The organism is Xenorhabdus sp. KJ12.1 (assembly GCF_963876495.1).
GTDB lineage: Bacteria > Pseudomonadota > Gammaproteobacteria > Enterobacterales > Enterobacteriaceae > Xenorhabdus > Xenorhabdus stockiae.
Genome location: NZ_CAWNQH010000057.1, coordinates 1 through 55,881 on the forward strand (window position 1 = coordinate 1; position 55,881 = coordinate 55,881).

At 39.7% G+C, this 55,881-nt stretch carries 65 protein-coding genes and 3 pseudogenes (1 of these 68 only partly in view); 17 read left to right on the forward strand and 51 right to left on the reverse strand.

Going from position 1 to position 55,881, the window contains the following annotated elements:
- The 26 genes and pseudogenes from AACS92_RS05205 to AACS92_RS05330 form a co-directional block, all read right to left on the reverse strand.
- Positions 1–3,564: pseudogene (locus tag AACS92_RS05205) on the reverse strand (hypothetical protein); the annotation flags it as partial.
- A gap of 79 nt (positions 3,565–3,643) precedes the next feature.
- Entirely contained in the window at positions 3,644–8,878 is a 5,235-nt protein-coding gene (locus AACS92_RS05210) for a phage tail tip fiber protein (RefSeq protein ID WP_241537951.1), read from the reverse strand.
- 99 nt (positions 8,879–8,977) lie between these two features.
- Positions 8,978–9,652, reverse strand: coding sequence for a tail assembly protein (locus tag AACS92_RS05215; RefSeq protein WP_193756938.1), 675 nt, complete (start codon positions 9,650–9,652; stop codon positions 8,978–8,980).
- Positions 9,649–10,422 carry a C40 family peptidase gene (locus AACS92_RS05220; protein ID WP_241537952.1) on the reverse strand — a complete coding sequence of 258 codons (774 nt, stop codon included), beginning with the start codon at positions 10,420–10,422 and terminating at the stop codon, positions 9,649–9,651. Before AACS92_RS05220 ends, AACS92_RS05215 begins: the two co-directional genes overlap by 4 nt.
- Positions 10,419–11,126, reverse strand: a complete 708-nt coding sequence (locus AACS92_RS05225; RefSeq protein WP_099110282.1) for a phage minor tail protein L — start codon at positions 11,124–11,126, stop codon at positions 10,419–10,421. The genes AACS92_RS05220 and AACS92_RS05225 overlap by 4 nt, the downstream gene beginning before the upstream one ends.
- Before the next feature lie 51 nt (positions 11,127–11,177).
- Positions 11,178–11,510, reverse strand: a complete 333-nt coding sequence (locus tag AACS92_RS05230) for a phage tail protein (protein ID WP_099110283.1) — start codon at positions 11,508–11,510, stop codon at positions 11,178–11,180.
- 3 nt (positions 11,511–11,513) lie between these two features.
- Complete coding sequence (locus AACS92_RS05235) at positions 11,514–15,479, reverse strand: tape measure protein (RefSeq protein WP_099110284.1); 3,966 nt, start codon at positions 15,477–15,479, stop codon at positions 11,514–11,516.
- A 2-nt stretch (positions 15,480–15,481) separates the two neighbouring features.
- Positions 15,482–15,727, reverse strand: coding sequence for a hypothetical protein (locus AACS92_RS05240; RefSeq protein WP_099110285.1), 246 nt, complete (start codon positions 15,725–15,727; stop codon positions 15,482–15,484).
- A gap of 104 nt (positions 15,728–15,831) precedes the next feature.
- A complete protein-coding gene (locus tag AACS92_RS05245) occupies positions 15,832–16,149 on the reverse strand; it encodes a hypothetical protein (protein WP_099110286.1) in 318 nt (105 codons plus the stop codon).
- A 178-nt stretch (positions 16,150–16,327) separates the two neighbouring features.
- Positions 16,328–16,816, reverse strand: a pseudogene (locus AACS92_RS05250) (hypothetical protein); the annotation flags it as partial.
- Between the two features lie 14 nt (positions 16,817–16,830).
- Complete coding sequence (locus AACS92_RS05255) at positions 16,831–17,217, reverse strand: minor capsid protein (RefSeq protein WP_099110288.1); 387 nt, start codon at positions 17,215–17,217, stop codon at positions 16,831–16,833.
- A complete protein-coding gene (locus AACS92_RS05260) occupies positions 17,208–17,705 on the reverse strand; it encodes a hypothetical protein (RefSeq protein ID WP_099110289.1) in 498 nt (165 codons plus the stop codon). Before AACS92_RS05260 ends, AACS92_RS05255 begins: the two co-directional genes overlap by 10 nt.
- Positions 17,690–18,043 carry a hypothetical protein gene (locus AACS92_RS05265; RefSeq protein ID WP_099110290.1) on the reverse strand — a complete coding sequence of 118 codons (354 nt, stop codon included), beginning with the start codon at positions 18,041–18,043 and terminating at the stop codon, positions 17,690–17,692. Before AACS92_RS05265 ends, AACS92_RS05260 begins: the two co-directional genes overlap by 16 nt.
- 1 nt (position 18,044) lies before the next feature.
- Positions 18,045–18,884: a hypothetical protein gene (locus tag AACS92_RS05270; RefSeq protein WP_099110291.1), complete on the reverse strand. Its 840-nt coding sequence runs from the start codon at positions 18,882–18,884 to the stop codon at positions 18,045–18,047.
- A complete protein-coding gene (locus AACS92_RS05275; protein ID WP_099110292.1) occupies positions 18,884–19,315 on the reverse strand; it encodes a hypothetical protein in 432 nt (143 codons plus the stop codon). The genes AACS92_RS05270 and AACS92_RS05275 overlap by 1 nt, the downstream gene beginning before the upstream one ends.
- 59 nt (positions 19,316–19,374) lie before the next feature.
- Positions 19,375–19,626, reverse strand: a complete 252-nt coding sequence (locus AACS92_RS05280) for a hypothetical protein (protein ID WP_099110293.1) — start codon at positions 19,624–19,626, stop codon at positions 19,375–19,377.
- Positions 19,627–19,692: 66 nt separating this feature from the next.
- On the reverse strand, positions 19,693–20,577 hold the full coding sequence (locus tag AACS92_RS05285) for a major capsid protein (RefSeq protein WP_099110294.1): 885 nt from the start codon (positions 20,575–20,577) through the stop codon (positions 19,693–19,695).
- A 64-nt stretch (positions 20,578–20,641) separates the two neighbouring features.
- Entirely contained in the window at positions 20,642–21,502 is an 861-nt protein-coding gene (locus AACS92_RS05290; protein ID WP_099110295.1) for a DUF6651 domain-containing protein, read from the reverse strand.
- Between the two features lie 23 nt (positions 21,503–21,525).
- A complete protein-coding gene (locus tag AACS92_RS05295; protein ID WP_099110296.1) occupies positions 21,526–23,091 on the reverse strand; it encodes a hypothetical protein in 1,566 nt (521 codons plus the stop codon).
- A gap of 39 nt (positions 23,092–23,130) precedes the next feature.
- On the reverse strand, positions 23,131–24,390 hold the full coding sequence (locus tag AACS92_RS05300) for a phage terminase large subunit (RefSeq protein ID WP_099110297.1): 1,260 nt from the start codon (positions 24,388–24,390) through the stop codon (positions 23,131–23,133).
- Positions 24,390–24,995: a DNA-binding protein gene (locus tag AACS92_RS05305; protein ID WP_099110298.1), complete on the reverse strand. Its 606-nt coding sequence runs from the start codon at positions 24,993–24,995 to the stop codon at positions 24,390–24,392. The genes AACS92_RS05300 and AACS92_RS05305 overlap by 1 nt, the downstream gene beginning before the upstream one ends.
- Positions 24,996–25,157: 162 nt before the next feature.
- The gene (locus AACS92_RS05310) at positions 25,158–25,421 is read right to left on the reverse strand and encodes a hypothetical protein (RefSeq protein WP_099110299.1); all 264 of its coding nucleotides are present in this window, start codon (positions 25,419–25,421) and stop codon (positions 25,158–25,160) included.
- Positions 25,422–25,437: 16 nt separating this feature from the next.
- Entirely contained in the window at positions 25,438–26,331 is an 894-nt protein-coding gene (locus tag AACS92_RS05315) for a hypothetical protein (RefSeq protein ID WP_099110300.1), read from the reverse strand.
- Entirely contained in the window at positions 26,315–26,962 is a 648-nt protein-coding gene (locus AACS92_RS05320) for an ATP-binding cassette domain-containing protein (RefSeq protein WP_099110301.1), read from the reverse strand. Before AACS92_RS05320 ends, AACS92_RS05315 begins: the two co-directional genes overlap by 17 nt.
- Positions 26,959–27,633: a ParB/Srx family N-terminal domain-containing protein gene (locus tag AACS92_RS05325; RefSeq protein ID WP_099110302.1), complete on the reverse strand. Its 675-nt coding sequence runs from the start codon at positions 27,631–27,633 to the stop codon at positions 26,959–26,961. Before AACS92_RS05325 ends, AACS92_RS05320 begins: the two co-directional genes overlap by 4 nt.
- Positions 27,633–28,334 carry a ParB/RepB/Spo0J family partition protein gene (locus tag AACS92_RS05330; protein ID WP_099110303.1) on the reverse strand — a complete coding sequence of 234 codons (702 nt, stop codon included), beginning with the start codon at positions 28,332–28,334 and terminating at the stop codon, positions 27,633–27,635. The genes AACS92_RS05325 and AACS92_RS05330 overlap by 1 nt, the downstream gene beginning before the upstream one ends.
- A 79-nt stretch (positions 28,335–28,413) precedes the next feature.
- On the opposite strand from AACS92_RS05330, the gene AACS92_RS05335 reads away from it, so the two are divergent.
- The 3 genes from AACS92_RS05335 (at position 28,414) to AACS92_RS05345 (ending at position 31,115) form a co-directional block, all read left to right on the forward strand.
- Positions 28,414–30,057: a DEAD/DEAH box helicase gene (locus tag AACS92_RS05335; RefSeq protein WP_099110304.1), complete on the forward strand. Its 1,644-nt coding sequence runs from the start codon at positions 28,414–28,416 to the stop codon at positions 30,055–30,057.
- A gap of 38 nt (positions 30,058–30,095) precedes the next feature.
- On the forward strand, positions 30,096–30,386 hold the full coding sequence (locus AACS92_RS05340) for a hypothetical protein (RefSeq protein WP_099110305.1): 291 nt from the start codon (positions 30,096–30,098) through the stop codon (positions 30,384–30,386).
- Positions 30,387–30,623: 237 nt separating this feature from the next.
- Positions 30,624–31,115 carry a hypothetical protein gene (locus AACS92_RS05345; protein ID WP_099110306.1) on the forward strand — a complete coding sequence of 164 codons (492 nt, stop codon included), beginning with the start codon at positions 30,624–30,626 and terminating at the stop codon, positions 31,113–31,115.
- Positions 31,116–31,302: 187 nt separating this feature from the next.
- Here the strand turns inward: AACS92_RS05345 and AACS92_RS05350 are convergent, their stop codons facing one another.
- From AACS92_RS05350 to AACS92_RS05360, 3 genes are all read right to left on the reverse strand, one after another.
- Complete coding sequence (locus AACS92_RS05350; RefSeq protein ID WP_099110307.1) at positions 31,303–32,184, reverse strand: hypothetical protein; 882 nt, start codon at positions 32,182–32,184, stop codon at positions 31,303–31,305.
- Positions 32,185–32,579: 395 nt separating this feature from the next.
- Positions 32,580–33,596, reverse strand: coding sequence for a DUF6453 family protein (locus tag AACS92_RS05355; RefSeq protein WP_193756939.1), 1,017 nt, complete (start codon positions 33,594–33,596; stop codon positions 32,580–32,582).
- A 479-nt stretch (positions 33,597–34,075) separates the two neighbouring features.
- On the reverse strand, positions 34,076–34,612 hold the full coding sequence (locus AACS92_RS05360; RefSeq protein ID WP_099110308.1) for a hypothetical protein: 537 nt from the start codon (positions 34,610–34,612) through the stop codon (positions 34,076–34,078).
- 594 nt (positions 34,613–35,206) lie between these two features.
- Here AACS92_RS05360 and AACS92_RS05365 point away from each other — a divergent pair.
- The 5 genes from AACS92_RS05365 to AACS92_RS05385 are packed head-to-tail and all read left to right on the forward strand — an operon-like array spanning position 35,207 to position 36,999.
- Positions 35,207–35,671 (forward strand): helix-turn-helix domain-containing protein, encoded by a 465-nt coding sequence (locus tag AACS92_RS05365; protein ID WP_099110309.1) that lies wholly within the window; start codon positions 35,207–35,209, stop codon positions 35,669–35,671.
- 4 nt (positions 35,672–35,675) lie between these two features.
- Entirely contained in the window at positions 35,676–36,251 is a 576-nt protein-coding gene (locus AACS92_RS05370; protein WP_099110310.1) for a PIN domain-containing protein, read from the forward strand.
- A gap of 42 nt (positions 36,252–36,293) precedes the next feature.
- Positions 36,294–36,422, forward strand: coding sequence for a type II toxin-antitoxin system HigB family toxin (locus tag AACS92_RS05375; protein ID WP_255398515.1), 129 nt, complete (start codon positions 36,294–36,296; stop codon positions 36,420–36,422).
- Positions 36,419–36,859, forward strand: a complete 441-nt coding sequence (locus AACS92_RS05380; RefSeq protein WP_099110311.1) for a helix-turn-helix domain-containing protein — start codon at positions 36,419–36,421, stop codon at positions 36,857–36,859. The genes AACS92_RS05375 and AACS92_RS05380 overlap by 4 nt, the downstream gene beginning before the upstream one ends.
- Positions 36,859–36,999 (forward strand): hypothetical protein, encoded by a 141-nt coding sequence (locus AACS92_RS05385; RefSeq protein WP_193756940.1) that lies wholly within the window; start codon positions 36,859–36,861, stop codon positions 36,997–36,999. The genes AACS92_RS05380 and AACS92_RS05385 overlap by 1 nt, the downstream gene beginning before the upstream one ends.
- A gap of 33 nt (positions 37,000–37,032) precedes the next feature.
- On the opposite strand, the gene AACS92_RS05390 is transcribed toward AACS92_RS05385, so the two are convergent.
- The gene (locus AACS92_RS05390) at positions 37,033–37,248 is read right to left on the reverse strand and encodes a Cro/CI family transcriptional regulator (protein WP_369800390.1); all 216 of its coding nucleotides are present in this window, start codon (positions 37,246–37,248) and stop codon (positions 37,033–37,035) included.
- A gap of 137 nt (positions 37,249–37,385) precedes the next feature.
- On the reverse strand, positions 37,386–37,679 hold the full coding sequence (locus AACS92_RS05395) for a helix-turn-helix domain-containing protein (RefSeq protein ID WP_099110312.1): 294 nt from the start codon (positions 37,677–37,679) through the stop codon (positions 37,386–37,388).
- 323 nt (positions 37,680–38,002) lie between these two features.
- On the opposite strand from AACS92_RS05395, the gene dinQ reads away from it, so the two are divergent.
- The 3 genes from dinQ (at position 38,003) to AACS92_RS05410 (ending at position 39,903) form a co-directional block, all read left to right on the forward strand.
- Positions 38,003–38,191: a damage-inducible type I toxin DinQ gene (dinQ, locus tag AACS92_RS21845; protein ID WP_369800391.1), complete on the forward strand. Its 189-nt coding sequence runs from the start codon at positions 38,003–38,005 to the stop codon at positions 38,189–38,191.
- Positions 38,192–38,321: 130 nt separating this feature from the next.
- The gene (locus AACS92_RS05405) at positions 38,322–38,849 is read left to right on the forward strand and encodes a hypothetical protein (RefSeq protein ID WP_099110314.1); all 528 of its coding nucleotides are present in this window, start codon (positions 38,322–38,324) and stop codon (positions 38,847–38,849) included.
- 379 nt (positions 38,850–39,228) lie between these two features.
- Positions 39,229–39,903, forward strand: coding sequence for a hypothetical protein (locus AACS92_RS05410; RefSeq protein ID WP_099110315.1), 675 nt, complete (start codon positions 39,229–39,231; stop codon positions 39,901–39,903).
- Positions 39,904–40,630: 727 nt separating this feature from the next.
- On the opposite strand, the gene AACS92_RS05415 is transcribed toward AACS92_RS05410, so the two are convergent.
- The 7 genes from AACS92_RS05415 to AACS92_RS05445 all read right to left on the reverse strand — a co-directional run bounded on the left by AACS92_RS05415 (position 40,631) and on the right by AACS92_RS05445 (position 45,340).
- Positions 40,631–40,936, reverse strand: coding sequence for a hypothetical protein (locus AACS92_RS05415; RefSeq protein WP_099110316.1), 306 nt, complete (start codon positions 40,934–40,936; stop codon positions 40,631–40,633).
- Between the two features lie 236 nt (positions 40,937–41,172).
- A complete protein-coding gene (locus AACS92_RS05420; protein WP_241537953.1) occupies positions 41,173–41,322 on the reverse strand; it encodes a hypothetical protein in 150 nt (49 codons plus the stop codon).
- 90 nt (positions 41,323–41,412) lie between these two features.
- Positions 41,413–41,718: a hypothetical protein gene (locus AACS92_RS05425; RefSeq protein WP_099110317.1), complete on the reverse strand. Its 306-nt coding sequence runs from the start codon at positions 41,716–41,718 to the stop codon at positions 41,413–41,415.
- Positions 41,719–41,883: 165 nt separating this feature from the next.
- Positions 41,884–42,336 (reverse strand): hypothetical protein, encoded by a 453-nt coding sequence (locus AACS92_RS05430; RefSeq protein WP_099110318.1) that lies wholly within the window; start codon positions 42,334–42,336, stop codon positions 41,884–41,886.
- A gap of 1,462 nt (positions 42,337–43,798) precedes the next feature.
- Entirely contained in the window at positions 43,799–44,164 is a 366-nt protein-coding gene (locus tag AACS92_RS05435; protein WP_241537954.1) for a hypothetical protein, read from the reverse strand.
- Positions 44,165–44,744: 580 nt separating this feature from the next.
- A complete protein-coding gene (locus AACS92_RS05440; protein ID WP_099110319.1) occupies positions 44,745–45,095 on the reverse strand; it encodes a type II toxin-antitoxin system PemK/MazF family toxin in 351 nt (116 codons plus the stop codon).
- Positions 45,095–45,340, reverse strand: a complete 246-nt coding sequence (locus AACS92_RS05445) for an AbrB/MazE/SpoVT family DNA-binding domain-containing protein (RefSeq protein WP_099110320.1) — start codon at positions 45,338–45,340, stop codon at positions 45,095–45,097. Before AACS92_RS05445 ends, AACS92_RS05440 begins: the two co-directional genes overlap by 1 nt.
- A 756-nt stretch (positions 45,341–46,096) precedes the next feature.
- Here AACS92_RS05445 and AACS92_RS05455 point away from each other — a divergent pair.
- Positions 46,097–46,402 carry a HigA family addiction module antitoxin gene (locus AACS92_RS05455; RefSeq protein ID WP_099110321.1) on the forward strand — a complete coding sequence of 102 codons (306 nt, stop codon included), beginning with the start codon at positions 46,097–46,099 and terminating at the stop codon, positions 46,400–46,402.
- Between the two features lie 70 nt (positions 46,403–46,472).
- On the opposite strand, the gene AACS92_RS05460 is transcribed toward AACS92_RS05455, so the two are convergent.
- From AACS92_RS05460 to AACS92_RS05480, 5 genes are all read right to left on the reverse strand, one after another.
- Positions 46,473–46,754 carry a type II toxin-antitoxin system RelE family toxin gene (locus AACS92_RS05460; RefSeq protein ID WP_099110322.1) on the reverse strand — a complete coding sequence of 94 codons (282 nt, stop codon included), beginning with the start codon at positions 46,752–46,754 and terminating at the stop codon, positions 46,473–46,475.
- Positions 46,744–46,995, reverse strand: a complete 252-nt coding sequence (locus AACS92_RS05465; RefSeq protein ID WP_099110323.1) for a type II toxin-antitoxin system Phd/YefM family antitoxin — start codon at positions 46,993–46,995, stop codon at positions 46,744–46,746. The genes AACS92_RS05460 and AACS92_RS05465 overlap by 11 nt, the downstream gene beginning before the upstream one ends.
- Before the next feature lie 174 nt (positions 46,996–47,169).
- Positions 47,170–47,403: a hypothetical protein gene (locus AACS92_RS05470; RefSeq protein WP_099110324.1), complete on the reverse strand. Its 234-nt coding sequence runs from the start codon at positions 47,401–47,403 to the stop codon at positions 47,170–47,172.
- A 130-nt stretch (positions 47,404–47,533) separates the two neighbouring features.
- Positions 47,534–48,136 carry a phage N-6-adenine-methyltransferase gene (locus AACS92_RS05475; RefSeq protein WP_241537955.1) on the reverse strand — a complete coding sequence of 201 codons (603 nt, stop codon included), beginning with the start codon at positions 48,134–48,136 and terminating at the stop codon, positions 47,534–47,536.
- 175 nt (positions 48,137–48,311) lie between these two features.
- Entirely contained in the window at positions 48,312–49,169 is an 858-nt protein-coding gene (locus AACS92_RS05480; RefSeq protein WP_099110326.1) for a hypothetical protein, read from the reverse strand.
- Between the two features lie 148 nt (positions 49,170–49,317).
- Between AACS92_RS05480 and AACS92_RS05485 the strand changes: the two genes are divergently transcribed.
- The 3 genes from AACS92_RS05485 to AACS92_RS05495 are packed head-to-tail and all read left to right on the forward strand — an operon-like array spanning position 49,318 to position 50,096.
- On the forward strand, positions 49,318–49,554 hold the full coding sequence (locus AACS92_RS05485; protein WP_099110327.1) for a type II toxin-antitoxin system CcdA family antitoxin: 237 nt from the start codon (positions 49,318–49,320) through the stop codon (positions 49,552–49,554).
- Positions 49,555–49,556: 2 nt separating this feature from the next.
- On the forward strand, positions 49,557–49,871 hold the full coding sequence (locus AACS92_RS05490; protein WP_099110328.1) for a CcdB family protein: 315 nt from the start codon (positions 49,557–49,559) through the stop codon (positions 49,869–49,871).
- 15 nt (positions 49,872–49,886) lie between these two features.
- On the forward strand, positions 49,887–50,096 hold the full coding sequence (locus AACS92_RS05495; protein ID WP_193756941.1) for a type II toxin-antitoxin system HicB family antitoxin: 210 nt from the start codon (positions 49,887–49,889) through the stop codon (positions 50,094–50,096).
- Positions 50,097–50,314: 218 nt separating this feature from the next.
- On the opposite strand, the gene AACS92_RS05500 is transcribed toward AACS92_RS05495, so the two are convergent.
- Positions 50,315–50,611: a HigA family addiction module antitoxin gene (locus tag AACS92_RS05500; RefSeq protein WP_099110329.1), complete on the reverse strand. Its 297-nt coding sequence runs from the start codon at positions 50,609–50,611 to the stop codon at positions 50,315–50,317.
- A pseudogene (locus AACS92_RS05505) lies at positions 50,611–50,860 on the reverse strand (type II toxin-antitoxin system RelE/ParE family toxin). The gene AACS92_RS05500 and the pseudogene AACS92_RS05505 overlap by 1 nt, the downstream one beginning before the upstream one ends.
- Positions 50,861–51,176: 316 nt before the next feature.
- Between AACS92_RS05505 and AACS92_RS05510 the strand changes: the two are divergent.
- Both AACS92_RS05510 and AACS92_RS05515 read left to right on the forward strand, forming a co-directional pair.
- Positions 51,177–51,392: a hypothetical protein gene (locus AACS92_RS05510; RefSeq protein WP_099110330.1), complete on the forward strand. Its 216-nt coding sequence runs from the start codon at positions 51,177–51,179 to the stop codon at positions 51,390–51,392.
- Between the two features lie 5 nt (positions 51,393–51,397).
- Entirely contained in the window at positions 51,398–52,195 is a 798-nt protein-coding gene (locus AACS92_RS05515; protein ID WP_099110331.1) for a hypothetical protein, read from the forward strand.
- A 147-nt stretch (positions 52,196–52,342) separates the two neighbouring features.
- Here the strand turns inward: AACS92_RS05515 and AACS92_RS05520 are convergent, their stop codons facing one another.
- The 6 genes in view from AACS92_RS05520 to AACS92_RS05545 are tightly spaced (at most 60 nt apart) and all read right to left on the reverse strand, a layout consistent with a single transcriptional unit that may run on beyond the window.
- Entirely contained in the window at positions 52,343–52,903 is a 561-nt protein-coding gene (locus tag AACS92_RS05520) for a 3'-5' exonuclease (protein WP_099110332.1), read from the reverse strand.
- On the reverse strand, positions 52,900–53,361 hold the full coding sequence (locus AACS92_RS05525) for a hypothetical protein (protein WP_099110333.1): 462 nt from the start codon (positions 53,359–53,361) through the stop codon (positions 52,900–52,902). Before AACS92_RS05525 ends, AACS92_RS05520 begins: the two co-directional genes overlap by 4 nt.
- A 60-nt stretch (positions 53,362–53,421) precedes the next feature.
- Positions 53,422–54,078, reverse strand: coding sequence for an AAA family ATPase (locus tag AACS92_RS05530; protein ID WP_099110334.1), 657 nt, complete (start codon positions 54,076–54,078; stop codon positions 53,422–53,424).
- Positions 54,075–54,566, reverse strand: coding sequence for a dihydrofolate reductase (locus tag AACS92_RS05535; protein ID WP_193756942.1), 492 nt, complete (start codon positions 54,564–54,566; stop codon positions 54,075–54,077). Before AACS92_RS05535 ends, AACS92_RS05530 begins: the two co-directional genes overlap by 4 nt.
- Complete coding sequence (locus tag AACS92_RS05540; RefSeq protein ID WP_099110336.1) at positions 54,563–55,000, reverse strand: hypothetical protein; 438 nt, start codon at positions 54,998–55,000, stop codon at positions 54,563–54,565. The genes AACS92_RS05535 and AACS92_RS05540 overlap by 4 nt, the downstream gene beginning before the upstream one ends.
- A gap of 12 nt (positions 55,001–55,012) precedes the next feature.
- Positions 55,013–55,881, reverse strand: the 3' portion of a protein-coding gene (locus tag AACS92_RS05545) for a thymidylate synthase (RefSeq protein WP_099110337.1). The gene runs 262 nt beyond the window's last position; only the last 869 of its 1,131 coding nucleotides appear in the window; its start codon lies beyond the right edge, outside the window; the stop codon is at positions 55,013–55,015.

The window sequence follows — 55,881 nt, forward strand, 5'->3', positions numbered from 1 at the left end:
ATTCCCTTTCAGTTGATACTTGTTATCCGACTCACCTTTGGAGTACGCATCGACATCACTCGCAGAAGGTTTATTTTTGGTGGTATAGAATTCTGTCCACGGTTCTTCAAATCCATAACCATCCCTAGCTGAACGATAGGCTATGCCATTGTTCTTATACACTGATTTAAATTGGAGTGATGGTGTACTGGTATTCCCCTGACCAATACTAAAATGAACAATAAGTTGGCTATGACCACTATACCTAGCATTATATACACCAGATACAGCATTCCATGGCACTTTATCTTCCGTAAAAGCTTCCGTTAACCCTGTACGAAACGCGCCAACATCAGCCGCGTTCAACGTAACATCTGATGACAATAACTTTCCATTAATCTTTCGGCCATTAGGAACAACATTCTGATTTATGGCATAGTTTCCTTTAGGCTGGTACTTACTGTCAGATTCACCTTTGCTATATACATCTAATTCATTCGGTGAAGGTTTGTGATTTTCTGTGTACACCCTGACCCAACTAGGATTGCCTTCTTTGGTGTTGGAAAATCCGTAATAAACATGTCCACTCACCCAACCCGTTAAAAACCCAGCATAACCCTGAGCCATATCACGGGCTGCAACAACATGCCAATAACCATAATCATTAAATCCGTTCGGTAAACCAGCACTATCTGAACGCACCATTGTCGAGTAACCGATAGGTTGTGCCCATCCACCATCTGGAATAGTGGTCAGTGCAGTCCATGACTTACCCAGATTTGTTGTATCGTTTTTTACAAAATTCTGATTAGTTTCGTCTTTAGAATAGGAATAGCTTTGTAATGCAATCACCCCCGTTTCTGTTGGCAAAGAGGCTACAGAAATATTAGTGCCATTTGGCTCACGGTAAATAAAGTTTATTGGTGCTCCGCCGTGTGGAGAAGTTTCGATAACTGCATAACGGTTATCAGGCTTTTTAAGTACCAGTCCCGAATATTGACCGCCACTATTAACGTGTAAGTGACCTGCAACAATCGTTTCTTTAGAATTTTTTAAGGCATGCTTAGTATCAGATTCACCTTTGGTATAGCTATCTCCTTGCAGTGCAAGTACACCACCTCTTCTGGGGTGCTGGACTTCACCTTTCCAAACTCCATCCTGCTGTACTTTCCATACCCAATTGCCATTACTCTGATAAAAAAAGCTGTTATTATTTCCTGATCCGGTGATTATCTTTGGCGCCCTTATTTCTCCGCTAAAGGTATGGGAAGCAGCATTAGCATAGCCACCTTTTGGCTGATATTTCCCATCGGATTCACCTTTTGTGTAGTGATCTTCCAATATAGCTGCTGTTCCCGATTTTTTCGGGTGCCGTAATTCACCAACGTATTTATCACCAATGTTAGCTAACCAACGAGCATTACCTTCATGAGGTTCTATCCACGTTCTATCTTGATCTTTTTTTCCCGCGACAAATACTGGCGCATATATATTTGCATCAATTGATAGGTTTCCACGATTGTCAGGGGAAGCTAAAACGTAATTGTATGCTTTACCTTCTCTAACTCCTTCAGGTAGAATTTCTGATGATTTTGATAACTGCCCCAGATTCAAGATGGTGGCATTATTAGATTGCTGTACATTAAAGATCAAATTAAATGGATAAGCGCCAAAATGGACATAAACGTCATACTCATCATCTTTTGTATTGATAGTTGCCACGTGATTTGCAGCAGCAATATTTGTTCTATAAATAGATGCGCTAATACCTTTTGGATGATCATTGCCAGAGCGTAAAACAATCTCAGCCATAGCTGCTTGTTGATATTCACCAGTATTAAAGCCACTACCGCCAACGATCTCTATACGTACCGTGCTGGCGGCCTGTGGCATTATAACTGTGGCTATTTTTGTCCAAGTTGCTACATGTGTCCCTAGTGATATCGTAACTGTCTTCCCCTTGAGAAGATTTTCTTTCTCTTTTGCAGAAAGTGTTGCTCTATTAGCGGCATCCTGAGCCTTACTCTCAGAGGCTGCGGCAGATTCTGCTTTTTTAGTTGCTAAATTCGCAGCTTCTTGTGCGGTGTTTTTGGATGAAATAGCTACAGTTTCCGAGGCTTTTGCTGCGGACTGAGCGGCAGAGGCAAGTTTTACTGAATTTGCTGCATTGGTTTCTGAAATTTTTGCAGCATCTTGAGATACTTTAGCTGCCTTTGCCGCATTGGCAGTATTGGTTTCCGATGTTTTAGCAGCGATTTCGCTTGCCCTTGAACTATTCTCTGACAGCTTTGCGGCTTTGGCTGCATTATCGGCAACCTTTGCATCATTTCCCATTTTTGCAAGAGTACTTGCCGCATCTTTTGCCGATTGTTCGGCTGCTAATTTAGATGTGGATGCATTATTTTCTGATGCCTTAGCATTTGTCTCTGAGGTGGAAGCCTTATTTTCTGATGACTTGGCGTTAGTCTCAGACGTTTTCGCTGAATTTGCAGAACTTGCCGAACCGGATGCAGAGGTTGCTGCATTGTTAGCTGAACTTATTGCTTTATTAGCCTCCTGTTCTGCTTTACTTGCAGAAGCAGAAGCGTTAGAGGCAGATTTAGCTGAGGCGTCTTTGGATGCTGCTGCACTAGTTTCTGAGGCTTTTGCTGCTATTTGTGAACTCGCTGCTTGTTTGGCTTTTTCAGTTGCAGAGTTTGAGGAAGATTTAGCATTAGTCTCTGATGACTTAGCGTTAACTTCTGATGATTTTGCGTTAGTCTCAGAGGTCTTAGAGGCAAGTTCAGATGCTTTAGCCGCGTTAGAAAAATTCCCCGCATTAGTTTCAGAAATCTTTGCAGCCGTCTGAGACGCACTTGCTCCGTTAGCTGCGTTCACAGCATTAGTTTCTGATGCCTTAGCCGCTGTTTGTGAAGATACCGCTGCTTTAGCTGAATTGGCCGCATTAATTTCAGATGTCTTGGCATTGGTCTCTGAGGTTTTTGTTGCCGATTGAGATGTGGATGCTGCAACTTGAGAATCATGTGCAGACTTAGTTAAGTTTGCAGCTTGTGTTTCACTGGCCTTCGCCGCTATTTGTGAATCCTTTGCTGCTTTAGCTGAACCAGCCGCATTTGCGGCTTGATTACCTGCATCTGAAATCAGTGTCTTATTTTTATCAAACCATTCTATACGGGCTTTGTGTGCCGCATAAATTGTTTCCAATGAGTCAGCCTTGAAGGTAGTACCGTCATCTCGGACAATAACGACAGGTGATGGTGAGGTTAGCCAATTTCTAATTTCACGGGAATCACCGGATATTGAGTGAAGCAAGGCTGAGAATCGTGCGCTAAATTGCGATAAATCACCTTCGTAAGTGGTGATGATACGACAAGGCTGATCTTTGATTGAATTTCCTTTGTAAGCCTCTACCAGAGTAAGTTCTGTATTACTCTGAACACTTTCAATTTCATATAGGAGATTATCAGCACCAATAAGTACCATACCCGGCATAACACCATATTTTGCCTGCGACCAAAAAGTGCCAACACCAGCAACCGTTTTACTGCCTTTCTCAAAAGAATTAGTACCTTCCCTGTACCACATTCCATACCTCCTTTTAGATATATGATAGGTATTTAATTACTTGAAATAAAAATAATATTAACACACTAAATAAAGCCATTTACAGTAAACCGATCCGAACTCTTAAAACACCTTTTTCATCATAAACATCAATACGGTTATTGGAGATGTTTAACCTTCCCTGTCCAGATGTTTGACCATTCATTTCGAGCTGACCATTCTTGCCAAATCTCCAGCCTGTTTTCCCTGATGAGTAATTATCAGATTGTAAATCGCCAACTTTACCGCTACTTATTGAGCCATCTTTGATATAAGCGGCGTTCATATAGGTAGTGCCATTTTCAACAACAAACGGGGTTGTCACTGTACCATTGTTTACATTTATTAAACCAAATCGATCTGCCTGAACAAGAAATTGCGAGGCATTGTTATTGACTCCTAATGCCATACCCGCTGCATATTTTTTCCCATCTTTAGTTGTTTCTACTTTCAGATTCCAAGAAGCAGAAATTTTGCCATTAATGTCAGCTACTGTTTTTGTAGTCTGCTGAACAATTGCAGCATTTTCGTTAACTTTTGCCTGAACCGTGTCGATCCTATTTCCAAGTGCCGAATCACTATTCGCACGCGCTGTTTGTTCCGCTTTTACTGCTGCTTCATTAGCATTAGTTTTTGCCAGAACTTTAGTTATTTCTCCTGCTAAGGCATCATCTTTACTAGCTCTAGCCGTAGCTTCATTGGATACCGCACTAGCTATATCTTTTTGGGTTTTAGCACTCAACACATTGACACTATCAGCTAAACTTTTATCAGCAGTTGTACGCGCATTTTTTTCTGCCAATACTGCTGCTTCAATATCCTTACTGGTTTGTGCTTTAAGCCGTTCAACACTTTGAGAGAGCGCTTCATCTTTAGTGGCGCGAGTTTTCTTTTCCTCATCAAGTTGAGATTTTATATCTGTCCCTACTTCGCTTCTCAATTGAATAATTTGCTTAGATAATGATTCATCCGCATTCGCCCGTGTTTGTTTTTCTTCATTCAATTGAGCTGCGATGCTTTGGTTTACTTCGCTTTTTAGCTGAGTCATCTGCTTAGACAATGCTTCGTCTGAATTTGCACGGGTTTGCTTTTCTTCATTTAATAGCGCATTGACACTTGTATTGATTTCACTTTTTAACAGAGTAACTTGTCTGGATAATGCTTCATCGGCGTTAGTTCGAGTCTGCTTTTCTTCGTGTAATTGTGCCTTAATGTTTTTATCAACTTCACTTTTTAGCTGAATCACCTGTTTAGATAGTGCTTCATCAGCATTCGTTCGTGTTTGTTTCTCCTCATTCAATTGAGTTGTGATGCTTTGGCTTACTTCACTTTTTAACTGAGTGACTTGTCTGGATAATGCTTCATCGGCGTTAGTTCGCGTCTGTTTTTCCTCACTTAACTGAGCCTTGATATTTTGATCGACTTCACTTTTCAATTGGGTAATTTGTTTAGATAAGGCTCCCTCTGCATTTGCCCGTGCTTGTTTTTCCTCATTCAATTGAGCAGTGATATTTTGACCAATATCACTTTTCAGTTGAGTAACCTGCTTAGATAGAGCCTCATCCGCATTTGCTCTTGCTTGTTTTTCTTCATTCAATTGAGCTTTGACGTTTTGATCTACATCTGTTTTTAGTTGTCTAATCTGCTTAGACAATGCCTCATCAGCACTAGCTCGTGTTTGTTTCTCTTCGTGTAACTGGGCTTTAATACTCTGATCAACATTACTTTTTAGTTGTATGACTTGTTTAGATAGCGCTTCATCCGCACTTGCCCTTGTCTGTTTTTCTTCATGTAACTGTGCTTTGATATTTTGGTCAACTTCACTTTTTAGTTGCGTGACCTGCTTAGAAAGTGCTTCATCTGCATTTGCTCTCGCTTGTTTTTCTTCACTTAGCTGTGCCTTGATGTTTTGGTTTATTTCACTTGTTAATTGTGTAACTTGCTTAGACAATGCTTCATCCGCGCTTGCCCTCGTTTGTTTTTCCTCATTTAGTTGAGCTTTTATGTTTTGATTGAACTCTGCGGTCATTGTTTCTATCTTTTGAGACAATGCTTGCTGTCCGTCTACTATTACTTTCTGGTCAGTGAATATCTTGGCGTTGGTATCACGTTGTTCCCTAACTTCTTCTTCACCTTTTAACGCTGTATCAATAGCTGCCTTAGCAACAGCTTCAACTGAACCAGTAACGCGAGCTATTGTCTTTCCGGCATCAATAGCTGTAGATTCAGCTCTTTTAATGGCAGCATCGTGACTACCTATTTTTGTTTCGATCAATTCAACTTTTTCAGTTGTTGCTTTATCAGCCTCAATACGAGAATTTTTCTCTTCGAACAAGACAGCTTCCATACCGCCTTTTACCGTCTGAATGGCTTCTAAAGTTGAGGCGATCTTTTTATCTTGCTCATCGACAGTACTTTTGATTTTAACAATCTTAGAGGCGTTATTATCTGAGTCTTGCAGAGCTTTTTTAGCATTCTCTTTTACCGTTTCTACGGAAGAGTTTAAGATTTCTTGCGATGCTTTAATTTCATACGTTATTTTGTCAATTTCATGAATTTTTTTATCTGACTCTTCGAACAGATCTTGTATTGCCTCAATTTTTTTCTCCGATACATCAACCGAATCTTGTATCGAGCTAATTTTTTTCTCTGATACATCAACCAAATCTTGTATCGAGCCAATTTTTCTCTCCGACTTATCAACCAAATCTTGTATTGCCTCAAGATCTTCGCTGACAGCTTTGGCGTCTAGTTCTTCCAGTAACTCTTTACCGAGTTCGCTTGATGTGATTTTATTCCTCAAAAAAGACAATATATCTTTCGTAGTTGCACTTGTGCCTAAGTTAGTATTTACAGGGCTTAACATGCCTCGCTTGTTAACCGCTCTTACCCAGTAATACCACGTAACGTCATCGTCCAAACCCGAGTGCGTAAAGGTTGTTGACGGTATTTTTGCCAAAAGGCTCGCTGTCTCGAAATTATTTTTTCGTGAGCCATACACATAAATCGTTTCAAGGTCGATAGCATCAGGGTTTACCCAAGTCAGTACAATTTGTCGGTAGTCTCCGACTGCTGCCAGATTTTTAGGTGCTCCCGGAGGCATCAAAGTACCAAGAGTGGTGTAAGTCGCTGCTAATGTCTCAGTTTTTCTACCAGTAATTGAGATAGCAAAAACTTCGATATCATATCGAGCACTATCCACAACATTCAGTATTTCACATTGGTTGTCAGTAAGTTCCATCCGCACCCAATTGTCTACCACATCACTACGGCGATAACGGAGAACATATTTAGGAGAACGTCCTTCCCAAGACACTATCAATTTCACTGATAGGTTGCCGGGAGATGAGAGATAAGTGGCTTCTGTTATTTCTAGACCTGTAGGCTTACTGAACGTCGGATCTAAGACGCTTGTTTTAGGCGGGATAAGGATTGCGCCACGGTCAATCGCTTCAAATTTAGAGGGATTATGCTCAACACCGGTGATTTCGAACGTACCTTTTTCATCACCTTCTCTGACACTTAATACACGAATCAAAACGGGTTCTAAATCAGGTTCAGTAATCGTCCAAATACCCATTTCCATAGGTTCGTCACCGGTATTAATCGGCTCTTTAAACGTCACTGTCTGGTATTCACCAGTTGGCTCAAGCAAATTACGATCTATCATGCGGCTATCAGTCGTCAGATAGGTTATGAATGCTCCCTCTTTATCAAGTTTTACCGGAGCGTCCAGTGTTATACTATTTTTAGTAAAGGATTTAATACGCCCTGAATTACGCTTACCTGAACGATACTTATCTTGTAGTTTGACCAATTCACCGGGAACCAGAAATGAGCTATCTATTCCAGCCTTGAAGGTAATGACATCTGTCTCCATTTTCGACGTATAAAGTAGCCAAAGGCCAGTTCGATATGCTTGCCCTCGACTGGTACAACCAAACGCCAGCGATTCTGTTTTGCGAATTCCAAAGCGTTTTTTAGCATCCTCATCTTCGATATATTCAACATTTTGTTTGTAAAGATCGTCTTTGTCGTTATAGGTAACAACAGCAACTGTCGGGCGATCTTTTCGAGATGAGCCTTTACGGACAATTTTATCAATGATATTTGCGGCCGAAAACTGCATAACTGGTGTAGACGGACTATCTTGTCGGAGGTTAATCATACCTCCAGCCCAAAAAACCATGCCACGGAATACCGAAGCAATGTCAGAAATGACTTTATACGCTTCCTGACGGTTTGCGATCACTGTATTAATGGTAAATCGTTTTTCTGTTCCTCCGAAGCCATCAGGTACTTCCTGATCACAATAACGTCCTATTTGATAGAATTGTCCCCTGTCTATCATTGATTCATTAACGAAATTTCCCAAGCCATATCGTTTATTCGTAAGCAAGTCATAAAGAATCCACGCAGGGTTAGATGATACCTGAATATCGAAGCCCCCATCCCAATCCCCTTGGTAGGTATTTTCGGTAGGAATATAGTTTGAAGGAACTCTAATTTTCATACCTGAAACAAGGTATGAACGACGAGGCATATTCCCACCAAATTCTCGTGAATCAATAGTAACCCCAACGACCGCACTGTTAGGATAGCCCATTTTCGCAAATACGATTTCTCCGTAGGATGATATTATCGTTTTGTTATGTAAATAATCACTGCTACTATCAGGCGTATACCGAAAAATCCGAATACGATAATTTTTACCGGGTTTAGGTAAATCAATAAAGTATTCACGTAGGAATTTACCGCTCGATTTTTTAGCGACCGTAATCATACTATCTTTATGATCTACTGGTATGACTGGCTTAAATGAATCATTGCCGACGGCTAGTTGGAACTGAAGTTTCACCTCAGCACCATATATATCGCCATCCTCTTTATCAGTCGAAACTAGTCTGGGAAATTCCATAATGATCCGCACTCGGTCAGCGTCATCATTATCAATTTGCAACGTTTTAGGAGTTGTACTTTTAAGCTCTGTCGCAACATTGTAAGGGGTTTCAATATCGTCAAAGCCATCTATTGGCTCTTGATTTTGTTCTCCTCGTCTTTCCCAAAATTTCACTCCATTGAAATTTGGAGAACCATCAGGATTTAACAAAGGCACATTGTCTAAAAAGACTGATTGTCCTCCATTTTTTAAACCACCAATTACGCCTTCGCCCAATAGATCTAGTATTGAGGCGAGTGTCTTAGATTCAACATTGTCTGGCATTTCAACAGGCTGTCTTGGTTGTTCATTACCACCACCACCCGCTCCCGCTATAATCATTTTTTCTTTTTTCATTGCAATCTCCATACCGCAATCAAGTATTTAAATACCTACAATGATGAATAAATTTATAACCAAATACAATTTTAAATATGGTTTGTTAACTACTTTTATTTAAGAGCTCATGGCCTTGGTAATTTTATATCCCATGTCCGTCGGTTCCTCTGGTGGGAGATCAGGTATCAATTGTTCTACTGACAATTTAAGGCTGATTAGCTGAGAACCAACGAGTATTTCTTCACCATAAATAAGGGGAACAGGCGCACCTTGTTCTACGGTATTTTCAGGGCCGTCAAAGTAAGTGGAGTTTTTGCGGTTATCCGCCCCTCCCGTGTTTGGTTTCGGTTGTTTTGACAAAAGAGAAACTACACCACCAGCGAGCATTAACGCACCCTGCAATATCAGTCCAGGTTGCCCAGTGTAAATACCTGCCACAATCAACACTACACCAACCACAACCTGAATAGCCCCCATAACCTTAGCCCCTGCTCCTTGATAGATCGGGGTGATATGAACGTGCACCATGTCTCCATGATTTTCCATTTGGTATTCAGTTTCACTCATATCTCGTACTGTGCCGTTAGCTCTGGTCACACGAATATGATACTTTTGGTACTTTTGCGCATTTTGCTTCATCCACGCTAACAATCCATCTCTATTGCAGTTAATGATGCTAATTCCCTGCCGTACCGTGGTACATCTTACCTTGTGTTCTTTGCCATATTTCTTACCTAACACACCACCAAGTTCAAATGTAACAAGACTAATTTCTTTTACTTGTTCGCTCATAGCAGTTCCTTATGCCGTATGTGATGGATTGTGGTTTTTTGATACATACCACCGTAAATTGCCTTGCAACTTAATCGGTTAGATTGATGATGCAAAATTAGGTTGTCACCGATATAAACCGCACAATGGTCGGGCATCCTTGCTCCTATTTTCATCAGTAATAGGTCACCACGTTTTGGCTGTATTCCATAGGGTAATTTCACAAATCCTTGTTCAGTAATGTTGTCACTGAGAATATCTCTATTGCCGTCCCACCAATTAGGGATATGCAAATGCGAACATGCCCCAACCTGAATATTAAATTCTCGTTGAAGATAATCACGGCATAACATCCAGCAATCAAATACCCCAAAAGCATAAGGTCTTCCCTCATAAGGCATTTCAAAGCCATTTGGGGAAATGACATTTACATCACTAATGATGAATTCACTGTCAATTTCAGAGTTGTAATTCTTTGTCACATTGATGATAAACCACGGAAGTTCTGACGCTTCACAGCCAGCCATATCCGCTTCACTGGCTTTATTGGTTCCATCCGTATGGCTATGCCACACCCCTACAACTTCCCCTCTGCATTCTGCTTCTATCTGATCTTCTGCATCCATAACAAAAAAATTAACGGGGTCTTCTGCAACGTTTTTACACAGCACAAGCTCGTACTTAGCCCCCTTAGTATTGATCAACAACCCACATGCTTCGTTTGGATAAGCTTTGACGGCTGCTTGTTGCATTTGCAAGTACAAACCTGTACTCATCATTTCTTGGATCATGCTCGTGTTGCTCCCGGAAACCCTCCAAACATAATGATGCCATCAGCAAAGTAATTCTTACGCGCTCGACAACTTGACAATCGTTTAGGGCAAAAATCTTCTCCGGCGATAGAAGTTGGTTTGTCGTCTTTATCAAAAGCAGGGCCAGTATATCCACATTCCGCACCTCGATAATCCCACTGACAAGAATTACGGATCACCTGCCTGTTAGGAAGCTGCACTCCCATCAGGTCATAAACAGACGCCAGTTCAAACTCTACTATTTCGCAGGTTTCAAGGTTTTTTTGGTCAATAAACCATACATCATCAGGAAAGTGCTGTTCGGGGTTTGCATCTGGATTGACACCATCAGGAAAGTTTTCAGCATCAAGAAAGCATTGCATCGTTCGCTTGCGTGTCACCTGACAACCTAGCAAATCGTCTTTAGCTTGCAGTTCAGCAGAAATCAATCCATGCAGGTTGACAACTTTTAATTTAGGTCTTGGAAGCTTACCTTCGCCGCTAATATCAAAACCTGTTGCCTTTATTGGCATAGGCTGATAAGTCTTTCCCTGCCATACGACAGGTTGGTTTATATCATTGGTACCAGCGTGAAAATAAAATCTACCTCCACCTGTATTTTTAGGCAGATCGATAATAAAAAACTCAAAGATAGATTCAGGGGATAATAATTGAATTTGCTGTCTGATTGACTTTCCTGTCATTACGTTTCACTCCTTGAAATCGTACTATTTTCTTATCGAGAGACACCACACTTAATCGAACACTTGTCTGAATGTTGCCGTTAGGGTTGCGCTCCCTGTATCTCTTTTTATATTAAAATCCTCACACACAATTAAATAAGTTTTCTTATCTGGAGATACCCAATGAAATGAATCTTTCCCACCATGTTCATAAAGAAAGTCTTCTATTTCTTGAATTAGGGGATATCCCCCCTCAAAAACTAAATTCCATTCGTATTTCCGCCAATTAAATCCCGACGTTAATCGTTGTTCATAACCTTCATCAAACGATTGCTTACTAATGGTGGGCTTAAAACTTTTGCTAGATTCAAACTTCGGATGCCACTTAAAGGTTTTACGTTCCATGTATTACTCCGTTAACATACCACCTGGTCGTTTTTCTTCACTCACGGTTTCAATAACGATTGTTTTAATTTTCTGAGCCATTTCGTTCCATGCTGACTCATCACTTAAATTACTTTTTTCATTTTTATCATTTCCCTGATTCACTACAGAAATAGAGATAACTACATTCTTATCTGAACGTTCCTCTTCACCAATCTCACCACCGGCAATATTCATACTCACAGGAATACTACGACCATCTGGTAGAGGAACATAAGCTTCATTTTGCGCTCCCTCGCCAAATAGAGCTAACTGAGGTGAGGTTGCAATTCCACCTTTGGAATAGGCTTTTAATGGTATAGCTCCAGATGAACTCATAATACCGCCATTCGCAAAAGCTGCGCTTCCCGCCTGCTTCATTGCCGCTGTTGTAGCCGCGAGTGCAAGCTCATATAGAGCAGCAGTAGCTATACCTGCACTCCCGGCTAAAGCAGAGTTCGCAGAAGAAGAAGCTGTTGTAGCAGTTGTATTTGCAGCTTGTGCAGTTGTGCCAGTAATCATTGCCCACAATTGTTGAGCGTAACCAGCAACGGTCGTGAAAATACCCTGTGATTGCATTGTCTGTAATGCACCTGTTGTTTCAGTTGCCGCCTTGCCAAGTTCCTCAGTAGATTTAGACGCAGCATTTTCACCGGGAGATTGAGCGGGGTTAGTAATGCCATCAGTTCCTCCTGTAGCATTAGTACTACCAGAACCACTAAACATGCTCCCTATACTCCCTATTGCACTGCCTACTGTTGAAAGAAGACTTCCGCCAGTCTCTCCACCAGCACCTAACCCCATTCCATTAATCATCGGTGAAATAACCATACTGCGGATAAAACTACGTTGAAGCTCTTTAAAAATAAAATTACCAAAATCAGCAATATCAAATTTGCCGGTCTCAAGAAAATCCATGAGCCTATCTTCTAGATTGTCGAAAACATTCTTCATGTTGTCGTCAATTAGCTTGCCTAGATTCTGGTAATCATATGCCATCTTCGCCGTAGCGGTTTCAGTCATACGCACCATTGCTTCTTCTTTTCCAGCGTGGAATTTTGCTTGCTCTGCTTTTAAATATTCATAAACTTCGGTATTTTTTTCATTTGCCTTGATAATTTTGTCAAAATAATCATCGGCTTCTTGGTAATTTTTTTCAAACTCGCTACGCATTTCTGCAACGGATTGAGTCATATTACTTTTAACTGTATTCGCAAAACCCGCCCATTTTGAAATAAGCTGATCTGCGGAATCTTTGGCTAACGCGTTTCGATAATCTCCCACTGCTGCGGTGATTTCCTCTAGTCCTTTTTTAGCTTTATCTATCTGCTCTTGAGTCAGAATTCCTTCTTCTGGATTAGATGATTTCAGTTTATTAAGGCTCTCAGTTAACGCCTTAATATCTTTGTCATAATTGACAACCGCTGAACTACCAAAACTGACCTTAGCAGCCATACTTTCAGCTTGATCGAGGATCTTTTTATTCTCCGCAGCCATTTTTTCAGCCAGTCTTTTAGCCTTAGCTTCTTTTGACTCTCCCTGATTAGCTTGGCGTTTTCGGTCTGCTTCCCCCTGAATTCGAGCTGCTTTCATCGTTTCATCAACAGACTTTTTGTTTTCTTGTGATAACTCTTTATAAGCGGAAGTTAGATCGTTTACTTTTATGCCTTGTTTTTCTAAGATCTCTACAACCCTTTGGCTTGCTTCTGCCTCCTGACGCGATCTGGCTATCCGACCATCAATGGTTTTAATTTGTTCTCCATTGTTAATTCGGTCACCAAGGGACATTCTGTTTTCATTTTGAGCAAGAGTTTTAAGCTGCTTACCGATTTCATCTTTTGAACCAGAATGGAAAGTCCCATCGATACCTTCAAACCCACTCTTAAATAGATTCACGGCATTTTTCACATCATCATTCTTGTTTTCTATCTCAGCAACAATATCATCCAGTTGCTTACCTAACTCAGCTTTTTGTACTCCAAGAATATCAAGAAAACTTTTATTAGCGGAATTGGCTGCGCCATTAATATCTGTAGATTTTTTTTCAATTGTATTCTTTATTTCTTTACTTTTTTCTATCAATACATCTCTGATTTTTTCTAACCCTGCTTTTTCTTCCTCAGTTTGCTTAATATAAAGCTCACGTTTTTTGTTACCGATTTCTTCTTTAATCTTAGCTTGTTCTTCTGAATTATTTTTAGCCTTTTCAAGACGAGATTTTTGCTCATCATCAAGTTGTTTCATTTGAATTTGAAAATCATCTCGGCTCTGCTCAATCTTAGTAAGATTGTCTTTTTTAATCGCCTCAATCTCTTTTCTGGTAGCTTCTCTTGCTCTTGACATCTTAACTGAATTAATAGTATTCAGAGTTTCCTGATAACGCTTTGAAGCTTTTTTTTGTCCTTCTTCCGCCGCCTTAATTGCCTCATTAACTTCCTTCAATTTGCCTTTATCGTAATAATGACCACTATTTTTAGCTCTCAAGATAGATTTACGTTGGTTCATCAACATTTTGAGCTTTTTATTGGACACATCTAAAGCTTTTTCTTCATCTAAGGCTTTTTCTTTAACCAAATTAAATTGCTCATCGGTGGTCATATCAGGCGTATTACGTGCTGCTTCATAAGCGTCTTTTGCTTTTTTTTCTACCTCACCGAACCACCATGCAAGAGCAATCACAGCTTCAATAACTATTGTGATAGCAGCAACGATAACATTGGCATTCATAGCCATATTTAATCCACGCCAAGCATGAGTCATTTGACCGATTGCTATGGTAGCTATATTCAGTGAGCCTCCCATACGTCGTGAACGCTCTGCAACATTTAAAATATGTTGTCCAAAGCTAACACCACCTGAGATTACAGTTGTAATAGAGCGGTTAAATGAGGTAAGGGAACCAATAGCTGTCTTCATGAAAGATAAAAAGATTTTTGCCCCACCAATTGCCAGTAAAACTTGCAGCAATGAAGTTAATACTGACTTATTATTGACCACCCAAACCATCATTTCCTTAACGGCATCAATTACTTCTTTGGCCATACTGCCGAATTGTTTTCCGTAATAAGAGGCAGAGTCGCTCATCAATAAAGCGTTTATATCCCTCAACGCATCTTTTACTGCATCCATATAGCCAGCATCACCAATAGACTTAGCCAGTAAAGCTGCATTAGTTTTAACCTGAGAAACAAGCCCTGTGTAGGTGTTCATCATCCGTTCGGCTGAGCCACCGTAAGACACCTCCATCATGGCAAACATACCTTTGATTGCTGAATTCGCCTCCACTGTGCCAGTTGAAACTGCCTTTGTTAATTCGCCGACAGTCATGTTCATACTGGCAGCCATAAGATTCATTGCAGAAGGGATTGCTTCACCTAATTGCTGACGTAGTTCCTCCATTGAGACTACGCCTTTTCCTGACATCTGCTGAATAGCAATTGTTGCTCGTTTAAGCAATTCACTATCGCCACCGAATCGAGCCACAGAGTCGATCATGGCATCTAATCCGCCTTTAGTCGGATCGATTCCTGCTGTTTTGAGCTTAACGAAACTGTCGGAAACAGCGTCAATAGAAAAAGGGGCATTTTTCGCTTTATCGACGATGAAGTTGAAATCACGCATTGATTCGGCTGCTTTATCCGAAGATGTAGCCAAGCCTTGTAACATGACTTGCAGGCGTTCTAATTTGCCTGCACTATCAAGAATAGTTTTTTGCCAATCAAAAAGGGCGGTTTTTAGTGTTCCAATTGCAAACGATGCCATATCGATTGTAGTAATCGTATCTGACAATGTGCGACCAAAACCTCTAAATCCGCCCTCTAAACGCTTAACACCCGTACTTGCTTTTGTACCTTGATTGGAAAGACGATTGAGTAAACGACCTGCATTGTCGATCTTTATCTCAAACTCTTTGCTGTCCAGCGACAACCGAAAACCTAGTGAGTCAGCCATCCTTAGCCCCTACCGAATATATTCCTTAATTTCAGTTCGGCATCTGGATCAGCCTCGGCATGGAAAGGTGACAACACCTTTTTCATAATGACCGGCTGCCCCAATCGCTGCTGTAAACTTTTCTCAAATGCCATGTAACTATCCGCCGTTGCTTGAGCACCCCTTGCCGTCTGCAAGCGACGAATATCATCTTCTGACCTGATACGGTCTATGTTCCGACTTAATAGCCAGAACCGTTCAAGCGGCATGGCGATAACCGATTCCGTGGTTTCACCATAAAAAGCAACAACACGACAAAAGTAGAAACCGAAATCGATAGAAATAATTTCGACTCCGCTTTCCTGACGGGTTATTACTTTGCGTCTTCTCCAGCATGACGCTCGTTGGTTTCTTCACCTTCTTGGAACGCAAAGAGAACAATTTGCTGAACTTGTTCTGGAGTCAGATTGTTTGCTTCGGTTTCTCCCATATCAGGAAGCAGTTTACGAACAATCTCAAGCCCAGCTTTTAATTGCTCTGCCGGAGTTTGATTTTCGATATCCTGAGAATCAAATTGCTGTGCCAGTGCGAATAAACCAACTGTCATTGGCGACATTTTGTAATTCACACCACGTAACATCACTTCTTTAGGTTTTGGGGCAATAGCGTCAAGGTCAAGTAGTTTTGCCATCTTCAACTCCATGTAATAAAAAGGGCTTCAAGTAGAAGCCCTATAATATATTATGTACTCGCATACTTACCAGATTAAATTAATTAATCTTGGCTTGTCTTCTGCACTGTCACAGATTGACTATTCTGAACCTTGCCTTCCTCAGATTTTTTATCTTTAGAAGCAGATTCAGTAATTACTTTTTTTTTGCCATTTTCCCCAATACACCGCTGTCATCAGGGTAAGCGTTGAATTCAATATTAAACACACGAACATCATCATGCTTGTATGCCATAGTGAAGCTACCTGCTGTAGCAGTACGTGGTAAAGTCAGAATGTAATCATCTTTGTTAAGCGGGGTCAGAACCAGAGATTCAGCCACTTCAACGAGGTTGATGCCGATACCCGTCTTAATGGTAATTTCATCGCCAGCACCGCCAACTTCACTACCCGGCATTACGGTAGCCAGTCGTTCAAGGACAGTTTCAGCCAGTGGTACGGTAACTTTTATATTACGTCCCTGAATCAGCTCAGAAACGGTTGTTTCACCAAACTGGTCAACGGTCACTTTCAGAGTATCAGTGGTAACTTCCACCTCTACACCGCCTTTGGTATAACCTAAATCAACGCCTTTGAAAGAAACGTTACATGCGCCTAGCTTAATATTTTCAACTTTTGAACCTGCCATAAGTATTCCCTTACTTATTTTAAATAACAACTGAACTCTATCACAACCCCTGCCTCAAAAGAACCTCCATCATTCTGAGGGTAGATAGCAGGTAATGTAATTACTTGTATTGAATTGAAATAAACTCCATTTATCTCAATATCACGTACTGAAAGGTGCTCCATAACAGCATTACTTAACTGGTTAACCTTTCCAATACTTTCAGCTCTAATCATAAACGGAAAAATGTCTTGATAGTAGCCTTTTAACTCTGTATCAATTTTAATCCCATCGTTAGGCGACATGACCAGATAGCCACGAGGGATTTTGGGTGGCATATAATAGCAAAACAGATCTTTGCCTATCTTTCCCACTCCTTTTGATTCAAGATACTTGGTGAACGCTTCTAAAATCATTTCCATCGACCTCGACCAAAACCAGCTCTTATACCAGCCTCTTTTAGATCATCACGGCGGCGTTTCCATACGGTATTGCCTGCGCGTTCTATAAACCCTTTACCAACTTTAACCCGCATGTTGGTGGCGTAATTGCTTTGCTGCTTAATTCGTGACAACACCCCAAGCCGATATTGTCCATCGTGCATATATCGAGCATAACGACCAACCGACACACTCTTGACGGACTTACCATGCGCGTTAAATCCCTCACGTTTCTTGTTCTCAGAAACATAAAGATTTACATGAACCTCATCCCTTCGATTCACTACATGAGCGAAGACAGCACTTTCAAGGCTACCTGTCTCACGGGGAGTCATGGCACGGGCATATTTCTGCATTTCAGCCGCCATTTTCCGTAGTTCATTGAGCAAGTTCTTTTTGAGGGCGTGCTGACTGTGCGTCAAACGTTCCTGAACACGTTTAAATGAACCTATGTCTACTGAGATACCCATAAGTTTGCTCCCACTTCAAAATGCCCCTCCTTGCCCCTCAAGCCGAATCTGTTGTGAATGCTTTTAACCTCCAGCTTCACACCTTCAACCAGCAAAATATCGTCAATATTGAGCTTTGATTTTTTGGGGAAGATCAGCACGGCATCAAACAACTCAATATCTGCTTTACCTCGTGATGCCGAGCTATCTGCTCGTACAGATGAACGATCATACGCCTGAATAAAACGGATAATCCCTACTGGGGATTTTCCAGCAAACTGTAATACAGGTTCTCCGTAAATATTCAACGTTTCAGATTTACGATAAATGGTTGCGGTTGATTGCCAACTGATATCCATATCACCCCCGACGAATACGAATTACATTGTCCGTATAACGCGCAATTAACCGCCAAGTCTTACGCGACAATGCCTGTGTTGCTCCCCTGCCGCTACGATACATATTGGTTGTTTCCCCAATAGATTCAGACAACACGCCTTCATCACGGGCATCAGCCGCGCCACCGGTAGTCACTACAGAAACAGCTTCAATCATGCAAGCTTGCGCCATATCATTGAGAAAGTAATCAGGCAGTGCGCGGTATTCTTCTTCTGTCAATTCAGAGAAGTCAATTGCATCACCTTTAAATCCCCCAGCCAGATAGAAAGGTAATGTATTAGCCGCTAACACGTTCTGAGGACGGTCGTATTCGTTATCCGAGATCTTATAAATACGTTTTAGGCTGAATTTCATGTTCTTGAGGCGTCTTGTTGCTTCTACCAACGCCTGACGTTGTATATGGTCGTTTAAGAGTAAAAACGCATCAGAGGAATACATATCTATAGCCGCCAATTTTGCTTCCATCAGGGTAATGAAAGATTCATCCGGCACTGCCAATTCGATTGAGGCGATAACGGCATAATATTGTTCAAACTCAGCCACACGACCGCTTTCTGTGGTTGTTTTCACCACAACACGACGCATGTCTTTGGTTTTACCATCAACTAAAGTGTTATATTCACCTGAGATAGTAAAGGATGCGCTCAGATCACCGCTATTCAGAGTAATGTCTTGGTCAGAAATAATCGTTTTACCGGCAATATCGAACAATGAATAAGAGGCTTTCTCTATATCAAGCGCATCAAACATCACGGTAATTTCCGACACTCCACCTGATTTGATTACATCCAGCTTTGACATTATTCACCTGCCACGTTAAGGATACTCTCGATCATCGCTTCAATTGATTTTTCACGCACATTGAATTCATTACCAATTTTGCGCAAAGCAGAAATCCCACCTTTATCAGCTAACGCCTCTAGTTCATTTCGTGTAAACCGGATAGCAGGCGCATCATTTTCTCCCTCGCGTAACAATTCAGTTATTGGCGTTGCTTTTGTTTCCAGCTCCACTGCTTGTTTTGCAGTAAATTCGCGAGATTCGGCTAATGCGGCCGCACCACTCACGTTTTTACCCTCTACAGTTTCAGCTTTCATAATTGAACAGATCCGCTGTTGATCAATAAACGGAATGGCGGTTTTACTTACACCATTCTCAAACTCAACACCGAACATGACACCGGTATAACCGGAAAATGCTGATTCTAAGAGTTTCACTTTGGCAGGTTTCATTTTTCACTTTCCTTAATGAGAAGGTGCGGCCATCCTGACCGCACTATTACTGTTGCTACTTAATCAGCTTCATCTACACCAACATCATCTTTCGGTACTTCTGGCTCTTTAGCTAGAGGCTTTTTTTCCGGCTCTTTTGCTTTTGGTGCAGGCTTATCAACAAGTTCAGAACGCACTGTTGCCAAAATACGGTTCTGTTTACGTTGAGATACTGGAGTTACTGTTTCGCCATTCTCAAACTCGGTCATAAATAAATGCCCGCTATACCCACGCATAGAACTTTCGGTAAGTTTCACTTTTTTTTCGGTCATAATTACTCTCCCTATAAGAAAAAAGGGTGGGCTTTCGCCTCACCCTCTTCCGATCACTTGTATCGATTACAGAGCCACGCCGGTCAGAGCCGCAATAGCTTTGTCGTGTTTGTTTGCCAGAGAGCAATACCATTTAACACGGGTACGAGTAGCATCTTTGTTCTGTACAGTTCCGATGTCTTCAACAACGATACCTGCATTATCACCACCGTACAGACCCGTCAGACCGTTTTCTTCGCTCAGATGCAGACAGTAAATGTCAGCTTTCTGCGCTTTTGTATCACCGGTTTTTGGAATGAAGTCATTCACAAGGAATGGCACACCATTGTGAGTCAGCATTGGGCGACCAAAGTTTTCGATCATGATTTCGGTAGGACCAACGTTTACGGTACGCAGCAGAGCACGATATGCACGAATATGTTCAGAGCGCATCATAATTGCATCAGCACCTAAGTCTTTAACCGCATCGACCAGTTCATCCAACATGGAGAAAGTCATTGCAGAGTCAGCAATGATTTTCTGATCGTTGTGGATCAGCTTTGGAATACCATCAAAGGTTTTAGCGTTAGCAGAGCTATCACCGAGGATCAGGTTGCGACGGAATGCACGAGCCAGACCTTTTACTTTGGAGCGGATTTGAATCGCCATTTGGCTATTCGTATCACCCATCGTGGAGGCAAGGAATTTATCAACATCCACATCGCCTGCCAGAATACGCAGTTTAGCAACATGTTCAGAAAATTTTGCCGCACCTTCCGGTACTTCATCATTCACATCGATAAATTGAGCTTCGCTCAGTTCAGACTCACGGTTATACAGATATGCCTTTGAGTCCACTTTCATGAACGGCAATACCGCAAACAGGTCTTCACGGTCGATAATGGTTTCAATAACACCCTGTTCAAGCGTGTTATTAGATAGCTTTTCAGCTTCTTCTCGCAGTAATGGCATCGTAAATTCCCTTTAGTATGCACACAGATTTTGCTTAAGGAGAACGTCCAGCTCCCCTTGTTAATTACTTACCAGCACGTAACTTGGCAAGTCCACCAGCAATCTTGTCGAGAGAACTTTTTTCTTTCGACATAGGTTGTTTTTCCAATACAGGATCACTCTTGGAACCTGCACCCGGTTTGGCTTTGCTGCGTAGTAGAGCATCAGATTCAGGGTCGGCTTTCAAAATGCGTTCAATGGCTTGCTCAAAGCCTAAAGCGCTACCATCACCATCAACTAAAATAGTCCGATCTTTAGCGCCGGCTGGTTTGTCATAGCCAAGAACACTGCCGTCCTCGCTGACTTCAAAATGAGTACCGTAAATCACACGAGCTTTGCTTGGCGTGATCAACGTTTCTTCACGTAAGAAGTTGGAACCGGAAAATGCCGAACCCACGGTCAGTTCAAGGATCTGAGAACGCAGTGCTTGCTTTTCGCTGTTCAAAGTTGTGATTTGATCTTCACGACTTTGCAGCTCAGCTTTATGAGCTTCAACCATCTGTTTTTTGACGGCATCAAACTCACCACGTTTCTCTTGTTCCTCTTGTTCACGGCGTTGTTTCTCTTCCTCAGCCGCCTGTTGAGCTGCCAGTAATTCAGATACTCGCTCAGGGGTTGCATCACCAAATGCCGCTAATTTTTCCGCCAGTGTCTTGTTATCGGTTTTGCGTTTCATCGTTTCTTTGATGAGATTCGCTTTCTCCGTATCAGCCACTTTCAGACGAGCGATCAGTTCTTCTTGTGAAAGTTCTGAATAACCGCCTGTGTTTGCATCTGGAATTTTCTCTGGTTGTGGAGCACCGCCACCACTACCACCCTGTGTACCATCATCGGCTTCGCTCATCAGAACGCCACGACGATCCATAAACTTGAACCCTAAACCCATTGTTTACTTTCCTTGTAAATAAATCACTCAGTCTCTTGAGTCGATTTTGGATCGGTTTCTTGATCCTTTTTATTACCTGAATCATAGGTATTTAAATACTTACTTTCAAGCATTAATTGATTATTTTTTGGCGGGAATTCCTTTAAATCCTTATCAAAAGCACTTCTCATCTCTTTAGAAACGTTCGGGAAGATTTTTTCGATCAGAATATCCATCTGATGACGGCGTACTGATTCAGGCGCTTCGATCTCTTTAAGTTGTTTAGCAACATCAAATTCATCCATCAGCCCACGAACATCAAAACTTTCGGGATATGCGACCAATTCGTCGATTTCTTCCTGCGTTTTCTCCTGCCCCATCCATTTCGCCGCCAGATAGAGCATTTGCCGTTCTGCACGTTGTAGTCGCTCGGCTTTAGTAATCAATAGGCTATTTACACGCTGAAAATCGTAGGCTTTTGCCGCACCTGAGCTGTTATCTATACCTTTTGCGTTATCCTGCTTAGTCCGTTCACCAGCTACACCGACCGAGTGATAAATTTCATTGATAACGGTTTGAACGGTCTGAATTATCATTGATGCCTGTTTCGGGTCTGGTGACATATAAAATGGCTGTGATCCCCCCTCTGCATCGTAGGTAAATACTCGTTTTGTGCCGAATTCCAAAACCTTCGTGTGATTCTCATCACCCGGCATCATCGCCTGAACAGGAATAGCCAATTGGCTAAAAGTCTGATCCTGAATAATGGCATCAAGGTTAGAGAGGTAGTTGGCGACAGCTCTATCAAGATATGCGATATCATCAATTAATGACGGGCTAAAATACCGTGACTGAGCATTTCCCATGCAATCAACAGGGAAAACAGGCACAACACCTAATTTATGTTCACCGTAATTCTCTAACTCTATTTGGGTCTGTTTAGCACTGCCTTTCTTGGTTTTAACTTCACGAAACAGAAACCAGCTTTCCCGCGTCCACAATCGATACCGGTTTTGTAAATTACCCGATGAGGTGAATGGGTTAGCATCATCACGCACCAGTTCATGTGTTAATACCCAAAGCAAATTGCCATCATCGTCATAGGCAAAATCCAGCATTTGTTGTGGCGGCAACCAATAGGCATAAGCGCGGGCATCCGCTTTTTTCTCATCGGCTAAAGAAGTTACCTCCACATCTTTCATGGTCGAATCAACGACAATCCAGATCCGCCCAAAGATTGATGTTTGGATATCGATTGCTGACATCAGCTCATCAAGGGTCATTTGTTCACGGGTAGCCCTATCCCAAAATGCCTTTACTGCATCAGGAGCATCAGCCCGTTCGCGAGAAATATTTTCTCTGAAAATGTACTTGTTGATTAGGTTGACAACTTCTCGTGTGTGATTGAAACGATAGGCACGTTCCAAACGCTCTTTGAATTCGTTATCACCCTCTTTGAAATAGCGAAAGATATTGTGTTTGAACCAATTACGCCCACCAGCATATGTAGCTGCCAAGAAATTCCAATGTTCTAATCGTCCTTCATATTCGGGATGACGACGATTAACTAACTCCTTCAATACTTTTTGGTCTAAAGATTCAACTTCCATTTAAAATCCTTTAGATAGATATTTTCATACCTATTATTGTTAACGTGAACCACCGAGAATTGTGCGTTCTTTGACAGGGAATCGTCTATGAATCGGATAGCCTATCGCATCAGTACTATGCTCAATACTCGCTGCCTTATCGATATCCCTAGAACCCGGTTTGTAGATTACTTTTTCAAATGATTCAATAAGATGTTTACATTTCGGGTCAATATAAAGTCTAACTGTCCCCGCAGCACTCATCAACAGACGGTTTGTAGCATTAACGCGATCCGCAATTGGTGGATGTTTTTTAGGAAAATCGATTCTTGTAAATCCTTTTTCTTTAAAGATATCAATATCCGACTCACCTCGTGCATGTTGACGATAACTACCAGCCGGGTCAGGAAAGATAACAACCTGATTTTTCCAGCGCCAATACCTACGCTCGATCTCGTCACACACTTCGACCGTGTTGGATGAGAACAATACTATTTCATCTACTGCCCACAGTTCTCCGTTAGGCTGAGGTTGTAACACGACAGACGACATAGGATCGATGTTAAAGTCCTGTCCTATCCAAATAGGCAGTTTCGGGTTGAATTCGCATGGTTTAACATGTGTACTCCGTACAAATGGATAATAGACACGACCAGACATATTCTCGAAAGAGGCGAGGTATTCCTGAGCAAAAGATTTAGGGTCCATATCTTCACGGGCTGCCTCAATCTCTGAATCTGGAACAAATGGCGAATCAGCGGTAACAAACTGCCAGCTTTTCCAATGCCCCTTATTCTGCATAGACTTGTTCTGGCCGATAGTCCACAATTTATGGAAAGCTGAATAACCTTTTGGTGTACCAATAATCAGAGCCTTACCTTTCGTAGATGAAAGAGTAGGACGGATTACCTTGTACCAAGTATCAGGTTTCATATCCTGAAATTCATCGAGTACAACAAAATGCAATGCTACTCCACGCAAAGTATCCGGCTTATCAGCGCCTTTTAATGCCAATTCACTGCCATTTTTCAGCACAATTGTCATTGTAGTATCGTTTTTCTTCTTGACCCATTTACGAGGGATCAATTCCTGCAAGTCATCCCAAAGGATCTGTCTTGCCATCTGATAAGTCGGTGCAATATACCAAACCCTCTGTTTAGGCGATTTTATAGCTTCTTTCATCAACTTAGAGATAGATAGACGTGATTTACCCCAACGCCGACCAGCACACACAACTTTAAATCGATGAGGCGATTTGAATACTGACATCTGCCCTTTGTGAAGCTGAACCAATTGCAGACCACCATTGCTCTGAGCCATCATTCGTCCCCGTCGTTTTCTTCGTTTTCAGTATCGAGATCGAGTTCTTCCGACAGGTCAGTCGGTTCGTCAGCTTTTCGCAATTCCGCAACCTGAGATTGTGTCAGTTCACCAAACATCAATGCTGGTAGCTCATCCTCTTCAACCTCAATTTTGTCCATGTTGAGAGACTTACTAGATACCTCAAAACATTTACTCAGCGTGATTGAAGCGCGCTGTAGTGCCTTTATATTGGCTTCCCGCTCAGCAAAACCAATTGCCGATCCTGACGCTGATGATTTAGAACCCTCAGTGACCTCCCTCATCAACAGCGCAGCAATATTGAATGCAAAGCGGTCGTATTTACCCCGCCTTTCTTCAATTAAAGCAGAACGTTCTTTCGCTCTTATTTCGGCATCTGACCTAATTGATTCACGAACTAACTTGCCAACAGCATCTGTGCCTTTGATGACCTTCTTTTTTTTGAAATGGCGCGAAAGCGTTTCTCGCCTTACACCGAAACGTTCCTCTAACTGAGATAATGAAAACTCTCCAGAAGACCAAGCCGCCTCAGCTTCCGCCCATTGTGAAGCAGACAGTCGTGTTCTTTCTTCCCTGATTGTCACTCGAAAATTCCTTTTCCGCAGTGTTAATAAAAAGACCTTGCTCCCATAATATTTATATAGATTTCTTACTAAGAATGACATGAAAACAAAGAAGATATAAAAACAATATAGATATGAAATTTATATTGTTTACTAATATATATTATTGGGAGCACGGTATTATTAACTATACATTTTTGCAACTGCTCTACCGAGGTCTGTCAGTTCATACACCACTCGGTTATATCCATCTGTTGTACGCTTTCTCAAACCACTTTTAACAACGACCCCTTTTTTGATAAGGGCACGGATAGAGAATTGCATGGATTGTTTGGTTGTTTTGTAAGGCAGCATTTCCAGCAGCTCGTCCATATCGACTGGATTCCCCCGCTCCACTCCAATCCAAACGGTACGGATGATTGATTTTTGCTTTTCAGTTACGTCCATGTTTAAGAATTCCTTTTTAAATCACGTTTAAACGCTCTGTATCCAATTGTGAGCGTATATCTTGGTTATCGAATGCCAGAAGTGGGATTTCATTTGGCAGTGCTTTCCCGAAGTCTGGATTCCGATATGCTCCATACAAAGGCGTGGTAAAGCTGAGGTTATGAATTTCTTTGAGCAATTTAACGATCGCTTCCTCAGTCGTTAAGGTGTCCAAAATATCCTGAATTGTCGTACCTCTATTCCGACCAGCTTTCGCCAGTGACGAATTTTTATGATAGTTAGCAACCAGATCAGACAAAGCTCTGCGCCTACGAGCATCAGTCATAGAAAACAATTCTTTTACGATTGATTCTGTGTCACCGGCATCTGATCGGAAATGACGCTGATATACACGCAATGCACTTTCATAGGTTTTCGGTCGCTCTGGTCGAATGAAGTCAAATCCGGCTTTCATTGCGAATGGGTTGTACTTGCTCATTGAGGACTGAATTTCAATGATCGGCTTATCATGCATACGTGAGGCAATATTAATTAGCCGGTAGCTGACACCAAGACCTCGGTAAAGCGTATCGACTACACAACGGCTAATAACTGCAAAATTCGCATTAACGTATTTTCCCCAATACTGGTTGGCAACCGTCGTGTTAGTTGTCGGTTTCAATTTGGGAAACATTCTGTGCCGTGGTGCCAGCAGCAACTTTGGATAGGCCACCACTACAACTCCCACTAAGCGATCACCTAATGTACATTTGTAGTAGCTTGGCGCAAATGGCTTGCCGTCTGTCTTATAGTGAAGTGATTTAAGCTCATGCCAATCTTCGACCGTTCCTTTCGAAACAACCATGTCTTTCATGAAGTTTAAGTGTTTCGGAAAATCCTCCGGTTTATGCCGCTTAATTATCACGTCCATATTCCACCTTCACCCGCTCTTTGTAGTGCTTGGTAATTGTTACGCTAGGACATAATGCATTAATTAGATCTTCATGAGTAGTTGCCACCATGACGGTTGCACCAACATTACGCGCCGCTCTTTGGAAGTTTGAAGCTACTGCCTGTGCGGTGATACGGTCTAACACAGCCCCAAATTCATCAGCCGCCCATATCTGAGCACCAGACTCAATCAGTTTTGCAATTTTCAACCGATAACGTTGACCATCAGACATTTCAGATGGTTTTCGGATAAATAGATAAGCATCGTTCAAACCAGCCATTGACAGTAAACTCAGCGCTTCTGCGGTAGTTTTACCAACCTGATCAATAATATTTTTGCCGTCATCAAAGGTAATATCATCGATAGATGCAATGGTTTTATTTTCGTCTTTCATCAATCGTTGTAGCTCTCGCAAAATCACCGATTTGCCAGAACCAGATTGACCAGTGATATACACAACATCTCCCTGTTCAATTTGAACCAGTAAGTTGTCATAAAGAGTGAATTGCTTATCATCCATACCTAAGCCGAATGACTCTGCAACTTCTAGTGTACGAGTTGTTTTAGTCACGCGGGTATCGAATGAAACGTTAATGGTGTAATCACTCATTGTTGCTCTCCGTACATTTCCTGAGAGATTTTCTCAGCAAATGCCAGAAAAGCGTCTATGCCACTCTTTCCCGTCATTTCTTCCATGTGGGCAAGTAAATCCCCAACCACAATCGCGGAGCTTGCAGGGATCGATTTAAATCCCATTACGTCCACCAGACGAACGTCTTCATTTGCCACTTCACGAGTGACTGCATCGTGCTCGTCTTTCTGGCGTTCCGTTTCAGCCGATAAATCTGCAACCAAATCATCAGTTGCCATTGAGCCGGTCATATCTTCTACTAATACATTCAATTCACGCTCAGAAAATCCGTAAACGGCAACATCACTGTCAATAAGGCTTTTCAGCTCTTCTTGCAGCAACATCGCATCATAGTCGATACTGGCTAGGCGATTGTCTTCCAGTCTTTTTGCAGCAACTTCGGTTTCGGTCAGGTCATCACGGATAATAACGGGGACTTTTGTCAGACCAGCAAAGATTGATGCCTCAGTTCTACCGTGACCGGTAATAATCACCCAATTTTTATCAACAGTGATAGGCTGGTCAAAACCACGTTTTTTTATGGCTTCAGCGAGGTCTTTAATTTGCTGGTCATTATGTTTTTTAGCATTCTTATCATACGGAATAAGAGCACGAGGATCTAAATAGACAATTTCAAATTTCTTTTCCATTAACGTACTTCCCTGTATTTTTCCGCAATAAATAAAAGAGCTTCCCCGGCATCTTCCATTTTGTTGCCCGTTTTAATGCCCTCGTCACGGATAACAGCAGCTATCACGGCTTCAATTGCCTCTGCCGAGTCTGTCGTCACTTTAAATCTCATGGTTTGGTGAAAACTCGCTTCGGCTTTTTCAGCTCGTTCACGTAATGACTCAGAACCAGACTCATCCATTCCAGTGCCTGAACTCATTTCAGTACTCAACGCTTCTAATTCTCGAAATGCTGCTTCTGTCGAAATAGCAGGCATTACCTCTTTGAGAATATCGTCTATCGGTGCAAGGTCTGCAAAGCTATAGGAAAGGTCTGCCTGAATTTCCTCAAGCAAACGAGTAAAGCTATCCGCATCATCTTCACCGTATCGCTCATTGTCGATAACAGAGATTTGCTTTGCAGCTGAATCACTGATTTCACCTAAACTGGCAATCATAACAGTCTGCATACCAAGTTCTACAGCAGTCCGCCAGCGATGTTCACCACCTAAAATCTCGTACTTATCACCGATTTCACGAACAATGATTGGTTTAAATAAACCAAGGCGAGTAACAGATTCTTTCAGCTTATCCATATTCATGAGTGGAACACTGTTGGTGTTCCAACCGTTAGGAACAAGTTTTCCCGTTTCTACCTCTAAAAATTTAGTTTTACTTTCCATTATGTTTTTTCCATACTTTTCCATAAGTATTCACTTACCTAGTATAATATCTGTTTTTTAAAAATATAAGGTTTTATTTATGGATATCGTTATTGCATATAACGCAGTCAACGCATTAATAAGTAAAAATGCTAATGAGAGCGTTTTACGCTGTGTTCAGGATGCGTTGAGCTATGAGGTTGATGGAGCGCAGTTTAAATCAAGCGGATGGGATGGCAGATCGACAATGTTCAATTGGACAACGCGCAGTTTTCCATCGGGCTTTGTTGCGGCAGTAACAAAGAAATTAGAGAAAGCCGGTCACAGGATACTTTTACAACGTAAGCCCATGACTATGCCATTAGGACAGCCCAATCCAAAGATAAACAACTTTCCACACAATCCCGATTACATTTATCAGGATGAAACTGTCGAGCGTCTGGTCAAGCTAGGCGGGATGATTGCTCAGATTGCAACTGGTGGCGGCAAATCAAACATTGCGAATAAAGCAGCAGCCAGAATAAATAGACTGACGCTATTTATCACGACACGCTCTGTGCTTATGCACCAGATGAAAACCAATTTTCAGAAATCCATCGATTACCGAGCTGAGCATGGTGAACTTCACTTAAAAGGTGAGAAAATTGGGATCATCGGGGATGGCTTATTTCATTTCTCTCGTTATATCAACGTTGCCACCATTCAAACCTTAGTTAGCTTTCTTGATGAGTATCCTCGGTTCGTAGAAAAACTACCACCAAAAGGAAAAAAAGCAGCCAAACCCTATCCTACTAAAGAAGAGCAACGCAAGGAATGGGAGAAAAAACGTGAGTTTCACTACCGCAGACGTGATGCGATCACCAAAATGCTAAAAGAAGTCAATCTGCTAATACTGGAAGAAGCGCATGAATCGTCAGGTAACGCTTTTTATGATATCTGTCGTATGTGTATGAATGCTGATTACCGATTAGGTTTAACAGCAACTCCATTCATGAAAGATTCCGCAGAAGCCAATATGCGTTTGATGGCTGTTACTGGTTCTATTGGAATAAAGGTATCAGAACGATACCTCATAGACAAAGGCATTCTGGCAAAACCTTACTTTCTCTATTTAAGAACAGACTACACACCAGATGAGGCGAATATCAAAAATGATTTGTCTGAAAAGGTCGGAAATTTTCGTTTAGGTCGTAACTCACCATACACACGAGCCGCACAACTAGGGATTACTTATAATCTAGCCCGAAACAGTCTGATCGTTCATCAGGCAAAAAAAATGGTTAAATATAAATTAACCGTGATGATCCTTGTTAGGCTTAAACGACACGGCCAGATTTTAAAAGAAATGCTAGAAAATGTAGGTATCAAAACAGAATTTATTTTCGGTGAAAGCAAACAGGCTGAAAGAATGGCTCAGCTCGACAAACTACGTCACCGTGAGATTGATGTACTGATAGGTTCGACAATACTCGACGTGGGTGTTGATGTTCCCGGTGTTGGTGGTGTCATTCTTGCCGGTGGTGGGAAAGCGGAGGTAGAGCTGCGTCAACGTGTAGGCCGTGGACTTCGCAAGAAAACCGAGCAGGCTAATATTTGCTTTATAGTGGATTTTCTTGATTATTCCAACAATAACCTGCTGCAACACTCGTTTGAACGAAGAAACATTATCAAAGAAACCGAGGGATTTGTTCAAGGTATTTTACCGGAAGGTGGTGAATTACCTTTTCACCTACTTAATCAATAGATATAATTATTTTAAAGGTATTTTTTTATAGGTTTATTATGGCTGAAAAATCAAAAGTCGTGCAGTTCAGGGCTACCCCAAAAGCACAAACTAAAATCAATGAATTGAAAGCTAGGCTGAAATCAAAAGGTGTTAAACCAAGTATTGAGGTGGTGCTCAACGCTATCCTAGAAAACATTACACTAGCAGACTTCGATAAATGCACTAAGCAGATCATTGCCGGTAACAGTGTTAAAACACAACTTATCGAGATGTTCAACGCAGGCAAAATCACAGAAGAAATGCTTGAGTTATTGATGAAAAACGCAGAGAAATCCACCGACAACTAACGCTTTTTCCCCTCTCCACCCACTTTATGACTCGCTCCATCAAACAGACACAACACGGAGCGAATCATGCCAAAAATATTAAATTTGTCCGCTTATCTGAATTCAATCAACTTAGCTATTTCACCTGTTCAACGAATCGATTGTGATTTTTTATCATAAAATAATATTATGTTCGCACTGTATAGTATTATTCTGTATTAAATTGAAAATAAATAAAATATTAGGAATCATAAAATAATGCATAACTATTTTATTTGTCTCGTAGCAATATCCCCTTATGAAGGCGCAGATTATGTGATCGGCGTATTTGATGAACTAGCCCTCGCAGAACAAGCCAAAGCTCAATTTAGCGCCATACTTTCAACAAATGAAAAAGGTGGGCTAGAGATGTTGAAAGAAAGCGAAAATCGGCTTATTGAAATTGAAGAAGTTAAAATTGTAGAACATCAAAGCGATACCCTGTTTACAAAGCCAATTTACATTGCCTCCCTGTTTAAAGAAGGGTTTGGACAAACTATTCGTGTCATTGAAGCCATTGTGGAGCCACACGATGCTGCACTACAAAAAATTAAAGAATTAGAAGCTAGATCAGACGCGAGCGAGCCAACATTCCCTGAATATTTTTCCTTAGAAAAATTAGTAATTAACCAGTTAAATCCTCAATCCGCTAATCAATGGTTAGAAAATGACTATTTCGGTGATGTTGACGACTATTTAGTGTGGAAATAAATGTATCAACGTTAGCAATAAGGTCTGGCTTTGTTTGTGACCGCTTCTCCGCTAGCAACCACTATTTCATTGCAGTCAATCATAGCTAAATAAACCCTAAAAGGCATTACAAAGTTAAAGAAATTAGGTGGTTCCGGCTTACGACTTTAATACTTAAGGATAAGGGAATTGCCCTTATCCTAGCTTTTTACTGATATTTTACCTCATCAATTCTGATTTTTCCGTTCATAAGGAAAACACCATTATCGTATATATCCTTTGCCTGCTCAATAATCTTTTTCTGCTCATCGGTGAGATCTGATAACAACTCAGAATAGCTACCTAATTGAACAATCTTAGACTCGCCTTCTGAATTGTCGAACTTATAAACTGTTTTAAAATTTAAAATCGAGTTATCTTCTAGCTGTTTTGCATCTTTGTAAAACACGACAATTTTAGGTGATATATAAATATTATCATCAACAACGGTCGCTTTCACAGTGAACATAAAAGATGAATCTGGGCTATATTTGTATTTATAAAGATTCAAAATGACAGCAGAATAAATATCTTTATTCAAATCATTGGTAATGGTTTTTAAAATTTTATTCTTATCATTTTGATCTATAACCGAAAAAATTTTTTCTTTATCGGCTTCTCGCTTTTTCTCCGCTAATGCTTTGGCTTTAGCCTCTTTTTCAGCTTCTTGTTTGGCCAACTCAATGTATTCATTTGCCTCGGTCACTCCTTTTTTTTCACATACAATCGGAGCAAAGTCGTCATAGCTATATTCATCAGCATAATTAACAAAAGGAACAATCCCATCTTTAGTGATTACCACATTCGCTATAAATGGCTTAAACCCAGTATAAGCACCATACACATTTTTTCCGTTGACCTCCCCACAGGCATAGGCTTTATCTTCCCTATCACGGTAGATGACAACATCACGAAACAAGGAAGATGTCGGGTCTTTCATAGCCCTGTTAACCTGCTCTTTGACAGCCTCTAGAATATCATCATCACTCGGTGAACAGGCTGTTAACAGAATAGAAACTGCTGCGATTATCATTTTTAGTGCGTTTTTCATGTACGATCTTATTGCAAATGAGAAAAAATATTATTTTCTTCTAATTGTTAATTTTTGTCACTAGAAAAATCAGCGTTTATTGCTATCGCCTCGTTCGAAGCCTATATTAGACTTTGAATATGACCATTATGATTAAGCTAAATGGCTTTCCAGAATGATAGGATACTGCCTGATTCCTCGTGGCGAGAGGAATCAAGCTCTCCACTAGCCTTAGTGGCTCACTATCATAAAAACCATTTAGATTCAAAGGAAATCAACCCCATCAACTACTATTGATAAATCATATTTAATTTCATTATCTATAACCTTAAATAATTAAACAAGCACCCAATAGATGCCGGTTGAATCCAAATAATAATCCCGTAGCTTGTGACGTTGAATTCAACACAGAAATATTAAAAGTAATCTGAAAATTCTATTGCATATGTCGGAACTGCTGAGTAATCGTGAAGATCACCCCTAGGTCCAATATTGCCATCACCAATTTTTATCCCTGTTGTTAAAGTTATTTTATTTTCATGAAATTTATATGCGGTCGAATAAAAGTTCCAGTCATTATTTCTGTGACTCCATAGAAGATATAAATCTGTAGCTCTAATCATTGGGAGCTTTAAACCTGTAGTAACCACATCATTCTCATTATTAAAATATACATTTTCACCTCGGAAGAATGGAACATATCGACTGGAGTATGTTAATTCTCCTCGTTCATTCCAGATATGAATTCCACAACCATCTTTCTGTGGAGTAAATCCAGAGGAAAAAACAACCACATATAAGTTGCAATCATGAGACACGGTAACTTTATTGTATATTCTGTCAGTGGAAACAGCACAATTTGGATTATCACTTCGGACAAATACTACTTGATTTTCTGGATTTGGCAAACCTGATGGAACACTCCATGATTGCCCTGCACTCATTTTAATTTTTTTTCTTAATACACAATAACCAAGCTCTTTTTCATTGGAAACAGTTAAAAATTGATTTGCCCCCTTAAAATCTAAACCATAATTATCTTTCTTTGTGTTTTTATAATATCCATACACATCTATAATGAATTCATCAGTAAATAACCATTCTGAAATAGAATAAAATTCATCAAGAGAATAAGGACTAATCCCCCAAATAATATAGTTACCCTGAATATCAAATTCAGTAATTGGTACTGAATACATATTAGCTCTCAAATAATACAATACATAATACAAACAAGAGCACCTTGGCACTATAACCAATTGATAGTTTTCAGCATTAGGTACAAAATGTTTATATTTATATTTAACATTTTCACCCCTTCCTTCCTGCCTCTGTTTAATTGTTGTTAATTTTGTTAATAAGTGGCTTTTTTCATTTAATAAAAAGGACTTACCGCCATCCGATGGGTAAACAACTAATCCAGATTTTTCCATTATAATCGACCTAACAATATCCAATTTCAGGGTATAGTGTGTAGAGTAAAGAAGCCTTTTATATAAGGCATATAAAACTAGCACATCATCAAAATAATAACACAAAGTTATTGTTAATGATGTTAATTACCCCATGTAATTAACATTAAAATTGGCCTAATTATTCAATTTTTTATGAAAATGAATATTGAGCGAAATATAGAAGGATACGAGTTTACTCAGAAAGGAATACTTGTTTAGTATTTTTCTTAATCGCCATGTCCAATTAAACGTGACTGTCTAAGCGGTCACTGCATTCAATAATGAAACGGCTCATCACAGCAGTAAATACTTTATTCCACTTGATAGAATGCCGAATCGCGCTAATCGCGTTCGTTATATGGTTAATCTACCAACCTACAACGAACGCAAGTATTGATCGGAAATATCTTTATGAAGTTCAACCATCCAGCAAGGGTACTTTATTAAGAACGTAAAAATCATTGTTTTTTGTATGTGTTATATTCTTCATATTGATTTTTATTGGAAGGTGAAATTTCATAAAATGTATTATTTTTTCTATATACTCCATCACTTATTTTTATCAGCAACTGGCTATTATCTTTAGTTAAAAAATAATAAGATGGATACTCTTCGTCTACAAGGTAACCGGCAAATTTAGGAATAACCTGATTTTTATCACGATAATCTAGATCAGGGAAATAGTCTTGAAAATACACGATTTGGTTATCTTTAATAAAGATATACTTCACTCCAACATCAAACATGTCTTGAAAATTCATTCCTATCGCATCACTAATATCTTTTCTAGTTATCCCTCTTGAAAAGATATAGGCTCTATCCCAATTAAATGGCGTTATCTTCTGTAAATCAATCATGCAATCTTTATTCACCTGACAGTTATCGTCAGCATAAGATGCAATAGCCTCTTTAACATCCCATTTATAAAAGAAGATAAAATAGATCAAAAATAACACAACTAAGGAGATAAGCATTTTTTTATTCTTTAGCGCCATGTCCGATTCCCTCTTGTGGCACAAAATTTTTCGTTTATTTATGTTATCGTAAAATTTACTTATAGAAAAATTTTTCTAAAGTTGGCATATTTTTATATGACATGATTATAGCTGTTTTTGATATAATTAATTATATGATAATTTCTTTGTGAAATATTTATCCCTTGCGTATGTATATATTGGTTACCAATCTTAAGCCATCTCCTATGGAGGTTGTGATTATTTTCCGTCCATTAATGAATCTTCTTTGACGCTTAATTAAACATATAAAAATAGAGTAATTACATAAAATTAGAAGCAGAATCTAATAATACAGACGTCTGCAAGATACCAATTGAAACCAAAATAATAACCCCGCAGCTTATCGCGGGGAATTCAACACAGAGAGATTAAAAGTAATCTGAAAATTCTATTGCATATGTCGGAACTGCTGAATAATAGTGAAGCTCATGCCTCGATCCGAAATTAGCATCACCAATTTTCATCTCTGTTGTTAAAAACTTCTTGAAAGAATTTCTATCCATTTCGTTTATTGCGATTTTCGTTTATTTCGATTAAACTCAATATGAACACTAACACATTAGGTATATACATATGAGCAATTCAACTCTAGTCGGCTTGAGCCTTCCGGCAAAGCATGAGATCGAAATCGCAATGCGCAGTCAACGAGAACTGGCCGCATTTCTTTCCACCACATTAGAAACTCAACAAATCAGCATTAAAGGTACAGATGACACATTTCACCAAATTGAACTACCTACCTCAGCATTAACCATGCTGATGGACATACTAGGGGAGTTGGCAGTCGGTAATGCAGTGCAAATTGTACCAGTCCACGCTGAACTTACGACGCAAGAAGCGGCAAACATAATGAATGTCTCCCGCCCTCATATGGTGAAATTATTGGAAGAAGGCCAATTGCCTCATCATAAAACGGGTAGACATCGCCGAGTGTTATTTTCCGATTTGATGGAATACAAAAAAAAACGTGATGCTGATAGCTTAGCTGCTATGCAAGAACTTGCAGATCAGGCACAAAAACTGGGACTAGGTTATTAAAAGGATGAAACATTCTCCTTATCCTGCGGTACTTGATGCCTGTGTTCTGTACCCAGCAAGATTACGTGATTTGTTGATGCATTTAGGTCTGGCTGGCTTGTACCAACCTAAATGGTCGGATACTATTCAGGACGAATGGAAGAGAAATTTACTGAAACAACGCTCTGATATAACGCCTGAAATATTGGAACGCACAACAACACTAATGAATAAAGCCTTGCCAGATGCCAATGTTACGGGTTTTGAGTCATTGATTGAAGGGCTAAAACTACCTGATAAAGACGATCGCCATGTACTGGCTACTGCCATACGTGCAAACGCAGAAGTCATAGTCACTATGAATCTGAAAGACTTTCCAGCCGATATTTTAGATGAATTTGGTATTGAAGCACTTCACCCAGACGAATTCATTTCAGACCTTTTGGATTTAAACCACGCCATTACGCTGGAAGCTGTCAGGCAGCAGCGTGTTGCACTAAAAAATCCACCTATGTCCACAAGTGAATTTTTAGGTATGTTGTTAAAACAAGGATTGCCTATGACGGTCAAAGCCCTTGATGCTTACAAATTTATTATCTAGTTTTACCAGTTGAACCGTTGCTTCTGAGGAAAGCTAATTGATATCGGAGGTAGCAATCTTCGTATCATTGCGTACATCAAATTTGAAACTCAGAACGTGTTTATAAAACACATAGTGCCCCACAAAGAGTATGACCGGCTCACTGATCACTACCGAAAAAATCCAGAATGATAGCTGTAAGCAATTATGAGAAATATGAAGTAGCGTTAAGCGCTACCCTGATAAATGCCATTCCCTTGTTGGACGGAAGCAATAAACGCGATGATTATGAACAAGCGCTTGAAATAGTAGAGCGGTTAATCGATATCGATGATGAAAACCCGCTTATAGGCCTGCTGGCGAAAAAAATCGCTGATTATGAGAATACAGCGCCCGAATTCGCCGAATTTAATGCACGTATTACCGCCGTACCGCAGGAGCTGGCAATGTTGCGTACCTTGATGGATCAATACGAGCTAAATCAAAGCAGCTTCAAAAATGAAATTGGCGCTCGTTCTTTGGTGAGCATGATTTTGAAAGGTGAACGTAAGTTAACGTTAGAACACATGAAAAACCTATCAAAACGTTTCAACCTGCCAGTATCAGCGTTTATCGATGAGAACAAATAATGCTTCTAAGCCTGCGGCGTAATGCAGGATTTTTTATTCAACGGGAAATAAGGCACCTGAATATGATGCCAAGAAAGGTACTGGGCGGATTAACACCAATGGAAGTATTTACCGGAGTACGTGTTGCATTTATTACTTAAATCCAGCATTAGATTTAGGAATAGGCAAAATCACTAGAGTATGGATATTTTCTGACTGGGAAATGAACGGTATTCTTCAGCCTTATAACTGCCATCTTCTTGGCGGATCAAGAATATTTTACGTTCTGCTTTCAGCGCCTTGCTAATCGCTGTTTGATGTACCCCCAGCGCATTTGCTGTTTCCACCTGACCATGTTGTCTAACATATTCTGATAATGGAATTTTTTTCATTGAATTATATTCAACCATTCAGTTGCCTGCTACTTTGCCTGATAATAAGCAAACCGTCCGATATATGGTTTCGACGAGAACATAAGATTTGGTAAAAATAGAGATTTTATGCTCTCTATTTTGAGCAATCACATCTCTATTTTTCTTAAATAACGTTAATAACGTTCAATAGAGATTTCTGTGTTATGTATCTGAGATTTTTTATGGAGAGTTCGCTCAATAAGTTGACCGTTTTCGTCAAAATAACGACTCGGCCAGATTTCTGAGGGGTGTATTCCGAGGTAATTGGCAATAATCCATTCGCCTTTAGGCCATTGCCTACTGAGGGCATTTGCCAGTGTAGACGAACTGAGTCCTGAGTCACGGGAGAGCGCGGCTAAGGTTGTACCACGCTTACGTAATGCAGCAATAATATCGGCTTGATGCCAGTCTTTTTTGGTATTGAACATTCCTGCTACCCCTTCCATTAATGAATATTGATGGTGGCGATTCAGACGGGGTTCGCAGTACCGGGACACTCGTCCGGCGAGACCGAAGTCTCCCCCGCCCGAATCACCATTGAAAAGGCGATAACAGGCACACTGGTAGAAACATCCTACCAGTGGAGTGTCTTTAAGGCTGCGAAACCTTACCACTGGATTTTGCCAATGGCGGAAGCACTTTAACCGATTGGTTTATTTGGATCAATAAGCGAACCATTACAATTGGTCACTTTTTATTGCTTATAAACTTTCTGGCGGTTAACAATGATAAGAATCCATCGGGCAAGCAGGTGAGTGCATTCAAAACCTTTATTGAGACTGCAATCATCGTTCTCAAGGCGTTAGTTGCGCTTTTAGAATTGAACCGTGCATTTTTAAGAACTTGCTTTGGCTGGTCAACACAACCAGATAAAAATAAGCAAACTGTGCCAAAAACAACCAACAATGCTTTATTTTTCATACAAACTTACTGTTATTGATAATCGTTCGCATTGTACAATTATATAAGCATTTATTACAATATAGGCTACAGCTACTATCTGATTTTTAAGCCGCCATGTGTTTGGTATGATTAGCTGATACCAATGAAATAACTAAGTAGAGAATACAATGAACAATGAATTACCAAAGGTAGATATTACATATGGTATCAAACGCAAATCGGATAGAAATTATAAGGGGTTTTTATTTAGTATCGTTCCAGCGGTTAAAGGGGCATATTCCGTTGAGGTGACGACAATAGACGGTAGCGTATTCACTGGCAACATATTGAAGTGCAATAACCGCAATGGTGTTATTGTATTTTCTGACCGAAGGATGCTTTTTTGTCAATTGGCAAAGATAAAATTTATCCCTCGACATGAATTTGACATCATCGAATCAAAAACTGAGTTCTTTGACAAAGATACATTGCCGAAGCCAAGAACGTTTAACTTAATACTAAACAAGGCCCACGCTGTCGGTAAAAAAAATGTGGCAGTATTTATGAATAATGGTGACATCTATAAGGGGGCTTGTCATAACTGTGATTATGATTCTGTCGTGCTAATTACAGACAACAATGAGCGAGAAGTCATCATGTATGATGCTATAAAACGCATAATTCCACTCGAAGCTGATGGATCACTAGCTGAATAATTGTTCTAAAAATTGGGGCTAGGTTTAATGCCCCTAAACAAACTAAATTTTGTATAAGGTGATCCATCGCTCTTACTCTCATACATTTTTTTAAGAACATTCATATTTCTATTGAAAAAATCGATTTATAACTCTGTCGGTCAACCAATTAATATAAGGCTTAATATTTAAATATATTATTTCCTCATGGAACACCTTCAATCGATTTGAAATTATTTCTAAGACTTTTTATTTTCAATAAAAAAATTTAAAACATATAAAAAATGCTTGATCTGTTTTTTTAAATCGTTATTATTATCGTCATCAAGTGATGTAAACACTATAAAAAATAAATCATTTCAGCGCAATAAGCGCACAATATAAAATAGGAATCTAAATCATGGCTAACTTGTCTAAGTCTATCATCGTTTCTTCTGTTAAATCCGTTGCTTCATTATTAGATACACAATATAACGATATCAAACAACGCTTATCTGATATTGCTACTCCATCCAGTGCAGAGAAAGCGGAATTACAAGCGGCTATTACCAAAGTTAAATACTTTTCTGGTTTATCTGAATTAGTTTCTAAAAATGAAAAAGCTGTTTCTGCTTTATACTTCATCATTAAAAACACTAAAAAAGATCCTAGCGACTTATTAAAGGAAATTGCTGTTAACTCTTACAGTTTAAATAAGTTTGGTTTTATTATTCGTGGTGTTGCTAATAGCTTTTATAACTATGATTTATCAGATATGAGCGCGTCTAATATCATGGCTATTTTAGATTTTATTACCACGGATAAAGTTAGATTTACTATGCGCCAATATCGTGATCAAATGACAGCACACAAAGAAAAAGCAGACAAAAAAGCAGATAGCGGATTTACGCAAACAAATCAATCATTAAAACTTTGTGAACGTTTGGGTATTGTGTCTCACACTGGTGGAAAAATAAGCATGGGTTATGGTGAATATAAAATTAATACAGAAAACGATTTAGTTAAATATTTAAAATCTATCTTCACCAAAGACAAAGAGACTCAAAGCGAGTTAGATTTATCAATCGAAAAATAAAAATTAATTGCTCTTATAAAATCCGCTCAAAGTAGCGGATTTTTTATTGTTTCTCGCTAGTCTTATCATTTCACGCAATCCACGTTTTAAAAGCCATAAACCACACTTACAGCGTTTTTATTCTTCTTCCTATACAAACCCACTAACCAGCGATTAAATTCGCTTAAAATCATTTCTACAGCTTTTTAGTGTTTTTCAGTTTTTGTTATTTCTAAGTAGCAATATCAAACATCTCATAAAAGCGCGTACAATCAATTTAGAGACGTTTTTAGATTGAATGCAAGAGAATGTATTGATAAAAGATAAAAGCTCTTAGAATGCTAAATATTGCGTTTAACTAAGCGCCTGCATAGCCTAGTCATTTTTGTTGATTGGCTAGATGAATGCTTCAAAATAGATACAAGAAAATTACATTAAAAAATAATAACCAATGAAATCATTCAAATAAGATTAAATAACAATATAAATCACCATTAAAACTATCTATTTTGTTATTTTTATCTATTTTTTCCCACCTTAACGTGATGCGACCCTTTCCCCGTTTCCCGAAACCGCCCTTTTCCCGTAGGTAGCCGTTTTCAAATTTTAGAGTTTTTATCCCCTTTCGCAACCGAAGGTTTTACTTCCCCTCATTGCACCTACTCCCTTCGGCTGATTGCTCACAAAAGAAAGACGGAGTTTTCCCCCGCTTTCTTCTTCATTCCAATTCACACAAAAATTAACTGGATTACAGACAAAAAACCTCTCGACTAAAATCTTTATTCAATTTGAAAAATTCAGTGCCGTTTGAATAGATTGGTGTTTTGTCTAATAAATAGAATGAGAGTGATATTTTCTCACAGGCTGATGGACGCTTATAAGTTTCTCGCCCTTTTCGAATTTCATCGGCAATACGCATTTTCAAACGTAAATGACGCCGGTTTTCTTCTATTTTTTCAGCTATTTTCTTATCCAACTCAAGATCATGTTCAAGAGCAGTATGATCGATAAATAGATTTTTAGCGTTGCCGTGGTTAAATGTGTTACGACACATGTTATTTACTCCATTTAGTTAATTATATTGTTTTCTTAATGGAGTTATTTTCACATGCTGGAAACGGCTACAAAGCGATAACTGACGGGCATAACAAGCAATACATCCCATAATGCAGGCGAAAAATACTAAATATTTGCGTTAGGGAAACTCCCTACGGTTTTTCACGGGAAAGTTCGGTAGCCGGGTAGAAAGAGGTCTATTGCCTACGGGAAACAGATGGGTAAAAAAAGCCGCTAACATAGCGGCAAAGATTCACGCAAGTTTTTCTCATCAGGCATACGATGGTAATGGATATTCTCACTAGGGACAGAAAGTTCGCCTTTTTCAATCGATACCATCTGTTCCATACTTTCAACTAAATCATTAAAAAGTTCTTTGTCCATAGTTTCTCCGTTGTATGAACATGCCGCGCTTTTGCGCGGCGTTGAATCATACATGGTACGATATTTTGTAATGTAATAAATGAGGATTCTTTATTTCGTCATTTTCTCTTGGGCTGTTTCCATAATCGCCCACTGAGTTAATGTCACCATGTCGTTGATCGCTTTATCGCGTTCTGACATTGGGTAATGTTTGGCTATTGTTGTAACACGTCTTCCGCTCTTCCATTCTTTACGTTTCAGCGCAATCCGCGTATCAATGAGTTTCCCATCAGATTTACGATATATTTCTTCTTCTGCTAGCTCAAATTGAGAGTGTCCGACTTCTACTTGCATAATAATTTCAAAAAGATCTATTTCGCGCGACTCATCTGGGAAAATCCTGTTTTCCGAGTTCATTAAGCTCTTAACAATACTGCGTTCCTTAATTAGCATTTTATCGTTTTGATGGAAGTATTTTGCCAATAGCAAATAGGCGAAAAAGCGGAAGCAGTAGGGATGATTAAAAGAAAAAAGGGGCGTAGTTTTTATTCTACGCCCCCGAAAATGTCAGTCTATAGACCGTTATTTGCCTACTTCTGCCGCAGGCTGTTCAACCGGTTTCTTGCCGACCAAAGCCAGTACTGATTCTGGCAGGTAATTCTCGGCAGAAATGTCACCCATAATACGAAGGCCATAAGTGCCAATCCAAGTGGAGTTGTTTAAGCCACTTTCCAGAACATCACTCACATCGGCCATCAGATTTTTAAATTGGCCTTCTACATCTTTGCGGTAGTGTTCGATTACCGATGTACAGAACTGATCATTACCACGACTCAAGCGAATAACGCCTAAATCGAATTTCTGGCTACGATCCTTACTAGTAATACGTTTAAATGTAGCGGTAGTAACTTCTTCGCCAGTGGTGCGATCACGAACAATAGTAGTGATTTCTGCAATCTTTTCACCAGCCGCTTCATTCTTACCAGATGAGTAGTACATGTCGAAAGCGAGGTTTGAGCGATTGATCTTTTGCATGGGAACCATTCCTTGTTTATTTAATTCCATTATTGAAGTGATTATCTTAACTTTTACAATTTGTTATTCAAGTTGTTTTCTTGTTTATTTATTTTCAAAGTTTACCAATGGCAGAAAAACAAATAAGTAAGGCAGATAAGAGTATAGTGAAGCTTGATCATGCTGCCGTAGGTGAACAACCTCTACTTACCGTAGGGAGTTAAAAACCGTTTAATTCCGTTTAGAACGCCTATAGAAGCAGTGTATGATAATCTCAAAAATATTGTCACAGGAACTTATCCCCTAGACTAACAAGATCACAGCCTATACCTATTTTCCAATTCAAAGCAGTTCCTATACACCGATACAGAAATTCAACCGTTCCCCTTTTATAGCCAACCGCCGTTTCCCGTAGGGGGATATTTCACATTTTCCCGTTTCTTACCGAGTGCTACCGTAGGGGAGGGAAAATGTTTCACCGAAGGCTTTGTGAGAGAAGGGGAATTCAGGGCTGAAAAAATACGGGAAAAGTACACGCTCCCTCGTACTCTCCTTACCTTATATACTCCACTTTCTATGATTCTCTCTACTGCTTTCTCTACTACGTACTGAACAACGTTTTATGACTACCGAGTGATCTCCATACTTGAGTAATTACTACCTTTACTTTTCTCACTTCATATACGTTTCTTGTAGCTTCTTGTGTTAGATATAACCTCGTTATCTTCTTGAGTGGTAGTATCTTTTACTGTATGGGTTATTGCTTTCCATGTTTTGTTTTCTTCATTTTCTTGATGATCAAAATTAGGTATTTATATTGTTTTATTATTTTTCATAATAAATTATTTATAACATTCTCCTATTGTTTTTATTTCTATAAATTCCTTGCTTTCATAGTTTGGCGTATGAACATCCAGCGTGTTCTGTCTCTGCTGGTTTTTTGTTGATGTTGACGTATCAGGAAATGACCTGAATTATTTCTCTTTGGTTTTTCTTTGGGAGATTAGACTCCAGTTAATTGCCTAGCAAAATTAGGTTGGTCATTTGCCGGAGTTTATCATGTGGGTTGTTTCTGATTGGTGTGCTCAAATTAGATAATTTGGATTTAAAACTGTAAGAGTTAGCCTGCGAATAGATCAACTTTTTGGTATTTGAAAATCAATTTTTTGTTGATATTTCATTGACCTAGTCATTTCAACACTGAATAGGTGTATCTAATTGATTTTGCTAAATTAGATTCATTCAATATGACTAAAGAGGGACATCAATTCATACTTATAGCAATGGTCAACTATAGGTAATGTTTTGTCACCATATTTGACGCGCTATTATTAGCCGAGGATATTCAATATAGGTGGAGGTAATCATCAAGTTTCGCCTCCATCCTTTGTCCTTACTTCCTATCAGTGATAAGCACGTTTACTGCCACACCTATGGTTTCGTAAACGTATCACCATTAGTCACTCTGGTTCTTCTTAGAGATTCATTCCCAAGAAAATGTAGCCTTTCTTGGATTAAATGTCAGCCTAGCTTTCTTCCAGTTTTCTTTTGTCAAAACCATCTCTATACATTGAGTAGGATAAAGGTCATCTGCTGGGGAAAATGTTTCATATGCGGAATCTGTATTAAGTTTAAACTGATGCGTGATTTTCATTTCCGTTTTATCATCAGGGAGTTGTAGTCTCTCGCACTCGATGAACGCTTCATCAAAATCATCAGGTAATCCTTCAAGCATACAGCCTTGTGCCCATGAAAGGAGTTGGTCAGGGGTGTATTGCTCCTCTTCTTCGTCTGAGGTCCTAGGTTTGTTTAATACTCGATCTAAAGTATTCCTAAGTGATGACAACATTATTGGGTATCTCTGATAAAGAATTTAGTGAGCGTGTTATAAAATAACTGCCACAATCAAGCAACCGAATTTTTGGATGTGATCATCCCACCGTGAGCATTATGTAAAATCAGTCTTTGTTTCCGAAGAGTATGTTCAGTGATGAAATATCTGTATTCAAAGCAGAAGCGGTTGTACTCATTGTTTACCACATTAAGAAATTTTTATTATTTTCATAGTTAGGTTATTTTCATACATATGAAAGTTTAGAAAATAAATTATTTAGAGTATTTGGTTATCAGGAAACTGAGCCAGTTGTAACTTTAGGCTTATTCATCCACACATGGATGCAAGAGGGGATTAGTATTATTTAGGGATAATGAATGTAGAAAATTACGTAATGACTGGAACCTTGTCACTTGAGCGGTGGAGAGGGAATCAGAAAACCTGATCCCACTACCCCGTTTTTTACTCATCCTGAGTAGCAACAGCCGCCGCTGAGCGCATCATTCCATGACGATGACAATATAACAACACAACTACATTAAATGCAATATGTATTTAAATACCTATTTAATGAAATTTTATTTTTAGAGCGATTTTATTCAAAGAATACATTAGCCCCTATTAACGGAATTATTCTAGCTAAAACTTCATCCATTACTTCGGGTTCTGCTTGGATAACGAATTTTGACTTTCTTTCCCTCCATGACAGCGTTTGGATCAGACTAGAGGCCACAACGCTCGGTTTATCCAAATTATCAACCGAAACTTCCGTTGCCCCACCTCTAATGCTTGTGCTGATAGGGCAACATATCACAAGCCCCGTTTTTTTACTGTACTCATGGCTCGAAAGAACAAGGGCAGGGCGATACTTACCGATTTCCTTACCTTTTGTTGGTTCAAAATCAAGCATAATAATATCGTTTCTGTTTGGGATATACGGGGTCATTACTCACCTAACTCTGTGCTGGAAACACTTGCGATCTCATCGGCATGAGCGGTATGCTCATTTAAACCGGAAAGCAAATAACTTTCTGAATAAATAGCTTTTCTTTTGCGAGGGGACAAAACAATCTTCCCTTCTTCTACAGTCAAATCCATAACTTGACCAATCTTCACACCTATTTTATTCAGAATATTTACTGGAATTATAATGCCCTGACTATTACCCCATTTTTTGATTGCTACACTCATAGCAGCCTCCAAATGACTAATTGTTTATACATAGTATAACTCACTCCACCAGTTTAGTAAAAAGACTTTATCGGTTTATTTATAAGCTAACGCCCATTATGTATGCATTTACTTATTGAATACATTTATATATGTATTTATTATCCATCCCCGTTGGTAATCACCCAACGACTGAATAAATACCGCTAGTTATTCAGTAAGTGGTGATGATGGTTAGGTGGTAGCGTTTCCTCCCCTGAAAACAAATAAATTGCGCTCAAGACCAACGACAAAGGCGGAAACTTACGGGCGAATGACTTTTTGACCGAGGATAAAGCAGGTTTAAGGTGGCAGTGATCTAATAACTACCCATGCTATTAAGCCGGTGTCCTTGAGAGATCTATCTAACCTTGATGGATCAACCAAGACCATACACCACGATTTTTTGTAAAAGCTGCATGGATGCCGGGGATGACCTCTCCCAAATGAGGTTCTGCATATTTGACTCTCGTATTTTAAGACAGATTCTTCATGTTAGTATTGGAAGGTTGAAAGCTGCTAAAGCAGTAAGCTCCGTAATCCTATGCCACCATAAGGTCATTAGACTTCTATTGTCGTAAGAAAAAAGTGCTAGAGGGGTGGTCGAGTATTAGGGTTAACATTCAATGGCGGGATGGGGAAGCATACGATATTTACCTTGATCCTCATAAATATTAAATAAACAACCCCGCCACAAACAGTGGGGAGTTCAATCCAAAGAGACTAACAGGGGGCGTTATGGATACAATTTTAAGAGAACCGACAACTGTGGGTGAAATGCTCTCAGAAGAATTTTTAAAGCCACTGAATATTACTCAAGCAAAATTAAGCGAGGCTCTTAATCTTTCCCGTCCGCGCATTGCTGAGATTATTAGTGGAAAACGCCGGCTCAGCATCGAAGAAGCTGTAACTTTAGCGGCATTGTTTGAAACTGACTCTGATTTCTGGATTAACGTACAAGCCAGCCATGATCGTTGGGAAGCACGGCAATTGATGACTCAGAAAACTAATATCAAACCCATCAAGGCATTATTAGCAAGATGATTTCCGACATTTCTTAGTGATTGCTCCCTGCCCGATAGCGGGGAGCAATCAGATTAGTTTTCAGACTCATTTATCGTTTGTCGGCCAATTTATAGATCTCATCATCGGCACGTTTGCCAACAGCTATAACAAGGAGTACTACTTTGTTATCATTTACCTCGTAGACCAAACGATATCCTGACGATTTAAGTTTGATTTTATATCGGTTAGTCCGTCCACTCAGTCGAGAAGCTGGAACATGGGGGTTTTCCAGACGTTCAGCCAACTTTTTTTTAAGTTGCTCCCGTATTGTGTGCCCCAAATTTCTCCACTCTTTAAGCGCTCGCTTCTCAAACTCAAGTTTATAGATCATCAAGGCTAACGCTCACGAATTCAGAATCTGTCATCCGTTCATCTGCGATACGGTTTAGTTCCGCGTCTTCCGCTAATTCCAGATAATAAGCGTACAGTTCAGGAGGAACACAATAGAATGCGGGTTCATTGCGATTAAGGATGGCAACTGCCCCCCCTTCTCCTTCTTCAATGGTTCCCATTGGATTACGTTTTAAATCAGTAATGCTAGCCGCTATTGTTGTTAATATCTGATAAGCCATATTGAACTCCACAGTTAACTGTATTTCAAATAATCTTCTAAAGAACCATATTAGCACTTTTAAAAGTGCTTTTAAAAGCATCTTTATCGGCAGAGTATACGGCAATTTTCACTAATCTATGATGAGCTACTATATCAATTTCATGACATCTCAAACTTCAAACAATACTTTCTTTTATTTGTTTCTTATACAGTTTTCTATGTCCTCAATCATCTTACGCTGGAAAAATACCTCATTAACCAGCACACCAACCATTTGCCGCATTTCTTCTTTATTCTCACCAGATTGAATACAACGAAATGCCCATTCCGCCAGCTCAAAAGACTGGCCTTTATCTTGAAGCCGTTCGCGCACATGGGCTGTGAAATCAGTTTCAACGAAAGCAACTACATTAACAGGTTCTGACATTATTTTATCTCCGCAGACATCATCATCTCCACAGTGTTTCCAATGCCTTGCTCCCAATATATTTATATTAATCTCTTTAAGAATTCTTAGAAAAAATCTAATAAATATATATGGGAGCAAGGTTGTTAAACTAAGCTGCGGCATTCTCTTTTTGGGATTTAGGTTTAACTGTACGTTTTGCTCTAACAGGCGGAACGTAACCGCCAATTTTCTTCATGATGTCAATTTCAACTTCACGATTAATACAGCCAATACCACCGGAATAGCCTCGAAAAACCACCAGCATACTACCGCCAGTGTTCATACGACTTTCTTTTAATCCCAGCGTTACATCCGGCTCCAAAAACGCCACACGGCCACCGACAATCATTACGATCTCATTGGCGAATTTTCTGGCTTTAAGATACCACTTGGTATCGATGGACTGAGGAATAAGCATTACCGTAGTGACTCCCTGACTTTGCTCACGAATTGCAGCATCAATCCACGGCTCAATTTTGGAGTATGGGGGATTTAAAAAGGCTTTTGTATCTGGTATTCCCCAGCTACATTTCAGGGCATCCTTTTCAACACCTATAAACTTCTCAAATAACGCATTCTCTTTATTACAGGCAATATCCACATCAAATTTCAGCGAGAGTATGGTCTCGGCGGCAGTGATACACCACTGAGGCGTTCGCCATAAATTCTTTAGTGACTTGTCTCTTTTCTGATTCTTAATTGTTGTCGCCATTCCCATTGCGTATTCACATACCTATTAAAAACAATAATTCTATAGAAAGTGATCTGTTCTTCAAGTATTGATTTGCTTGTCGGGAATGCGTCTACAATCAATTGTGAGACGTTTTTGACAGTTAGATAAGGAAACGTATTCACTAGATGTAATACGTCCCCTCAGATGATTCTGCTTACTGTGAGAATTGTTCTTTGAACATTCTTATCAGAGGGCTATCAGCTCTCAATGTAACATTCTTTCCAATACTGTCTGCAATACCCAAAGCTGGCAATGCAGCCATTAACTGACCAGCCTGAGTGCCGGCAGTTGCAGTTGGATAAGGTCGAGTCGGATTACTCATCATGTAAAGGCGGAAAATTTCAGATGATGCCGTGTTGTTCTTGATTAAACATTCAATCCCTAACTGCGTATATATCGACAGTTCGTTACCTCGTAGTGCCCATTGAGCTAAGTTAAGTACCTTGTCTTTCGCCTTGACCGGACACTTATCAACTATCTCTGTCATGGCTTCTTTTGTGACACCAAGTTTCTCGCAATCCTCAACGGTTAAATCAGATAGCTGAAAGCGAGGGCGCGTGACCGTTTCACGTTTACGAGTTGCCTTTTTAGGTTTTTCTATTTGCTCAACAGACTTTTTTTCCATCTTTTGGGAATCTGGTTTGGTTTTGACTTCTGGTTCGATCGGGTCAATTGAAGGTGTATCTGTAACAATCTCATCAGACAGTGCGGCTAGAGTAGCCTCTAAATCATCTTCTTCTGTATAGAAATCCAGATCAACTGATTCAGATAGAGGTTCTGTAGGTTTTGAAATTACCGGGGTTTCTATTTCATCCTCAACAATAGGAAGTTCTTCAATCCTAACAGCATCAGAGATGTCCTTCGTGTCCAGTTTTTCCAGCTCTGCACTCAGTTTCTCCAGCTCATTCAAACCTGATAATTCACATTTATTATCAGAGCGTATAGATGTATCTCCATTACCAAGAGCTTCCAACATTGCTTCTAAAGTTATTGTCTGAGATTCGGTATTCATAGTCGTTTTACTTTTCCTTATACATTTAAGATCCGTTAATTATTATGACCAAATTGATGAGGTAATGAAGTTGAAGTAATAGGCAAATGTAATATACTTCGTGTATATTCCAGTGTACTATACACGTATAATTAATTGGAGATAAGTCATGACAGCAAAACAACGCAATACACAAAGCGTAACAATGACTATAGAACGAGGCTTATTGAGTCGGGCACGTGAAGCAGGTATCAATTTTAGCGCGGCACTTTCTGCTGCTCTGGATGCAGAATTACGTCATTATGAGGCGAGGAAGTGGCAAGAAGATAACGCAGAAGCTCTAGAGGCATTAAATCGTTTTCATGATGAACATGGTTGTTTCAGTGATGAATACAGGACGTTTTAATTATGCAATTTACCGTTTATCGTAATACTGGAAAAACCGCTGTTTATCCTCTGTTACTGGATGTAACAAGCGACATTATAGGGCAGTTAAACCGCAGAATTGTTATTCCACTACTGCCTATTGAAAAATATCCAGACAACAGTCGTCCAGATCGAATGATTCCCCTTGTCAGACTTATAGACGACAAAGAATACGCTGTAATGACTCATGAGCTGGCAAGTATACCTGTTCGTGCCTTAGGTACTGAATTTTGTGATGTTACTCAATACCGTGACCAGATTAAGGCAGCAATGGATTTTATCTTTGATGGTATTTAAAAAGATAGGTTTGCTATGAAGCACCTGACTTATAAAGGTTATATCGGAACGATTGAATTTGATTTCGAAGATAATTACCTTTTCGGAAAACTGGCGTATATCCGTGATTTAGTCACCTATCAGGCGACAACAATTAAGGAACTGGAAGACGAATTCAAAAAATCCATTGAACTGTATCTTGAAGACTGTCAAGAACTGAATAAAAAATCGGAAATACCCATTTAAAGGCATCTCTCTATACAGTCTTGTGTGGGTAGGCTGATACAGAACAGCACAACAACCAAGAAGACGGATTTTATTTGCAGTTATTGTGAGCCAGCCGAAATGAAATGCGAGCATGACTGTTTTTAATTACGAACACTTACAGATAGCTGCGATAACCGTCAACAAGTGTAGGGCTGGAGTAGTCCCACACTTGTTATTGTTTAATGTTCTGAGGTGACCTACAAGGTTTCGTCCTGATCACCATATAAAACGATCCCAGATGTGTCGATTTGATTTTCCAACTGACGCAGGTCATAAGCACTCTGGAGACGTAGCCAAAACTCAGGAGTACTTCCCAGTGCAGCGGCAATGCGAATTGCCAATGATGGAGTTAACGCAGTTTTACCAGCAAGAAAACGCGAAATAGTAGCAGGCGTTACTCCGATATTGATCGCAAAGCGGCGACCACTAATACCCATATCAGCCAAATCTCTGGCGATAATCTCTCTTGGATGGGAAATTTTAAACTGCCTCATTAGTGATAATCCTCATAATTCAAAATGTAAGCATCACCATTTATGAACTGAAAAGTAATGCGCCAATTGGCTCATACTGTAACAGACCAGTAACCTTCGCGATCACCTTTCAGCGGATGAAATTTGTAGATTTGACGGTTTAACTCACCTATTTCATTGGCTGCATCGATAGCCTGTAAACGGTCGAATTCTATCAGCATCTTGCGACGGTACTCCTGAAGTAATTCCTTTTTCAAAAAGTTGCTTCAATCCTTTGTGTTTGAATGATTTAACCTTACTTTATCAATTTGTAATATATTGATAGATAAAATCTTCTTTTGTGTTGATGCGATAGATGATACTGTGCGTATACACAGGTAACATAATTACCTTAACACTACTATTTTTTATTGATTAAATTTTACAAAAACAATATTAACAGAATAAAATATCGATATTGTATTTTGTTTGGTGCATTACAGGACGTTATTAGGTTGATACAAGAGCAGTTTGTAAGTAAACTTAAATATAGAATCAGGTCGAAATTTAATCATTGCGATTAAATTCTATTAAATGGAGAGAGACCATGTCATTTACAAAATTCATAGATAAGGCATATGTTTCTCCTGATAAGATTATTAGGGAAACGGCCAGACTATTAAAAAACGAAAAAAGCGATACTGAAAATTGTTCACAGAGATTGCTGATCAGAAATGACGGTACTGTCCTGATCAATAGGAATAACAGAGATGTGATAGCAGCTTTTGAACATAATTTAAAAGCCTTATCAAAGGATAAGTAACTATTATGTGGCCTGTTTTTATTACTTTTGTTTTGATCTGTGGCTACAAATATATTGATAGTGACATACAGTCAAAAATTGAGCTACAAAAAGCACAAGGATGGAACGCTTATTTTCAAGTAGCTTTAAAGGGCGGTGAATTTTTGATCGCGGGTTTTGTTATGGCTGTATTTATTGAAATCCTATTATATCTAGCAATGTTCATTATGAATGTACCCACATATTTGGGGGCAGCGTACATGCAATTTACATTTGCTACAGATTTGAACGGATTTAGATACGCTACGGCAAGCTTTTTCTCATGGATTGTGGTTGTATCAACAGTTCTTATGAGTATAGGGCAAGCTTCAATAGCTAAAAATAGATCAGAAAACTATGAATACAAAATTAAAGCTATTAAGGATAATGCAAAAAAAGACGCTGTAAATGAGTTGTTGCTAGAATCCTTGGAGGGTAATCTTCTCGTTATGGTCACCCTTAAATCTCGTAAAGTATATGTTGGAATGGTTGATGCTGCAAAATTTTACAATTTCCATACCCATTCAGATGCAATGGTGTCAATCATACCATTCATAAGTGGCTATAGAGATAAAGACAGCCTATCTTTTAAGATAGAGAATAATTATGCAATTATTTATGATCAAAAAAATATAACGTTAACTTCTGAACCACTATCTGTGGAACAATTTCGACACATATTGCCAATAGACCAAATAGAATCATTCTCCCTTTTTGATCCAGTTACGTACATGTCATTTAAAGAAAAATTGATAGATCCCCCACCGGTAGAAATGGATAGCTAGAATAAGGTCGCTGAATGCGACCTTTTCTATATATTCCATCGTAATAAATTCATCTTAAGTGAAAATTAATTTTTTTGTTTGTTAAACACAGCTTTCAAATAGTCAAATCTTGAGCCGGAATAAAGAGGAACTGAATTTAACTATTTTTCATACACCTTCATCAGGCAACTGAAACAACCCATATTTTTTACGGGCAGTAAAAAAACAATCCATCATAAGCTGTGTATCATACAAAGCACCATGCGCCTTCTCTTCGTCATATTCAAAACCAAGCGCAAAAGCTAATTCACGCAAAGTCGGGCGCTTACCGTCCTGTGTTGCCCATAGACCGTGAAGCATCGTATCCAGCCAAATTAGATTTTGCTTCAGTTTTACACCGTGCAATCTCATTTCATGATCAATAAACGGTTTATCAAATCCCAGTCCGTTATGTGCCACAATTACAGTGGCGTTATTCAATATCGCCGCAATAGCGTGGCATTTGCTTTCAAACAACGGCTCTGCAACCAAATCAGACAACTTAACACCTGTAACTTCCTGTGCTTTGGCTGATATTTCCCGCCGTGGATTAAAACGCATTGCAAAATCTTTAATGACTGCGCCAGTAACCAAATCACGAGCGCATAATGCAATTTCAAAGATACGATGCCCATCAGCGTACTCTAATCCCGTGGTTTCAAGGTCAAGCCCAACGGCTATCTTTGTCATAGTCGGGTCGCTCCATTCTTACTAAACGTCATAGCCTTAGAAATAGCAGCTTTCAATGTATCCGGTTCATTCTCGAATGATTCTGATTTCTCAGCTTTTTGGCCTGAACCAGTGACCATCATAGAAGTTAATGTGCGGTTGAACATATCCAGTTTTAAAATCACCACTGTTCCCTTGTGTGCAAACACCATCGGGAATTTGTCTTGCTTATCGGATTTCTGAATTTCGGTTAAGACGACATTCAGTGTTTCCCCAACATCATTGCTAACCAAGCCTTGTACCGAATCAAATACAGCAGATATTCCAACAAATGCCTCACGCCGTGTAATCATGCTCTTCTCGAATCGAGTCACTATATTTTCAATAGCTACAAGCGCCTTGCGATCTATCTCTTCACGCAAATCAATCAATTCGTCTTCTGGTCGTGTTGTTTCGTCATAGTTAATAGCTTCTGACATTGTTTAAATCTCCGTTGTGTGGTCAGTTAATTTTCAACTAACCACATAGGCATAAAAGGATTAATGAGCGGTACTGGTTTCATAATTAAATGAATCGATGTAACGGGCATACACACCGATTAGCGAATTAACACGGCGTTGAAGTCCAGTCATATCACGAGGGATCATGCGAAATTCAACACCTTTTGTGCTTGAGAAATTAGAAAATCGACCAAGTTCTCCCTCTATGAGACTTTCCAGTTTCATGCGATAACCTAAGTGCATTGAAGCTCTGTCTTTGCGCTTCATATCTTCTTCATCGACCTTAAAGCCGCCATGAACCAAAATAATGTGGGAAAAGTGTTGTGTTACTGCCAACCGTGATTCGGTTAAGATATCGAGCAAGGAAAATTCAATAGACTTACCATCCTCTGAGCCTTCAACAATCGTTGGCGGCACATAGGCCAGCGTAAAAGCCATGACATCAATTGGTGTGCGGTCTGTTATAAAACTCTCATCGGGATAGCTGCTATACAATTCATGAACCACTGTCTCCTGCATATTGAAATACTGTTTAAGGGTCATTTCAGAGCGACAATCAAAGCCGTTGCGTTTGAGAATACCGCGTACATTGGCATCAAAATAACGAATACCTATCTGTTCTGAAAAAGTTTTAGCCAGTGTGCTTTTTCCTGAACCTTGCGCACCAGTTAAGCCGAGTCGAAATATAGGTTTCATGGTGTTTGCTTCCAATACATCACATGATCAAAAGCAGGTTCATTTTCCAGCTCATCGTAGTAGTTGAGAGTCATACGGCGATCAAATATTGCTTTCAGCTCATCCATAGGGAAGAACGTATCGGCATTAACAGCATCAATTTCTATGTGAGAAATAAAAGCGCGATCAGCAATATTAATAAACTGATGATAGATTTCAGCACCACCTATGATGTAAACCGCATGAAATTCCGCTAATGCTTTCACTTCATTAGCATCACGGATAATTGAAAATCCGGCAGGTACACGGTTGGGATTACGTGAAAGAACAAAATTAATGCGATCCTTTAATGGCTTTCCCAAACTTTCAGCCGTTTTTCTTCCCATCACCACGATTTCGCCAAGCGTCCTCTGCTTGAATAATTTCAGATCACGCGGACAATGCCACGGCAAGGCGTTGTTAACGCCTATTCCATTGTTCTTTGCTACCGCAGCAATTAACGAAATCACATCACACCTCTCGATACGGTATAAACAGTAGGACGATGTGGGTGATGACGAAAATCATGCTCATCCTGTCGTTCCGTACATAGGACGGCAATAATCTGACCACCATTTTCATTTAAATGCTCTTTTACCGCTTTTACTTTAAAGCCACGACCAGCTTGCTTTGATGATGGCAAGTACAGGAAGTCAAAGAATACACCGTACTCTTTAAGCCAATCTTCTGTTTGTTCCATATATTCGACAGGACGGTCTTCAACAATAAGAATATCGCATCCGGTACGCTGGAAGCCTTTAAGCATACGAATGGATGAAATGATTGCCTCATCACGCTCATGCCGTTCGTTGTACTCAATAATGCTTCCTTCTTTCATCAGATGCAGTCGATCAGAGTTATCAGAAAGTACACCATCGATGGTGCATATAACTAAAGGTTGCATGGTGAAATATCCTTATTTCGCTACCGGTACTTTGATCCACGGATAAGATCTGTAGCCATAAATCTTTATCCCTTGCCAATTAAAATCACTCAGTTCTTTCCATGAATCAGGAAAAACAACAATCGGATTGCTGTCCGGCATGTCAGTGCGGTTTAAATAAGTGGTTACACCATCTTCATGATTGTTGTACAGGTGAACATCGAATCCAAAATGAGTGAAGTTACAGGCCATGTGATCGGTGATGTGAGCGAGGTAGTGAGTAATGATGCTATAACCGGCAATGTTAAAAGGCATACCGACAAAAGTATCAACACTACGTTGCACCATACCTGTATTTAGTACACGACGGGGGATATTGTGATGGTCAAGCCATTCATGGGTAAGACTCGACATAAAGTCATCATAACTTGCACTGTCCCTTTCCATTATCGGCTTAATTGCCAGTGCAAAGTCAGCGTATTTTGATTCAATATCATGTTCAATGTGATTAATGCCGATACGGAATGCCATTACCAGACGATTAACTGGATCAATTTCACGACTCCACGCACCAAATGCAAAATGGCAAGGTGGAAGCTTCATATCCTCCAATTCACCTACGTTCCATGCCGTCATAATATTACGTCGGTTTTCAGGATCATTACGCAGATTGTCAACGATGCGCTGTAACTGGTCGATTTGACGGGTTATTGCCAAACGTCCATCTGTCAGAGTTCCCTCAATGGTATACCCACGATTTTTAATCTGCTCATATTGTTCTGGAGTAACAACACGAGTATCACTCCATTGACGCCATTGCTTTCCATAAACGGGGCCAAGATCGCCGTTTTCATCAGCCCACTGATCCCAAATTGATACACCGTTCTTATTCAGGAAATTAA

Excerpts from the sequence above, each read along its gene's own strand:
- AACS92_RS05510 (WP_099110330.1), top strand. The coding sequence starts at position 51,177 with ATGTCATTTACAAAATTCATAGATAAGGCATATGTTTCTCCTGATAAG.
- AACS92_RS05465 (WP_099110323.1), bottom strand. The coding sequence starts at position 46,995 with ATGGCTTATCAGATATTAACAACAATAGCGGCTAGCATTACTGATTTA.
- AACS92_RS05230 (WP_099110283.1), bottom strand. The coding sequence starts at position 11,510 with ATGGAACGTAAAACCTTTAAGTGGCATCCGAAGTTTGAATCTAGCAAA.
- AACS92_RS05235 (WP_099110284.1), bottom strand. The coding sequence starts at position 15,479 with ATGGCTGACTCACTAGGTTTTCGGTTGTCGCTGGACAGCAAAGAGTTT.
- AACS92_RS05240 (WP_099110285.1), bottom strand. The coding sequence starts at position 15,727 with ATGCCGCTTGAACGGTTCTGGCTATTAAGTCGGAACATAGACCGTATC.
- AACS92_RS05215 (WP_193756938.1), bottom strand. The coding sequence starts at position 9,652 with ATGAGCGAACAAGTAAAAGAAATTAGTCTTGTTACATTTGAACTTGGT.
- AACS92_RS05470 (WP_099110324.1), bottom strand. The coding sequence starts at position 47,403 with ATGTCAGAACCTGTTAATGTAGTTGCTTTCGTTGAAACTGATTTCACA.
- AACS92_RS05485 (WP_099110327.1), top strand. The coding sequence starts at position 49,318 with ATGACAGCAAAACAACGCAATACACAAAGCGTAACAATGACTATAGAA.
- AACS92_RS05300 (WP_099110297.1), bottom strand. The coding sequence starts at position 24,390 with ATGGCTCAGAGCAATGGTGGTCTGCAATTGGTTCAGCTTCACAAAGGG.
- AACS92_RS05430 (WP_099110318.1), bottom strand. The coding sequence starts at position 42,336 with ATGCAAAAGATCAATCGCTCAAACCTCGCTTTCGACATGTACTACTCA.
- AACS92_RS05410 (WP_099110315.1), top strand. The coding sequence starts at position 39,229 with ATGGCTAACTTGTCTAAGTCTATCATCGTTTCTTCTGTTAAATCCGTT.
- AACS92_RS05355 (WP_193756939.1), bottom strand. The coding sequence starts at position 33,596 with ATGGAAAAATCTGGATTAGTTGTTTACCCATCGGATGGCGGTAAGTCC.
- AACS92_RS05225 (WP_099110282.1), bottom strand. The coding sequence starts at position 11,126 with ATGACAGGAAAGTCAATCAGACAGCAAATTCAATTATTATCCCCTGAA.
- AACS92_RS05220 (WP_241537952.1), bottom strand. The coding sequence starts at position 10,422 with ATGATCCAAGAAATGATGAGTACAGGTTTGTACTTGCAAATGCAACAA.
- AACS92_RS05530 (WP_099110334.1), bottom strand. The coding sequence starts at position 54,078 with ATGAAACCTATATTTCGACTCGGCTTAACTGGTGCGCAAGGTTCAGGA.
- AACS92_RS05405 (WP_099110314.1), top strand. The coding sequence starts at position 38,322 with ATGAACAATGAATTACCAAAGGTAGATATTACATATGGTATCAAACGC.
- AACS92_RS05460 (WP_099110322.1), bottom strand. The coding sequence starts at position 46,754 with ATGATCTATAAACTTGAGTTTGAGAAGCGAGCGCTTAAAGAGTGGAGA.
- AACS92_RS05435 (WP_241537954.1), bottom strand. The coding sequence starts at position 44,164 with ATGTTGTCATCACTTAGGAATACTTTAGATCGAGTATTAAACAAACCT.
- AACS92_RS05380 (WP_099110311.1), top strand. The coding sequence starts at position 36,419 with ATGATAGCTGTAAGCAATTATGAGAAATATGAAGTAGCGTTAAGCGCT.
- AACS92_RS05255 (WP_099110288.1), bottom strand. The coding sequence starts at position 17,217 with ATGGAAATGATTTTAGAAGCGTTCACCAAGTATCTTGAATCAAAAGGA.
- AACS92_RS05265 (WP_099110290.1), bottom strand. The coding sequence starts at position 18,043 with ATGGATATCAGTTGGCAATCAACCGCAACCATTTATCGTAAATCTGAA.
- AACS92_RS05500 (WP_099110329.1), bottom strand. The coding sequence starts at position 50,611 with ATGAGGCAGTTTAAAATTTCCCATCCAAGAGAGATTATCGCCAGAGAT.
- AACS92_RS05315 (WP_099110300.1), bottom strand. The coding sequence starts at position 26,331 with ATGGACGTGATAATTAAGCGGCATAAACCGGAGGATTTTCCGAAACAC.
- AACS92_RS05295 (WP_099110296.1), bottom strand. The coding sequence starts at position 23,091 with ATGGAAGTTGAATCTTTAGACCAAAAAGTATTGAAGGAGTTAGTTAAT.
- AACS92_RS05340 (WP_099110305.1), top strand. The coding sequence starts at position 30,096 with ATGGCTGAAAAATCAAAAGTCGTGCAGTTCAGGGCTACCCCAAAAGCA.
- AACS92_RS05540 (WP_099110336.1), bottom strand. The coding sequence starts at position 55,000 with ATGCAACCTTTAGTTATATGCACCATCGATGGTGTACTTTCTGATAAC.
- AACS92_RS05365 (WP_099110309.1), top strand. The coding sequence starts at position 35,207 with ATGAGCAATTCAACTCTAGTCGGCTTGAGCCTTCCGGCAAAGCATGAG.
- AACS92_RS05390 (WP_369800390.1), bottom strand. The coding sequence starts at position 37,248 with ATGGTTGAATATAATTCAATGAAAAAAATTCCATTATCAGAATATGTT.
- AACS92_RS05425 (WP_099110317.1), bottom strand. The coding sequence starts at position 41,718 with ATGAACTCGGAAAACAGGATTTTCCCAGATGAGTCGCGCGAAATAGAT.
- AACS92_RS05245 (WP_099110286.1), bottom strand. The coding sequence starts at position 16,149 with ATGGCAAAACTACTTGACCTTGACGCTATTGCCCCAAAACCTAAAGAA.
- AACS92_RS05260 (WP_099110289.1), bottom strand. The coding sequence starts at position 17,705 with ATGGGTATCTCAGTAGACATAGGTTCATTTAAACGTGTTCAGGAACGT.
- AACS92_RS05275 (WP_099110292.1), bottom strand. The coding sequence starts at position 19,315 with ATGAAACCTGCCAAAGTGAAACTCTTAGAATCAGCATTTTCCGGTTAT.
- AACS92_RS05515 (WP_099110331.1), top strand. The coding sequence starts at position 51,398 with ATGTGGCCTGTTTTTATTACTTTTGTTTTGATCTGTGGCTACAAATAT.
- AACS92_RS05490 (WP_099110328.1), top strand. The coding sequence starts at position 49,557 with ATGCAATTTACCGTTTATCGTAATACTGGAAAAACCGCTGTTTATCCT.
- AACS92_RS05285 (WP_099110294.1), bottom strand. The coding sequence starts at position 20,577 with ATGCCATTACTGCGAGAAGAAGCTGAAAAGCTATCTAATAACACGCTT.
- AACS92_RS05370 (WP_099110310.1), top strand. The coding sequence starts at position 35,676 with ATGAAACATTCTCCTTATCCTGCGGTACTTGATGCCTGTGTTCTGTAC.
- AACS92_RS05325 (WP_099110302.1), bottom strand. The coding sequence starts at position 27,633 with ATGGAAAAGAAATTTGAAATTGTCTATTTAGATCCTCGTGCTCTTATT.
- AACS92_RS05330 (WP_099110303.1), bottom strand. The coding sequence starts at position 28,334 with ATGGAAAGTAAAACTAAATTTTTAGAGGTAGAAACGGGAAAACTTGTT.
- AACS92_RS05360 (WP_099110308.1), bottom strand. The coding sequence starts at position 34,612 with ATGGCGCTAAAGAATAAAAAAATGCTTATCTCCTTAGTTGTGTTATTT.
- AACS92_RS05350 (WP_099110307.1), bottom strand. The coding sequence starts at position 32,184 with ATGAAAAACGCACTAAAAATGATAATCGCAGCAGTTTCTATTCTGTTA.
- AACS92_RS05395 (WP_099110312.1), bottom strand. The coding sequence starts at position 37,679 with ATGTTCAATACCAAAAAAGACTGGCATCAAGCCGATATTATTGCTGCA.
- AACS92_RS05310 (WP_099110299.1), bottom strand. The coding sequence starts at position 25,421 with ATGGACGTAACTGAAAAGCAAAAATCAATCATCCGTACCGTTTGGATT.
- AACS92_RS05280 (WP_099110293.1), bottom strand. The coding sequence starts at position 19,626 with ATGACCGAAAAAAAAGTGAAACTTACCGAAAGTTCTATGCGTGGGTAT.
- AACS92_RS05335 (WP_099110304.1), top strand. The coding sequence starts at position 28,414 with ATGGATATCGTTATTGCATATAACGCAGTCAACGCATTAATAAGTAAA.
- AACS92_RS05270 (WP_099110291.1), bottom strand. The coding sequence starts at position 18,884 with ATGTCAAAGCTGGATGTAATCAAATCAGGTGGAGTGTCGGAAATTACC.
- AACS92_RS05210 (WP_241537951.1), bottom strand. The coding sequence starts at position 8,878 with ATGAAAAAAGAAAAAATGATTATAGCGGGAGCGGGTGGTGGTGGTAAT.
- AACS92_RS05520 (WP_099110332.1), bottom strand. The coding sequence starts at position 52,903 with ATGACAAAGATAGCCGTTGGGCTTGACCTTGAAACCACGGGATTAGAG.
- AACS92_RS05440 (WP_099110319.1), bottom strand. The coding sequence starts at position 45,095 with ATGACCCCGTATATCCCAAACAGAAACGATATTATTATGCTTGATTTT.
- AACS92_RS05525 (WP_099110333.1), bottom strand. The coding sequence starts at position 53,361 with ATGTCAGAAGCTATTAACTATGACGAAACAACACGACCAGAAGACGAA.
- AACS92_RS05415 (WP_099110316.1), bottom strand. The coding sequence starts at position 40,936 with ATGTGTCGTAACACATTTAACCACGGCAACGCTAAAAATCTATTTATC.
- AACS92_RS05445 (WP_099110320.1), bottom strand. The coding sequence starts at position 45,340 with ATGAGTGTAGCAATCAAAAAATGGGGTAATAGTCAGGGCATTATAATT.
- AACS92_RS05345 (WP_099110306.1), top strand. The coding sequence starts at position 30,624 with ATGCATAACTATTTTATTTGTCTCGTAGCAATATCCCCTTATGAAGGC.
- AACS92_RS05495 (WP_193756941.1), top strand. The coding sequence starts at position 49,887 with ATGAAGCACCTGACTTATAAAGGTTATATCGGAACGATTGAATTTGAT.
- AACS92_RS05475 (WP_241537955.1), bottom strand. The coding sequence starts at position 48,136 with ATGGCGACAACAATTAAGAATCAGAAAAGAGACAAGTCACTAAAGAAT.
- AACS92_RS05385 (WP_193756940.1), top strand. The coding sequence starts at position 36,859 with ATGCTTCTAAGCCTGCGGCGTAATGCAGGATTTTTTATTCAACGGGAA.
- AACS92_RS05420 (WP_241537953.1), bottom strand. The coding sequence starts at position 41,322 with ATGGACAAAGAACTTTTTAATGATTTAGTTGAAAGTATGGAACAGATG.
- AACS92_RS05455 (WP_099110321.1), top strand. The coding sequence starts at position 46,097 with ATGGATACAATTTTAAGAGAACCGACAACTGTGGGTGAAATGCTCTCA.
- AACS92_RS05480 (WP_099110326.1), bottom strand. The coding sequence starts at position 49,169 with ATGAATACCGAATCTCAGACAATAACTTTAGAAGCAATGTTGGAAGCT.
- AACS92_RS05290 (WP_099110295.1), bottom strand. The coding sequence starts at position 21,502 with ATGGGTTTAGGGTTCAAGTTTATGGATCGTCGTGGCGTTCTGATGAGC.
- AACS92_RS05320 (WP_099110301.1), bottom strand. The coding sequence starts at position 26,962 with ATGAGTGATTACACCATTAACGTTTCATTCGATACCCGCGTGACTAAA.